General features: G+C 62.2%; 44 protein-coding genes, 2 pseudogenes and 1 other annotated feature (1 of these 47 running past the window's edge). Of the genes and pseudogenes, 26 read left to right on the top strand and 20 right to left on the bottom strand.

The window, feature by feature from the left end:
- Positions 1-180 (top strand): hypothetical protein (locus DIE03_RS38570; RefSeq protein WP_221623696.1); only part of this gene is annotated, 180 nt, incomplete at its 5' end.
- 101 nt (positions 181-281) lie between these two features.
- Positions 282-376, bottom strand: a sequence feature (AL1L pseudoknot).
- On the opposite strand, the pseudogene DIE03_RS22485 reads toward DIE03_RS38570, so the two are convergent.
- From DIE03_RS22485 to DIE03_RS22535, 10 genes and pseudogenes are all read right to left on the bottom strand, one after another.
- A pseudogene (locus DIE03_RS22485) lies at positions 305-678 on the bottom strand (transposase); the annotation flags it as partial. It overlaps the preceding feature by 72 nt.
- Before the next feature lie 434 nt (positions 679-1112).
- Positions 1113-2342: an MFS transporter gene (locus DIE03_RS22495; RefSeq protein WP_124454162.1), complete on the bottom strand. Its 1230-nt coding sequence runs from the start codon at positions 2340-2342 to the stop codon at positions 1113-1115.
- Positions 2323-4104, bottom strand: coding sequence for a carbamoyltransferase C-terminal domain-containing protein (locus DIE03_RS22500; protein WP_124454164.1), 1782 nt, complete (start codon positions 4102-4104; stop codon positions 2323-2325). Before DIE03_RS22500 ends, DIE03_RS22495 begins: the two co-directional genes overlap by 20 nt.
- A 7-nt stretch (positions 4105-4111) precedes the next feature.
- Positions 4112-5164 (bottom strand): aldo/keto reductase, encoded by a 1053-nt coding sequence (locus DIE03_RS22505; protein WP_124454166.1) that lies wholly within the window; start codon positions 5162-5164, stop codon positions 4112-4114.
- On the bottom strand, positions 5157-6785 hold the full coding sequence (locus tag DIE03_RS22510; protein WP_148092906.1) for an MBL fold metallo-hydrolase: 1629 nt from the start codon (positions 6783-6785) through the stop codon (positions 5157-5159). Before DIE03_RS22510 ends, DIE03_RS22505 begins: the two co-directional genes overlap by 8 nt.
- Positions 6763-7773, bottom strand: a complete 1011-nt coding sequence (locus DIE03_RS22515) for a class I SAM-dependent methyltransferase (protein ID WP_124454170.1) — start codon at positions 7771-7773, stop codon at positions 6763-6765. Before DIE03_RS22515 ends, DIE03_RS22510 begins: the two co-directional genes overlap by 23 nt.
- A gap of 20 nt (positions 7774-7793) precedes the next feature.
- Positions 7794-10529 carry an AMP-binding protein gene (locus tag DIE03_RS22520; RefSeq protein WP_124454172.1) on the bottom strand — a complete coding sequence of 912 codons (2736 nt, stop codon included), beginning with the start codon at positions 10527-10529 and terminating at the stop codon, positions 7794-7796.
- Complete coding sequence (locus DIE03_RS22525) at positions 10522-11784, bottom strand: acetyl-CoA carboxylase biotin carboxylase subunit family protein (protein WP_124454174.1); 1263 nt, start codon at positions 11782-11784, stop codon at positions 10522-10524. The genes DIE03_RS22520 and DIE03_RS22525 overlap by 8 nt, the downstream gene beginning before the upstream one ends.
- 12 nt (positions 11785-11796) lie before the next feature.
- A complete protein-coding gene (locus DIE03_RS22530; protein WP_185658198.1) occupies positions 11797-12651 on the bottom strand; it encodes a TauD/TfdA family dioxygenase in 855 nt (284 codons plus the stop codon).
- 734 nt (positions 12652-13385) lie between these two features.
- Positions 13386-13868, bottom strand: coding sequence for a hypothetical protein (locus DIE03_RS22535; RefSeq protein WP_124454178.1), 483 nt, complete (start codon positions 13866-13868; stop codon positions 13386-13388).
- Between the two features lie 652 nt (positions 13869-14520).
- On the opposite strand from DIE03_RS22535, the gene DIE03_RS22540 reads away from it, so the two are divergent.
- The 11 genes from DIE03_RS22540 (at position 14521) to DIE03_RS22585 (ending at position 28777) form a co-directional block, all read left to right on the top strand.
- A complete protein-coding gene (locus tag DIE03_RS22540; protein WP_124454180.1) occupies positions 14521-15759 on the top strand; it encodes an aspartate aminotransferase family protein in 1239 nt (412 codons plus the stop codon).
- A gap of 42 nt (positions 15760-15801) precedes the next feature.
- Positions 15802-18720 (top strand): AMP-binding protein, encoded by a 2919-nt coding sequence (locus tag DIE03_RS22545; RefSeq protein WP_124454182.1) that lies wholly within the window; start codon positions 15802-15804, stop codon positions 18718-18720.
- On the top strand, positions 18717-19652 hold the full coding sequence (locus tag DIE03_RS22550) for a DMT family transporter (RefSeq protein WP_124454184.1): 936 nt from the start codon (positions 18717-18719) through the stop codon (positions 19650-19652). Before DIE03_RS22545 ends, DIE03_RS22550 begins: the two co-directional genes overlap by 4 nt.
- Before the next feature lie 6 nt (positions 19653-19658).
- Positions 19659-20135: a GNAT family N-acetyltransferase gene (locus DIE03_RS22555; RefSeq protein WP_124454186.1), complete on the top strand. Its 477-nt coding sequence runs from the start codon at positions 19659-19661 to the stop codon at positions 20133-20135.
- 125 nt (positions 20136-20260) lie between these two features.
- Positions 20261-21493: a Coenzyme F420 hydrogenase/dehydrogenase, beta subunit C-terminal domain gene (locus DIE03_RS22560; RefSeq protein WP_124454188.1), complete on the top strand. Its 1233-nt coding sequence runs from the start codon at positions 20261-20263 to the stop codon at positions 21491-21493.
- Positions 21480-22826: a 3-phosphoshikimate 1-carboxyvinyltransferase gene (locus tag DIE03_RS22565; RefSeq protein WP_124454190.1), complete on the top strand. Its 1347-nt coding sequence runs from the start codon at positions 21480-21482 to the stop codon at positions 22824-22826. The genes DIE03_RS22560 and DIE03_RS22565 overlap by 14 nt, the downstream gene beginning before the upstream one ends.
- Positions 22823-23845: an oxidoreductase gene (locus DIE03_RS22570; RefSeq protein ID WP_124454192.1), complete on the top strand. Its 1023-nt coding sequence runs from the start codon at positions 22823-22825 to the stop codon at positions 23843-23845. The genes DIE03_RS22565 and DIE03_RS22570 overlap by 4 nt, the downstream gene beginning before the upstream one ends.
- Entirely contained in the window at positions 23842-25653 is a 1812-nt protein-coding gene (locus DIE03_RS22575; RefSeq protein ID WP_124454194.1) for a non-ribosomal peptide synthetase, read from the top strand. The genes DIE03_RS22570 and DIE03_RS22575 overlap by 4 nt, the downstream gene beginning before the upstream one ends.
- A gap of 16 nt (positions 25654-25669) precedes the next feature.
- A complete protein-coding gene (locus DIE03_RS38370) occupies positions 25670-26983 on the top strand; it encodes a hypothetical protein (protein ID WP_185658199.1) in 1314 nt (437 codons plus the stop codon).
- On the top strand, positions 26980-27711 hold the full coding sequence (locus DIE03_RS22580) for a thioesterase domain-containing protein (RefSeq protein ID WP_185658200.1): 732 nt from the start codon (positions 26980-26982) through the stop codon (positions 27709-27711). Before DIE03_RS38370 ends, DIE03_RS22580 begins: the two co-directional genes overlap by 4 nt.
- A complete protein-coding gene (locus DIE03_RS22585; RefSeq protein ID WP_124454198.1) occupies positions 27695-28777 on the top strand; it encodes a hypothetical protein in 1083 nt (360 codons plus the stop codon). The genes DIE03_RS22580 and DIE03_RS22585 overlap by 17 nt, the downstream gene beginning before the upstream one ends.
- 166 nt (positions 28778-28943) lie before the next feature.
- On the opposite strand, the gene DIE03_RS22590 is transcribed toward DIE03_RS22585, so the two are convergent.
- The 4 genes and pseudogenes from DIE03_RS22590 to DIE03_RS22605 form a co-directional block, all read right to left on the bottom strand.
- Positions 28944-29237 carry an H-NS family nucleoid-associated regulatory protein gene (locus DIE03_RS22590; protein WP_124454467.1) on the bottom strand — a complete coding sequence of 98 codons (294 nt, stop codon included), beginning with the start codon at positions 29235-29237 and terminating at the stop codon, positions 28944-28946.
- Between the two features lie 728 nt (positions 29238-29965).
- A complete protein-coding gene (locus tag DIE03_RS22595; protein ID WP_124454200.1) occupies positions 29966-30679 on the bottom strand; it encodes a hypothetical protein in 714 nt (237 codons plus the stop codon).
- Positions 30680-31204: 525 nt separating this feature from the next.
- Entirely contained in the window at positions 31205-31609 is a 405-nt protein-coding gene (locus tag DIE03_RS22600; RefSeq protein WP_124454202.1) for a DUF2384 domain-containing protein, read from the bottom strand.
- Between the two features lie 291 nt (positions 31610-31900).
- A pseudogene (locus tag DIE03_RS22605) lies at positions 31901-32223 on the bottom strand (TetR/AcrR family transcriptional regulator); the annotation flags it as partial.
- A gap of 112 nt (positions 32224-32335) precedes the next feature.
- Between DIE03_RS22605 and DIE03_RS22610 the strand changes: the two are divergent.
- From DIE03_RS22610 to DIE03_RS22640, 7 genes are all read left to right on the top strand, one after another.
- Positions 32336-34048, top strand: coding sequence for a bifunctional 3-(3-hydroxy-phenyl)propionate/3-hydroxycinnamic acid hydroxylase (locus DIE03_RS22610; RefSeq protein ID WP_124454204.1), 1713 nt, complete (start codon positions 32336-32338; stop codon positions 34046-34048).
- Between the two features lie 8 nt (positions 34049-34056).
- Positions 34057-35127 (top strand): VOC family protein, encoded by a 1071-nt coding sequence (locus DIE03_RS22615; protein WP_124454206.1) that lies wholly within the window; start codon positions 34057-34059, stop codon positions 35125-35127.
- A gap of 36 nt (positions 35128-35163) precedes the next feature.
- Positions 35164-36120, top strand: a complete 957-nt coding sequence (locus DIE03_RS22620; RefSeq protein WP_124454208.1) for a fumarylacetoacetate hydrolase family protein — start codon at positions 35164-35166, stop codon at positions 36118-36120.
- Positions 36117-38078: an acyl-CoA synthetase gene (locus DIE03_RS22625; RefSeq protein WP_124454469.1), complete on the top strand. Its 1962-nt coding sequence runs from the start codon at positions 36117-36119 to the stop codon at positions 38076-38078. The genes DIE03_RS22620 and DIE03_RS22625 overlap by 4 nt, the downstream gene beginning before the upstream one ends.
- A 213-nt stretch (positions 38079-38291) precedes the next feature.
- The gene (locus tag DIE03_RS22630; protein ID WP_124454210.1) at positions 38292-39017 is read left to right on the top strand and encodes an OmpW family protein; all 726 of its coding nucleotides are present in this window, start codon (positions 38292-38294) and stop codon (positions 39015-39017) included.
- Positions 39018-39489: 472 nt separating this feature from the next.
- A complete protein-coding gene (locus DIE03_RS22635; protein ID WP_124454471.1) occupies positions 39490-39930 on the top strand; it encodes a DUF2844 domain-containing protein in 441 nt (146 codons plus the stop codon).
- 5 nt (positions 39931-39935) lie between these two features.
- Positions 39936-41183, top strand: coding sequence for a DUF3443 domain-containing protein (locus DIE03_RS22640; protein ID WP_124454212.1), 1248 nt, complete (start codon positions 39936-39938; stop codon positions 41181-41183).
- A gap of 109 nt (positions 41184-41292) precedes the next feature.
- Here the strand turns inward: DIE03_RS22640 and DIE03_RS22645 are convergent, their stop codons facing one another.
- Positions 41293-42411: a LuxR C-terminal-related transcriptional regulator gene (locus DIE03_RS22645; RefSeq protein ID WP_124454214.1), complete on the bottom strand. Its 1119-nt coding sequence runs from the start codon at positions 42409-42411 to the stop codon at positions 41293-41295.
- Between the two features lie 237 nt (positions 42412-42648).
- Here DIE03_RS22645 and DIE03_RS22650 point away from each other — a divergent pair, with 237 nt between their 5' ends.
- Positions 42649-44730, top strand: a complete 2082-nt coding sequence (locus DIE03_RS22650; protein ID WP_124454216.1) for a hypothetical protein — start codon at positions 42649-42651, stop codon at positions 44728-44730.
- Positions 44731-45217: 487 nt separating this feature from the next.
- Positions 45218-46438, top strand: a complete 1221-nt coding sequence (gene thrS, locus DIE03_RS22655) for a threonine--tRNA ligase (protein ID WP_124454218.1) — start codon at positions 45218-45220, stop codon at positions 46436-46438.
- Positions 46439-46516: 78 nt separating this feature from the next.
- Here thrS and DIE03_RS22660 read toward each other — a convergent pair whose 3' ends face one another.
- Genes DIE03_RS22660 through DIE03_RS22670 form a run of 3 tightly spaced genes read right to left on the bottom strand, consistent with a single transcriptional unit; the run spans position 46517 to position 48981 of the window.
- Entirely contained in the window at positions 46517-47245 is a 729-nt protein-coding gene (locus tag DIE03_RS22660; RefSeq protein ID WP_124454221.1) for a polysaccharide deacetylase family protein, read from the bottom strand.
- Between the two features lie 24 nt (positions 47246-47269).
- Positions 47270-47830, bottom strand: coding sequence for a hypothetical protein (locus DIE03_RS22665; protein ID WP_124454474.1), 561 nt, complete (start codon positions 47828-47830; stop codon positions 47270-47272).
- A gap of 5 nt (positions 47831-47835) precedes the next feature.
- Complete coding sequence (locus DIE03_RS22670) at positions 47836-48981, bottom strand: glycosyltransferase (protein ID WP_124454472.1); 1146 nt, start codon at positions 48979-48981, stop codon at positions 47836-47838.
- A 548-nt stretch (positions 48982-49529) separates the two neighbouring features.
- On the opposite strand from DIE03_RS22670, the gene DIE03_RS22675 reads away from it, so the two are divergent.
- The 3 genes from DIE03_RS22675 (at position 49530) to DIE03_RS22685 (ending at position 54335) form a co-directional block, all read left to right on the top strand.
- Complete coding sequence (locus DIE03_RS22675; protein WP_124454223.1) at positions 49530-50828, top strand: dicarboxylate/amino acid:cation symporter; 1299 nt, start codon at positions 49530-49532, stop codon at positions 50826-50828.
- A gap of 466 nt (positions 50829-51294) precedes the next feature.
- Positions 51295-53229, top strand: a complete 1935-nt coding sequence (locus DIE03_RS22680; RefSeq protein ID WP_124454224.1) for an SMP-30/gluconolactonase/LRE family protein — start codon at positions 51295-51297, stop codon at positions 53227-53229.
- A 275-nt stretch (positions 53230-53504) separates the two neighbouring features.
- Positions 53505-54335 carry a peptidyl-prolyl cis-trans isomerase gene (locus DIE03_RS22685; protein WP_124454227.1) on the top strand — a complete coding sequence of 277 codons (831 nt, stop codon included), beginning with the start codon at positions 53505-53507 and terminating at the stop codon, positions 54333-54335.
- A 31-nt stretch (positions 54336-54366) separates the two neighbouring features.
- Here DIE03_RS22685 and DIE03_RS22690 read toward each other — a convergent pair whose 3' ends face one another.
- Both DIE03_RS22690 and DIE03_RS22695 read right to left on the bottom strand, forming a co-directional pair.
- On the bottom strand, positions 54367-54804 hold the full coding sequence (locus tag DIE03_RS22690) for an N-acetyltransferase (RefSeq protein ID WP_124454230.1): 438 nt from the start codon (positions 54802-54804) through the stop codon (positions 54367-54369).
- A 42-nt stretch (positions 54805-54846) separates the two neighbouring features.
- Entirely contained in the window at positions 54847-55800 is a 954-nt protein-coding gene (locus DIE03_RS22695) for an ACT domain-containing protein (protein ID WP_124454232.1), read from the bottom strand.
- Positions 55801-56101: 301 nt separating this feature from the next.
- On the opposite strand from DIE03_RS22695, the gene DIE03_RS22700 reads away from it, so the two are divergent.
- Together DIE03_RS22700 and DIE03_RS22705 are read left to right on the top strand one after the other, a co-directional pair.
- Entirely contained in the window at positions 56102-57394 is a 1293-nt protein-coding gene (locus DIE03_RS22700) for an MASE1 domain-containing protein (RefSeq protein WP_124454234.1), read from the top strand.
- Between the two features lie 13 nt (positions 57395-57407).
- Positions 57408-57671 carry the start of a carboxylesterase gene (locus tag DIE03_RS22705; protein WP_124454236.1) on the top strand. It continues 552 nt past the right edge of the window, so 264 of the gene's 816 nt are visible here — the first part of the coding sequence; it begins with the start codon at positions 57408-57410; its stop codon lies off the right edge, out of view.

Genomic DNA, 57671 nt, shown 5'->3' on the forward strand with positions numbered 1-57671 from the left:
TCCGCAATTCAAGTCTGCGGACGCAATCGTGGATCGATTCGGCAGCGCTGCCTAGGTGCGGAGAATTTCGCGCTTACAATTGACCGCTGGTGTGCTGTTCAAGAAAAAGGTGATCGTGGCACGGTTGACTGGCGGAGCGTTCCATTGCGTCAGATACGGAACGCGTTGGGTTTTATCTGATCACTGGGCGTGATGCCGACGCCAAGCCAGTGTAGTGGAAAATATACGTAGGCGAGATGCTTCACATGCGCCTAAATATGCATCGAGCGGAGGCGAAGACTTCCGCGTTTCGGGGCGGACAGACGTCGCGATGTGCGTCGATGAACGCGGTCATGGCTTCGATCGGCGGTCGAGCTCCGCCTGGGCGAAATACGCCGACGCCTTGCGCAGAATCTCGTTGGCCGTGCGTAATTCACGGACCTCCCGCTCGAGTTCCTTCAGGCGTGCCAACTCGGCAGTCGCCACGCCCGGGCGCTGGTCGCTGTCGCGCTCGGCCTGGTTGACCCACTTATGCAGCGTCTCGCGCGACATCCCCATCTTCGCGGCAATCGAGCGCAGCGCCGCCCCCTGCGTGCCGTACTCGTGCTGGTGCTCAAGAACCATCCGGACTGCTCGTTCCTGCACTTCATCCGAATACCGCGTCCCGGTGGGCTTTCTTACTTTGCTTTCGTTTTCCATACTTCAAATCTCCCATCACAGCCAAGATCCGAAGTCTCCTACATTCCCGGGGCGGTTCAATCTCGCGCTCCGATACGCCCTGGGCTTTGAGCACATGGATTTGCATCCACTGTTCCTTCCGGAGCATCGCCAGCCTTTGCGCGCAAAAGGCTGACTGTACTGAAAGGTGGCTCAGATTTACTTCGCGCGAAGTGGCTCATTATTACTTTGCGCCCAACAGGCCGTCTCGCTTCTGGCCAACTACCAGTTTGCTTTGAAGAACCTGTTTTGCTGTCATTGAGGTCTGAGTGTAGGTGTCCACGCGGACACCTAGCTTCTGACCTCCTGACCTTCACGTGAAGGACGTCATTTATCGATCGCATACATACAACTCCGCCCCGCAGCGCTCCCGTCCGGTACAGGTTCGCACGGAACCGCATGCGACCGCATTCCCGTCACGACTCCGGCTTGGCGAGTCGCGGCTCCAGTTCCGGCTGATCCCTCGTGGACTCGATGCGCCAAAACCCGCCGAAGCGCAGCAGTGCCAAAACAACCGCAAACACCGTTGCCCCGGTCCCGAACATGATCCAGCGATTGGGCAACGCGGACAGGGTCGAGACGATCAACCCGCCAATCGGAAATCCGAGCAGCGAGATAACCATAACAATGGACGCCGCACTAGCGAATCCTTCTGGCGGCAAGAGGTTGTTCCGGAGGGTTCTCGACCACACGGAAAACGGTAGTGAAATGGCCATGGTCAACGCGCTGACCGCGAAGAAAAATACGCCGGACACCACTATCTGCGCCATCAGGAACATGGGGATCAGGAGCACTGACGCTCGCCCCAGCAACTTCATCCTGCCGGCAAGCGCGGGACGACTGTAAGCGAGATGAAACAAACCGGATAGCACCGCGCCCGATGTAAACAGCAACGCAACATCGCGCTTGCCGAGGCCATACTCACCGATCACGATATCCGGGATCAGCGTGATTAACACCGCCAGCACCGTGTTGATAAGGAGCATGCACAGCGCGAGGGTGACTAGCCGCTGGTTTCGGACGAGCCGGTCCGCCAGAATCCTGAACGGTACCCGTTCCCCCCGCTCTACATCGGAAGCCGCCGCTTTCGGAATCACCGCGTAGAACAGGAAGGCGAGGCACGCGAACAGCAGCGCATAGAGCAGAAAGAACTGCTGCACGCTGAACGCTGCGATGACCGAAACGCCGATCAGCGGCGCGGCAATCTGATTGACCTGCTGCGATACGGAGAAGAACGAGTAATAACTGCTGACCTGCGCATTCGGCACTCGGGACGCGACATACTTCTCGAAGCTCAGATACGCCACGATGTTCGCGGCGGAAGCCAGCGCGGCAAACAGCAGCATCAGTGCGATGTTCGGCAGCACGCCGGTTAGCAGCACCAACATCAGCGCGACGACCGCCCTGAGAATCGATGGGTGGAAAAAGCAGGCGCGGCACCCGAACCTGTCCACGAGCCAGCCCGCGATGGGCAACAACAGAATCGTCGGTAACCACTCAAGCACGACGATCATCCCCAGCATCTGCTTGCTGCCTGTCAGTTGGTACACATAAAGCGGCAGGACGAACAGTGCTAGCCGCTCCAGAAACGTCTGTAGAAGAACGACGCCCTTCAGCCCGATCAGCTTATCGATCAATTGAATCACTCCCTCTTCTGATCACGTAGTTTCCGATGTACAGCGCGTCCAGATTGGCTGTGAAGAGCGTCGCAATCGCATCTCTCGCGGTGCGAACGATGGGTTGCCCTTTGATATTGAACGACGTATTCAATACCACCGGCATCGACGTGAGCCGTTGCACCTCGTCCAGCAGCGCCCAGTATTTTTCGGATTTCTCGCGGTTGACTGTCTGCACGCGAGCGGTTCCATCGATATGCGTAATAGCGGGAAGAGACGCGACCCACTCCTTTCGAACCGGAATCGTATATAGCATATGCGGCGACTCGAAATTATCCGGCAGTTCGAAGTAGATATTCGCGCACTCGTATTTCACCGACGGCGCGAAAGGGCGAAATTCCTCGCGCTTCTTGATGCGTGCATTAACCCGCTCTTTCATGTCCGGCGCGCCCGGATTGGCCAAGATGCTGCGATTTCCCAATGCGCGCTGACCGAATTCCATGCGGCCTTGCACCCATGCAATGATGTTGTTGTCCTTGATATCGCCGGCTGCGGCCTCAAGCAAAGCCGTGTCATCCAGTTTTTGGACATCGATGCTGGATCCGAATTCGCTGATGGACGCCCTAATCTCATCTTCGTCGATTTCATGCCCCCAGTACGGCAGGTCATTGGCCAGAAAGCTGGCACGTTTCCCGTTCGATTTCTCGACATGAAGCAGCATTGCGGCGCCGACGGCAGTGCCACCATCGTCCGCCGCAGGCGGGATGAAGATCTGCTTGAACAGCCCGCTGCGCAGCAGCTTACCATTGGCCGTGCAATTCAACGCCACCCCGCCCGCAAAACAGATATTCTCGGCACCCGTTTGCTCTTTCCAATGGCGGATCACATGGAACAGCGCTTCTTCAATGCGTTGCTGTAACGCCGCCGCGAAGTCCCGATGGGCCTGCGTAATGGCCTCGCCAGCCTCGCGTGCCTTGATCACGTGTTCATCCAGCCAGCGCCGGAAGCCCCGGCCGGTCTGTCGCTCCAGTTCGTTGACGTTGCGCTCGAAAGCTCGGACCACGACAGTTCCGCCGTCGGACAGTTCGACCATGTCCTGGAAGGCGCGTCTGAACACTTCGGGATCGCCGTAAGGCGCCAGCCCCATAATCTTGTATTCGTCGGAGTTCACCCAGAAGCCCAAATGTGCCGTGATCTGAGAATACAGAATGCCCAGCGAACTGAGCGTGCCCTGTTGATGCAGCAGATTCAGCGCATGACCATGCCCCTCGTAGACCGAAATGGCGGTCATCTCGCCCAGACCGTCGGCGACAATCACTAGCGACCGTTCGAATCCGGACGGATAGAATGCCATCGCAGCATGCGCTAGATGATGATTGCAGGGTGCATACAGTGTGTCGACATTGTCGAGCGAGAAGTGCTCCCTCCAGAGATCGGCCTGAATCTTCGGTGCCAGCACCTGATCGTAGTACCGGGAATTGCGCTCACCGAGGTTGAACAGCTTCTGATAGGCCTGATAGTCGAAGCTGTGGGTGATCGCATCGAGGTCGGATGCGACGATCCCGGCCACATCCAGGCAGTACTGGATCGCGTGGCGCGGAAAGTCGGACGTAAATTTTTCGCCGGTGAATCGTTCCTCAGCTGCTGCTGCAACGATCTCCCCATCGATCATCAGACAGACCGACGAATCCATCCCCTGACACATCGCATATTCGTTTTCTGTCAGGCCGTCAAAAGCCTCGCGGCGATAACGCACGGATCCGTTTAGGCCGTTGTAACCCAGTATTTTCACGAAGACCTCAGTTGCTCAGTTGAAATTCCTGCATGTCGACTTCGGGATATCGCTCACCGAATCGAGGCTGCAGCTTGATGAGTGCGTCGAACTGCGCGAATACCGCATCCGCCGCCGCACCGAAGCGAATGTTCGACTTCAGATGTCCGGGATTTGACGTACCGATCACCGGGTGAATGTATTGCTGCCGGTTCTGGGACACCCACCTTATCCAGCCCAACGCCGCCTGATTCAACGTCATGCCGGTCGCCTTGCACGCGGTCTCCAGCTGCCCGACGGCACGCCTGACGGCTTCAAGGCTGCCGCCCTGATAGCGCGGAATCCCGCTTCGACAATCTTCCTCGCCGATGTGCTGCGTCGCGCCGGAAAGGAAGCCTCGCGAGAGCGGGCTGTACGCATAGAAACGCACACCCCTTTCGCGGCAGGCGTTAAATACACCGTCGTTCAGGGGAGTTGCCCGAAGCATCGAGAATTCGGATTGCACCGCATCCAGTCGGCAGACGCCGGCACTGAGATCCGTCAGGATGCGGTCCGCCTCCATGATCGTGCCGGCATCCACCTCGGACAGACCGATATGACGGATTTTCCCCGCGCGCTTCAAGCCGGCCAGCGCTTCGAGCGACGCCTTCAAATGCGCGCGCCCGACATCCAGCCGATGCAAGTAGAAGAGATCCAGATAGTCGGTCTGCAGCGCGTCAAGCGACGCTTCGCACGACGACACGATGTATTCGGGCGAGTTGTCGACGACCCGGCCCCAACCGCCGCTCGTTAGCCGGATGCCGCACTTGCTGGCGATGAAAACGCCTGCACGGTCAACCCGAAGCTGACGGAGATGCTGGCCCAGTAACTGCTCTGAGGTAGGACCGCTGTCCGCCGGCGCATAGCAGTCGGCGGTATCGAACTGATTAATTCCGGCGTCAAGCGCGGCCTGAACGACGAGCGCGCTGCTATCCGTGGACCGTCGGCCGTAAACCGGCGCCGACCAGTTCATGGTCCCCACGCACAGATCATGTACATCCCTGCCGGACGCGGTGGTCAAGACTCGCTGCGGTTCATGCATGAGCCATCTCCTCTAGATGCCTGGTGCCGTTCAGCACGGCGACGCGCTTGTGCATCCGGTCGCATGAGTCGACAAATATATCGATCTCATCCTGGATTTTTGTATCGCCATCTGCTTCGACAGCCATGATTGGCGCGAGCCACGGCTCTCTGCCCAACGCATACACGAAGACCATTGAGGGCCGAAATGCACTGACCAGTTCGGACGCGCGGCGCGAACACGATCCGTTTAGGCGCCGCGTTTCCGCATGCACGCGCCCAGTCTGGCGCGCCATCATCGGCCCGTACAACCAAGTGAAAGGCGCGCCTTTTGATTCCATGCCAATAAACATGATGTCGATATCGCGCTCCGCGAGCTTCGCTATCTGCTCGAGATGGCGCGTGTTATCGAAACGCGCGTCGGCTACGAACAGATATCCGCTATACGCAGTTGAAACGACGAACATCGCCTTCGAGGTGACGTTCAACTCGCCATGTTCACCCTGGAACGGAAGCGCCTGAACGGAGACCGTCTCGCCGATCGGAAACGTCTGGAAGCTCTTCAACTCCACGACGTTCTCGAATCCTATGGATCGCAGCACCATGTATGGCGAAGGGTCGAGCAGTGTCGAGCCGGCGCAGCTGGGAACGAGAATCCTCGTGACTCGGTGCCGGATGTTGAGCAGGGTTTCGATGCAGAAGTGATCGATGTGCAGATGTGTGATCAGCACCGCATCGATTTTTTCCGGCAGATCCGCGATCGTCAGCCGCGCTTCGTCCTTACGCGTCGCATAGCTGATGAACGGGTCGACCAGCACGCTTAGGCCGCCAGAGCGGACGAGAACGCAAGCGTGGCCGAAATAGTCCACTTCGTCGCGATCTGTCCGCGCCACGTCGATCCTGGACCGGAGCGGCTCGCGCGTGAACAGTGCCAGGAAGTCAGCCGTGCGCGCGTCGTCGACGCCCAGCGCTGCGCAAAGCGAGTGCACTTCGGTCTCGTCGATGCCGCGCGATCGGGAGGCAAGCAGGCGTTGCACCCCCTCGTCGTCGAAGCCTCGCTGAATCGAAAATGTGTTCGGCCCGGCGAGCCTGGGCGTACTCAGTGCGAAGTCCTTTTCATCGGGGTCGCCCTCGTAGATCAGGAACGACTGCAGCGACCGGTCGAAATACCGGCTCCGATAAAGCATCGGTTCATTGATGCTGAAATGCGCGCGGTTCCATGCGTCGTAGCTCAACTCGACGCAGGCGGCGAGGTCGTCCGGCAGCGCGGCCAGATAGTGGGTCAGCGAGGAGCCCGTTTCATCGGCCAACGTTTCGCCCAGCCGGTCGAAAGCGTCGGCCAACTGAAACAGCGGCAGCAGTTGTCCAGTCAGTTCGTCATACAGGCGCCTTGCCGACTCAACCTTATCGTGGTGAAGCGTCAGGAATGGCCCGCCCTTCAACCGTGGGTCGCTGACCGCCTTCACGTGCGTCTGCGGCGCATCGACAAACGACTTGAGTAACTTTTCCACCAGCCGCCTCAGTAGCATGGCAGCGGAGGCGGGCTGGAACAGGTACGGGGAGGCGCGGTATCGAGCTATCAGCGGCTCAACGATCACCTCGGATTTCAGATATAGCCGCTCAGGCCTGCTCACGGTGCTCACCCTCTTTCTGGATCACGTAGAATTGCACGACGGAGCCATCCTCGACTGTGGCCACGCAGGAATGTACGCGACAGCCCTCGCCAAGCAGTTCCGACCTATTAAGCAGAACCGGCGTGTGGCCGAACAGAACGGCATATCCCCCGTCCTTCAGGCAGCGCATCACCGACCGGAACAGATCCAGCGCCTTTGAACGTGACACCACTTCGGCATTCAGGAAGCGGAAGAAGATCAGATCGACAGACTTTTCCGCGGGCTTCGGATGCAACGAATCCCCCACGTGGAGTTCATCGGCCTTGCCCTCGGCAAACCTGATCATGTCGGCGCTGATGTCCTGTCCGATCGTATAGATGCCGGGATGCGCCTGCTTCAATTCGAACAGAAATTGCCCCGTCGAGCAGGCAGGGTCGTACACCACGAGATTTCGGGTGTTGAGGTTATTCAGGAAACAGGCGGACAACCGACGCAAGTAGATCTCGCCCAGCCCCAACAGGTGCGCGCGATGCTCATCGATGTGCCAGCCGTTGCCCGGAGTGTTGATCTCGACCTTGTCCGCGCCGACCAGTTGGACAAAGGGATAATGAATCTCCGCCGTCGCCGACGCCTTCAGCGAGGCGAGCACCGCCTCGATCCCGCGTTTTTCCATCTCCGTATAAAATACCTCGACGCCTTCTTGCGAGGTCTGAAAGTACTCGAGTCTGCCGAGGATCATCTCGCTAGAAATCTTTGAGCAAAAAAACCCCGGCGACCCGTGCTTCGTGACGATATCGGACAGGATCTTCGATCCAACGAACGACTGTTCGCCGGTCTTGACGATGAAAAAGCGGTGCGGCTGACCGTCCCACCGTTCGTTGGCGGAGCGAATCGCGCCTGGGTGGTAATCGCCAGCTTCGAATTTCCTGACCCGCGCCTCCCGCTCCTGATATTCGTGACGGTAGATCTCCGGAGAAACCTTGATTGCCTCGTCCCAAATGTCTACGAATTTATGCATTTTCAGTCCCGGTAACTTGACTAGACCAGTACATCTTCAAGGTAAGCGATCATCACTTCGGCCGAACGATGCGACGACTTGGCGGTCTCATAGAACCGTTTCAGCGAATCGGTCTTTGTGCGGGATCCCGGCGCGACGGGCAGATAGTCGAACGTGGCCTGGTTGTAGATGGAGCTAAATGGCGCAAGTGGACACTCGGGCCGATTGCTGAACCAGGCGCGCAAGTTCTGGCCGAACTCCTCGGGATCCGCGCTGGAAACAGGCGATGACGTGAGATTTGCTGCGTGCAGCAAGACCTCGTCGAACGACACGGTTTCGCTGGAGTTCACTTCGATGAACGAACCCCAGAGCGCCGGGTAACGCATCACTTCATCAATCATTTCGGCCACGAAACCTGCGGAAACCGCATCGATATCGCCGACCCCGACCGGGAACTGGCCCATCTCGAGGCATTGCCTGATTCGCGCGGTCATGTGATCCCGATCTGCCCGCTGCCGCGACTTTTCCCCCACGACGAGCGGCAGGCTCAGTACCTTCGTATCGAGCGCGCCGGAGGCGCCGCGCACCAGTTCCTGCGCCATCCACTTGGAAATGTCATACGCGCTTTGTGCGCGCTTCGGATCGTCCTGGGCACTGCTGGAACCCAGATAGATGAACTGGGTGCATGCCGCCAGCAGCGCGGAGTGCAGCAGGAGCGAAGTCGCTTTGACGTTCGGCGCGAACAACGTGGCAAGCGGATAGACATGGTTCACCTCGGCCGCCGCGTGGATCACGTGGGTAACAGCATGGTCGCGCAGCAGCCGGGTGCCCTGCTCGAGAGACAGGCTGTTCAGATCGACCTCCACGCATTCGCTTGCGCCCAGTTCTACGAGTTCGGCGGCCGTGCGCGGATTACGGGTGGCGGCAATTACGCGGACCCCGCCGTTGCGCGCCAGATGAGCCAGGACTTCGCGACCGATGATGCCCGTTCCGCCCGTCAGGAAAACGGTGACGGCAGGTGACCGAGGCGGGTCGAGGCGGGCGCCTAGTTCCGATGCAGCGGCCCGAATGGTGGCCAGATGCACGTCGAACTCCATGAACGCTTGCTCAAGCCCGTTCGAGGACGCTGCTAGGGGCGCACCGATCTGCGCGGACAAGCCGGCAATCGTAGGCGTATCGAGAAACTTGTCGAGATCCAACTCCTTGCCGACCCGGCCTTCAAAGGCCACCATCAGTTCCGTGATCAGCAGCGAGTCGCCACCATTTTCAAAGAAGTCCTGATGTTCCGACAAGGCTCGGCCCAGCACCTTCGCGAAAATCTCCGCCGCCATGCCAATGCCCTCCGCGACGCCGGAAGCAACAGTTGGTGTCAGGCTCCTGCGGTCGATCTTCCCTGCCGCGTTCAGAGGCATCCGCTCGTACTTCACGTAGTGTCGGGGCAACGCGTGCCTTGGCAAGCTTTCCTTCAGTACAGTACGAACGCGCGTATCCGGGAGGCTTCCTTCGTAGTGCAGGCAAAGTCCGTCGTCCTCGACGGTCAGGGTCGCCAGATCGATGCCGGTGATCTTCGTCACTAGGGCCTCGATCCCACGGAGGTGAAGTTGCTGCCCTCGTACCTTGACCTTGGCGTCGCTACGCCCCAGCAGCAGCAATTCGCCCTTCTCGTTGATTTGCCCCAGGTCTCCCGTGTTGAACACTAGTTCTCCCTGGCTGTTGCGGAAATAACCCTGTTCCGGATTCGTCGTGACGACCTGTCCGACGTAGCCCGCGCCCACGCCCAGCCCGCTGATCACCACGAGCCCGCTGCTGCCCGCGGGCAGGGCTTCGCCCGCCGGATCGGCGATGTAGGCTCGGAGACGACCAAGGGGCTCGCCCACGTTGTTGTCCGCGATGCGGCCGATCTGCTTTGTGTGTGTGCAGACCGTCGCTTCACAGGGCCCGTATGCATTGATCACGGCCACGTGATCCGGGATGCCGCTCAGGAGATTCTGCGGAATCGGCTCCCCGGCAAGCACCAGCGTCTCCAGCTTGCCGAGGGATTCGGGATCGAGCCGCACCGCGACGGACGGCGTCAGCGTCAGGTGGCTCAGGTTCCCGATATCGCGCTTCAGGCTCTGGACAAGCGCATTGTCTCGCGCGTCTAGAATGAACAACGTGCAGCCGTTGAACAGGCTCACGAAGATCTCAGAGAAGATTGCGTCGAAGCTAACGGATGATGCGAGGCCCACCACCGCGCCCGGTCGCAGCCCGAACCGAATCCCCTGCTCATGAATCAGATTCGCCAGCCCCTGCCGGGTGATTCTGGAAAACTTCGGTTCGCCCGTGGAACCGGAGCTTCTCGCGAGATACGCGATGTCTTGCCAGTCGGTGCAGGCAAACTGTGTGTGGGTATCGAACCGACAAGCGCTCGCGACTGAGACCGCCTCCGTTTCTCCATCGCCGGCCAGCGACACGGTCAGGAACGGCTTGAGGCGCTCGCGATCGCGCGCCAGCACCGACTCCGTCTCATGAGGGTTGGTCACGAAAAACGGCACGCGCATAGACAGGCACGCGACCGCCAAAACGACCAACTGATACGACCTCGGCAAGCACAATTCGACCACGTGCTGCGCTCCGGCGCCCCACTCCCGAAGCAGATGTTCGGCCTCCTCTTGCCACTGACGGAACAGCGCGCGGTCAACGTGGTGCTGCCGGTTCACCAGGACCGGATACTCGGGATGACAGGCAAAGATCTCGAACAGGGAGGATTCGAGGCAAGGAATCGTTTGTTCACGCATCGCCGATCACTCCGACTTCAATCGAGTACGCGCGAATGATGGATCGAGCATCCGCTTGCGCCTGTTCCGCGCTCGCATTGCACAGGATGAATTTTCCGGAGGCGGGAAACGGCATCGCCGCAACATTGAGCTTCGCACCGACACCCGGGGTGTCGTGATGCAGAACGGAATCGGGCAGCAGGCCCAGACCGTTGACTTTTTCGACCTCGCACGGCTTCGTCGTCGGCAGTGCGATATAAACATAGGTGCCGACTTTTCCCGTATCGATCGAGCGGGCGGGACCCGCATACTGGGAGGCCTGCCCTAGGTCGACCCGGATCGACTCGGCCACGATGTCGAAATCGAACACCTTCTTCAGGGTCGGAGAAACACCAGCGCCGCCGAACCGGTTGCCGATCTCCAAAAACACCAGGTCGTCATCCGGCGTGCAAAACACCTCGCCGTGAAACACGCCGCGCTCCAGTCCGAGTTCGCGAATCACGTCCAACCCCAGCGCCTGTACGCGCGCGAACAGGCTCGGATCGTCGATGGTATAGGAGACCAGATGTTGTCCCTCGTGCACAACCTCGAAGCAACCGTGGAAATACTCTGAGACGCTGAAAAACCTGAATGCGCCGTTCTCGTACAAACCATCGAAATGCAGCAGCCGGCCTTCGATGAACTCTTCAGCCTCCACTTCGCTCACGTCGTCCAGCTCGCGCAGATAGTCGACACATGACGCCGCATCCGTGAAGACGCGAATCCCCTGCGCCGCCGCCTGCGACTTTGGTTTGACGATGACCTTGGCGCTGCGCGCGAACAGCTCATCGACCTTCCCTGTGATATCCGCTTCGTCGCTGAACGCGACGAACCACGGATAGCGAATGTCCGAGTTCCGCAGCGCGGATTTCATGATGACCTTGTCGCGGAACCGCTCGGCAATGAGCGGCGTCGTGCCGGCAAGTCCATAACGTTCGCGGAGTTTCGCAGCGGGCAACGTCACGTGTTCGAACATGCCCACGATTGCAGTCGGCTTGCCGAACGCCGCCGACAGTTCATCGGCGAGCGACTCGATCTGATCCATCGCATTGTGGTACTCGTTCAGGTTGAGATTGTGCGCAACCTTCAGTTCCTTCACCGCGGCGAACTTTGTCAGTTCATCCGGATACAGCTCAAGGAGCTTGCTGTGGATGATCACCGTCACGTTGGCGTGCTCGAAGTCGATGAAGCTCTTGAACGCCGGATGAAATCCAATATGCAGAATATGCTTTTTCATCACCGTCTCTCCTCAAACCTCGACGCCGCGCAACGAAATGCGGTGCATCTTCCGCTCCTGCGGGAAATAGTCAGAGATCGCGTAGTGCTGCGTGGCCAGGTTGTCCCAAATGGCGATATCTCCTTGTTCCCACGTGTGCCGCACCTGGAACTCCGGTTTGCTTACCCAGCGGTACACCTCTTCAAGAATGGCTCGGGATTCGTCCAGGGCCATTTCATCGATATGCGTGGTGCTGACGCGATTCACGAACACCGTGGTTCGCCCGGTCTTGGGATGCGTCATGAAGATCGGATGCCGGATCGCGGGAAACCTTCTTTGCGCCTCGGCGAGCGCCGCGTGGTTATCTTTGAAAATGCCGCGATAGATCTGGGTGAAATCGTGAAAAGCCGCACGGCCTTCGCAGCGGCTTTTCAGCGCGACTGGCATGTCGTCGAATGCGCGGGTCGTGGATGCCCAGAGGGTGTCGCCGCCATACGCAGGCACCTCAACCGCCTGCAGAATCGATCCGAAAGACGGGTTGGCCAGCCAGTTTAGGTCGCTGTGCCACTCGTTCAGATTGCCCTTGTTGTTCTTGCCGTGGTAAATGCCGGTGATTTCCGGAAAGCCCTCGTACGGCTGAAAAGGGCTGATGCCGGGAACGATCGGATCCTCCGTCGAGGAAAAAGGATGAACCAGGCTCCCCCAGAACCTCTCCGAGAAGGTTCGGTACGCCTGAGGTCCGAGCACGTTGCAGCCCTTGATGAAGATGACTTCGTGTTCAAGCAGCAGATTCCGGAGTGCCGCGATTTCGCCGTCGGATGCCGCCTCCACATCAAACCCATGGATTTCCGCACCAAATCCGTCACGCCGCTTCTTCGTTGCTATCACTATGGACTCCTAATTTAATGATTGGTGTTTCTATTGTTATATCAATCAGAGAAGGTCAATCACTAGAACACTGCGCATGACGTATCGGCGGCCGCTCTTATCCACTCTGGCTCAAGAGCGCTGTCCGGCCTTGCACCAGCCGCAGCGCCCATCCCACGTCTCGCTCGATCGCGAGCAGCGTGGCGAGTCCAGGGCCACCTTCCGGCTTCGTCACTTACTGTTCATATCTAGACATATCGCCGACCACAACGTGCCAGCACTAGCGGGAAATTCTTCTCGACATGGACCCGGTCTTGCGAGAACGGGAAGAACCTAGCGCTCACACTTGCGTATTGCATGGCGTGTTGATAATTGCTCAAGAAAAGAAAATTGGTACTCGACTAGTTATTATTCTGCATGGAGACTTTTCATTAAAAATTCGTCCCGGTAGGCATAGGTGATTTAATCGGGACCTTCATGGGAAAATCACGAATGCACGATAATTCTCCCTCCCTAAAGATCTGGGGCAGGGTCAAAAAGCCATCCAAGAATTTTAAATCCACGAAATTTACATTGTAAATACGGAAATATTACAAATTCATTTTGTGATCGTTTCAGACAGAGAATGATGCTGATATTAGGCGAAAATATCCGGATCCGGCGCCATCTTAAATTGGCGCCATTAACCCCGCCTACCTAACGAGGCGATGCGTAGCAAGCAACGATTGGACGATACATTAAAAAAAACGGCAACGTCAAACTTTTTTTGATGAGATTGGTTGGCCAATCCAAACCCTGAGCTGCCATAGGATTGTCATCAAATGCACCGACCAAGGATTCCAAAGTTTCGATTTATGCAATGATGTGTTTCCTTTCTCGCTTTGCCCGAAAAGCGCCGCCAGGTACACCGTCACTGTCCCTTCGCCTCGCGACCCGCAGGCCCGGCTGCGTATGGCACCGGCATCGGGCACATGGCCTCCCGGATTGATATCGAAAACGTCAACTTTCAATTGTTTAAGTTCGTTATTTTCAACAATGAAACAATGAGTTGAATGATTGCGCCATTGTGAATTGATTGAGTGCAATCTCCATGCGTGCCTTTCATCAGGTATCAAATTCATTGTCAGAAAAATAAAAATTGACTCGATCGTTTCGAATCGATAGCATCGATCCGACTCATGAACGGACAAGCAAAAATCAGCTGCGACCGCACTTAAATTACGTGCGGCCGGTTTCATTCATGCCCGGCGACTTACGTTATACGTGCCGGTGCTAGCCGCCGATATGGGATATTTCATTTCGGGTATTTATCGAAATGCGCCAGGTCGATCCGTAACGATGTCGACGCACAACGCTTATGATCACGACACTAAGCAAACTCTGTCCCGCTTGTAGCACATGGTTTTCAGGGAGAGGGCGTTTCCTTTTCGTCGCAATTCTGCCGCGGCCGAGTTTCCAGCATCGACTCCGATTCGTCAGCTGCCGCTTCGAACAGGCATCAGTGCCACACATTGGATATTTCGCATTCCTCGGTGAGACAGCAAAAGCCGATTGTTGATCCCCGTGGCCCCGGCCGAATACGCAGATCGATGCATTCGCCTGTCAGGCGCGTGGTCATGGCGCATTCGCCATCGCGTGCACAGGAATTCGCCATTGCTCCGACATGCCGTGCTTCGTGATGCTTTCTAGCCGGGCAAACATGCGTCAACCATCAGACGAACGATCTTTTCAACGCTTCCCGTGCCGACTGGAAAAACGACGGTGCGACAGTCGAAATCAGCATGTAGCGCAACTGCGAGCCGCTTCATACGCGTGCGCCACAGCCCGTTTCGCCCTCGATTCATTGCGCTGCGACGCGGAATCGCCAACTCTACATTTCATCGATCTCTCATGTACACCGAGGCTCTTTCGATATCCGTCAAGCGCAGCAATCCCGATGCACCGTCGATCGTACGCGGTGCTGGTTGCCATCTGTTCGACGAGGCCGGGCGCAGCTATCTCGATATGTCCGGCGGCAGCGGCGCGGCCAACCTGGGCTATTCGCGGCCGGAAGTGATCGACGCGATCCAGCGCCAGGCCGAGTGCCTGATTCATACTGGCTGGAATATCGACAACCCGCAGCGCCACGAGATGATCCGCAAGCTCGCGCACCTGCTGCCGTATGAGAGTGCGTCCGTGATGGGAGGCGTGACCGGCGCCGAAGGTATCGAGATTGCCGCGAAAATAGCCCGCGCCCGAACCGGCCGCGACAAGATTCTCTATTTCGGCAACGCATTCCACGGCAAGACGCAAGGCGCGCTGTCGGTCACGTCAAATCCCGCCTTCCGCACGCACCTTGCCGCCACGCTGCGCGACAATCCGCGCTTCGCGCTGGACGATACCTACGAGGGTGGTCCGCAGGATTTCGATCGCTGGACTATGGCGTTCCGGCATCACCTGGGCGCGCTGAAGACGGGAGGTGAATTGCCGGCGGCGATCCTTGTCGAGCCGATCCAGGCCGCGGAAGGCATTCACCCGGTACCCGAACCAGTCCTCGAAGCAATCCTCGCCGCCGGCCGCGAATTCGACGTGGTCACGATCTTCGACGAGATCTACACGGGCTTCGGCCGCACCGGCACACCGTTCGCGAGCCATATCGACCTGAAGCCGGACATGATCGTGATCGGCAAAGCGCTCGGCAACGGACTGCCGGTGTCCGCCGTCGCGGGCGCGCCCGACCTCGTCGACGGACTCGGCTATGCGGAGCACTCGTCGACCTTCACGTTCAGCCCGCTGGTGTGCGCCGTGGCCTCGCGCGTGCTAGATATTTACTTGACTGAAAAGCCGTGGGAGCACGCGACGGAAATGGGCGCATACCTCACCGGCCGTCTACGCGAAGTCGCCGCCGCTGACGCCCGCGTGAGCCGGATCCGGGGGCGTGGCCTGATGCTGGCATTCGATGTCGTGGACGAAGCAGCGGCAAGCCCGGTCATCGGTCCGTTGCGCGCGAAGCTCGAACAAGCAGGCGTGATCGTCCGTACCGGTGGGCTGCGGGCATCGACCGTGAAGATTACCCCGCCGCTCGTGATTGGCAAATGTGAGGCTGATGCCTTTATCGCCATCCTGTGCGGCGCGCTGGCCACGCTCTAAGCGGCCCCTCCCTCTCTTAGCGCGCGTCGGTCGCGTCCAACGTTGAATGACGGAGTCATCGTGTTCAGGCATTTGAATTCGGCGCATCACGAAACGGATCCGGTCGTCGTCATCGACGACGCACGCCACTACCGGCGTTCCGAACTGTTGTCGATCGTCGCGCGCGTGAAAGCCGGGCTCGACGCTCGGCCCAGCGCGCGGGACGCCATCCTAGTCTACGGCTCGCATGGTTGCGCGGCGTATGCGGCTCTGATCGCCGCGCTGGCGACCTCGGCGCGCGTTGTGCTGCTGGATCAGGCCACGCCGCTCGCGCCGCTGGCTCCGGTCCTGCGCACGCTGGATGTGCGCACGGTGCTAAACGCGAGCCCACTCGCAGACGTCGAATTGGCCGGCGCGGACACGCTGAATGTCGATTCGTACTTCTCCGGTCCGTCGCCCACCGACGCGCAGCCGCTCGAACTGAGCTGCGGCGAATACGTGATCTTTACCAGCGGCACCTCGGGCGAACCGAAGGCGATCGTCCAGTCGATGGCGGCGCTCGACGCGCACATCCGAAATTACGCACTCTACCTCGGCGCGGCGCCGGGTGACCGCGTACTGCAACTGGCGTCGTGCGCGTGGGATGCGGGCCTGATGGATGTGTTCCTGTGCCTGCTGCATGGCGGCGTGCTGTGTACGATCAACCCGCGGCAGCATGACCTAGACGCGGTGCGCGACTTCATCGACGCGCACGACATCGATACGCTACACATGACCGTGCCGTACTTTCGCCGCATGTATGCGGAGCGTGCCGCAGGGCCCATGGCGCGCAAGCTCGTGATTGGCGGCGAGTTGATCTACGGCGGCGATCTCGAACGCTTCAACGCGGCCTTTCCGCACGACGCGGAACTGTTCAACGCTTACGGTCCGACTGAATGCACGGTCGCGCTGTACGCTCGGCACTGCAACGGGCCATTTGCGATGGAGCGCAACTGGCCGCTGTCGCGCGGCGTCGACGGCGTGACCGTCGCGCTGCTCGACGGAGGCCGCGTCGTGACGGAGCCGCACGCCATCGGCGAACTCGTGATCATGTCGGACTGGGTTGCCCGTCGGATGAATCCGGCATCCGGCGCGATCGAGGCGCTGACAACAGTGCACGATGGTCTTGCCACGCCGTGCTATGCGACCGGCGACCTCGCCTATCATGCCCCGCAGGGCGGTATCGTCATCACCGGGCGAAACGACTCGGTTATCAAGGTCAATGGCCAGAAAGTCAGCCTGCACGAGGTTGAAGCTGCGCTGCGCACCACGCCCGGCGTCCGGGACGTCTGCGTGTTGACCGACGACGTGCAAGGCGAAGCCGCCGTCCTCGCGGCGATCGTCCCGGCTGGGGCCGAATGGGATCCCGTCGCCGTGCGCCGCAATTTGGCCGCGCGTCTGCCGCTGCATAAGGTCCCACGGCATTTCCTATCACTGCCGGCGCTGCCGCTCAACAAGAACAACAAGGTCGATCGCACGGTGCTGCGCACGCTGTTCCGAGCCGAGCCGTCCGCCGCGCCGTCTGGTCACATCCTGCTGCGCGAAGTGGTGGCGTCGCTCGGCACAGCGTCGGCCGATGACACACTCAGTTACGTCGACAACGGCGGCGATTCGTTGCGCGCGCTGCAGGTCGTCGCCAGCCTGAAGCGTCAGGGGTACGGGCTCGATCTGTTGGCGCTGCTGTCCGACACACCGCTTCGCGCGCTGTCCCTGAGCGCCGCGCCGGCCGGCCGCAAGCGCGTATCGGCGCGACCGCTACAACGGTCCGCGATGCCGGTGAAGCGCTTCCTCGAAACGCGGGGCATCCCCGATCTCGACGCTTGGTGCCAGTCTTTCGTGCTCGAATACCGTGGTGCGGCCAGCGTCGCCGACGCCACCGCGCAGCTAAACGCCGTGCTCGAACGCCATTGCCAAAGCTGGTCCGGCTGGCATCCGGACGCACGGTACCCCGAACATGTGTCGATCGAGGATGCGGTCCGCGCGAGCGAAGCAAGGATCTCGCTCGTCGCGCGCACGCGGCTCGCGTGCGCCGTCGCCCGCGCGGAGGGTGTGCTCCACTTCATCGTGTCGTGCCACCAGTTTCACGTCGACCGCTATTCGTGGATCCTGCTGCTGTCGGAATTGGATCAGGTCGCGATCCGGGGCGTCGACGCGCTCGCCGCTTGGGACTCTCCCCGGTACGCCGAAGAATGGGAAGCGCATTATGCGCTTCGGCTCGCGTCCGAACGAGACGATGCGTTCTGGCGCGCGCTGCCGTGGGGCCGCTGCGCTTCGCGCGCACAGGCGACCATGCCGTTTCCCGCGCGCGACCAGTTCAGACGCACGGCAGTCCGCGTAGCCAGCAGTGATCTGCCCGGGTTCGATGGTGGCCTGTCAGTGCTAGGCAATGCTTTGTTGGCAAGCCTGATGATCGCGCTGGCCGAGCAAAGCGGAAACGTCACGCAGAAAATCCATGTGCTCGATCACGGACGCCATCTCGGGGGCGCAGACTTTCCCGTCGACGGGGTGTTCGGCTGGCTAACACTGATTTTCCCTGTAGTGCTGGAGATCGACCGGGCTCACCCGTCCGCCGTATTGCGCAACGTCGAGGCCTACCTCGCACGCGTCAAGCCGTTCGCGCATTCGTTCGGCAACGCGTTCTTCGGCGACCCGCAAACCGCGCGCGGCGGCCTCTATGATTGCGACGTCAGCTTCAATTTCCTCGGCGACATCGAGATCTCGTCGAGCAGCACGTGGCGCGTCAGTCCAGCTTCGATGCGGACCATGCACGGCGCGCAGAGCCATCATCTGGAGATTACCGGCTACCGCGCGGCGGGTGACCTGCATCTGAGCCTCGACCACGATCCCGCGGTGTTCGACGCAGCCGAGATCGACCGGCTCGGGCGCGCGCTTCTCGCCGCGCTGATGCAAATGGCAGCGCTCGCAGCGGCGGATGCGACATGACGGCCCACTCCGCCTCCGAAGCGCGGCCGGACACCCGCGCGACCCTGCTGCTGTTCGCGACCTGCGTAATCATCTGGTCGACGAACTGGTTCCCGATCACGATGCAGGTTCGCGAGACGCCCGTGCTAGCTTCGCTGTTCTGGCGTTTCCTGCTGGCCGCTCTCACGCTGCGCGCGTGCACGTCGGTCCTCAGCCGCGATGGTTTGCCCAGCGCGCGTGTCCCCTACAGGCTGCTCGTGGCGATCGGTGTGACGTACTTCTTCGGCGGCATTGGCCTGACCTACGTGGCGTCGAAAGATCTGACCAGCGCGTATGTCGCCTGTCTGAGTACGCTCGTCATCTTCTTCGCGATCGCAATCAAGCGGTTCGCCTACGGTACGCGCATCCTGCCCAGCAACGTGGCCGGCGCGCTGTTGTCAACCGCTGGGGTGCTTGTCTACGGCGGCGCCGGCATGGCTTCCACATCGTGGTGGGGTATCGCGGTTGCGGGGGCTGCGTTCGCGCTGATTGCGATCGGCTCGGTCTTGTCGGAACACGCGCAAAAGCGCTACGGCGCGACCTCGATCCAAATCAACACCACCGCGATCAGTTGGGCGTGCGCGCTGTATTTCCTACTGGCGCTCGCGACCGGCACTTCGCTGCGAGTGCCCGTGACCGCCATGTACCTGCTGCCGCTGCTGTATCTCGGCATCGTCTGCTCCGCGCTGGTCTTCGTGCTCTACATCGCGCTGATCGGGCGAATCGGCGCGGAGTACGCGGGCTACATCAGCTTCATCTACCCGTTCGGCGCCGGTTACCTGTCCGTGCTCGTCGGGGAGTCCAGACTTTCATACCGCGCAGTGGGCGGCGGCGTGCTCATGGTCGCGGGATGTTTGATTGCAGCCCGTTACACGCGCATCGCCTCCCTGCGCGCCGGGGCCAACAAGGGGTGACGTAACATGCTTCCGTTTGACATTCGACCGGCCACGGAATCCGACGCTGAACGGATCTTCGACACTCACCGAAATTCCGTAGTCAAGCTGTGCCCCGCGAGTTACTCGGCGGAGCAGATCCGCTGCTGGCTCGAAGGACGCAGCGCAGCGATGTATGTCAAGCCGATTCGCCAAGGCGACCTCTGGGTGGCGGACGACGGCGTCCTGCTCGGCTTCGCCGAAGTGGCAGGTGACGAACTGACCAAGCTGTTCGTGCGCGGCGACCACTCGCGTGCCGGGGTAGGCACAGCGCTACTGAACCGTGCGATCGCCGAGATCGCGGCGCGCGGCCATTCGCGCGTGTATCTCGAGGCGACCACGAATGCCTGTCCGTTCTATGTGCGACATGGCTTCACCGTGATCGGGTATGGCCACTTTTCCCACGGCGGCAGTGCCGTGCCGCTCGAAATCACACACATGGAGAAAACCGGCCCCTTCACATGACACAACGCCCGGAGCCGTCCGCCTATCGTTCCCGCGCCTTACGCCACCCGGCGCACGCTCGGCACGGGCGGCTGTCCGGCGTCGCCCCGATCCCCATGGTCCTTCCCGATTGCCGGATATCTACCATGTCCATAGCCAAGCTGAAACAGGAAGTTCTTGATCCGGCGCTTTGCGCCGGTTGCGGCGCATGTGGTCTTGTCTGTCCGAAGCAGTTGATCCGCTTCGACAAAGACCGGATCACGCCGGTCCTCGACTTCCATACCGACGCGTGCGCAACATGTGACGCCCCGTGCCATGCGGTTTGCCCGGGCGCCGACCCGGCCACCGACGCCTCCGAAGAGCAATTGTTCGGTCGGCGGCGCACGGTCGACGAACGCTGGCTCGGTATCATCGGCAGCGTGTTGGGCGCATCCTCCACCTCCGAGGAGATACGTTCGCGCTCGGCGTCGGGCGGCGCGGCGACCGCGCTGCTGCTCGAAAGTCGCCGCTATCTAGACGTGAAGCACGTGTTGTCGATGGGCCGCGACGCGGCGGAAGGCTGGCGCGCAGCGCCTGTCGTGTCGAACGAGACGGCGCGCATCATTGGCAACGCACAGTCCACCTATCAGATGGCGCCGTACCTCGTGGCGCTACGCACGGTATACGAAGCGACGCCCGACGACAATGTCGCGGTGGTCGGGCTCGCCTGTCACATCCAGGCGCTGCGCAAGCTGCAGCGGCTCGATTCCGCGCTCGGTCAATGGGCACGCGAGCGCATCGTGCTGCTGATCGAGACGGCCTGTTCGTCAAACACTCTGCCTGCTGGCACGTCTGGCATCGTGTCCGACGTGCTGCGCCTGAAGCTCGATGAGGTCGTCGACGTCAAGTATCGGGAAGGCTCGTATCCGGGCAACTTCCAGACTCGCACGCGCGACGGCCGCGCGCATGTCGTCCAGTTCTGGGAGATTCTCGGCAAGCTTAAGGAGAACAAGACACACCGCTGCTTGACCTGCGGCGACTGGATGAGCGGGCTCGCTGACATCAGCGTGTCGGACGGCGACCCGAACATCTTTGATGCTAGCGTCAATGGCGCGACGGTCGCCAAGCACGCGCGGCTGATCGTGCGCACTCCGCTGGGTGGCGCGCTGATCGAGCACGCGGTCGAGCAGGGTGCGCTGGAGCGCTGGGCGATCGACATGTCCGGTTTCAACCTGGGCCTCGAGCGCAAGCGGAACCGCCGCCGCCACTACGAGCTTAGCGTGCTGCCGATCCCGAAGGGACCAGGCGCCGGCGATGCGTTCGACCGCGACAGCCTGCGTTCGGATGACGAACTGATCAACCCGGCCACCTACAAACGTCGACACAATGATCCAGTATGAAAACGAAGCGGTCAGTGGCGGCATCGCCGCCGATGCCGCCGGCTGGCGTGCGATCGACGCGCTGATCCCGCCGGACAAATCGATCAGCCACCGCGCGCTGCTGTTCGCCGCGCTCGCGCCGGAATCGGTCGCCATCCGGGGACTCAATTGCGGCAAGGCCGTCACGCTGCTGCTCGATGCGTTGCGCCAGTTGGGCGTCGACATCGCGTTCGATCCCGGCGCGCGCCGGGCGCGCGTGAACGGCTCGCTGCGCGACGCGGACTTTGCACCAGACACGACGGTCTATCTCGGACCGTCGAGCGCGGCCGCGCGTCTGCTGATGGGCGCGCTTACCGGGCTTGGCAAGCGTTGCATCGTGGATGGTGACGCCACCCTGCGCGCTCGACCGTTCGACTGGATCGTCGAGCCGCTGACGGAGATGGGTGGGCGCTTCGAATACCTCGGCGAACCCGGCGCGTTACCCATTCGCATACACGCGTCCGAGTTCACCGGTGGTCGCGTCGAAACCCGGATTGGCAGCGCGCAGGCGGTGTCCGCTGCGCTGTTCGCCGGCATCGCCGGACGGCGCACGGTTCGGGTCCGCTACCCCGTGCGTGCGCGCGACCACACGCAGGTGATGGCCGGGAGTTTCGGCGACGATGTGTCGGAAGCCGACAACGAGGTCTCCTATTCGCCGGGCGAGTTCGCCGTGCCCGCCGAACTCGCCGTCCCGAAGGATCCGTCAGCGCTCGCCTATCCGGCTGCGCTGTTCCTATTGCGTCACCGGAACGATGCGGACACAACCGTCACATTTACTAGTGTGTGTCTGAATCCGACCCGGCTGGGTTTCTTCGACTGGCTCGCGCAATGCGGCTTCGACGTGCGCACCCGTGAGACCGGGCGCTCGCTCGGCGAGGCCGTCGGCGACGTGGTTCTGCGCGGCGGCGGCGACGCCCGCGCGACGGATCTTGGATCGAAGGAGCGCTTCCACGCGATGATCGACGAAGTGCCGCTGGCGGCGGCGATCGGTTGCGTGCTGCCTGGCAACGCCGTGTTCCGCGATCTGTTTGAACTGACGTTCAAGGAAAGCGACCGCATCGCCGCAACACAAGCGATGCTTGCCACTCTCGGGCTGCGCGTCGACATCGACGGCTACGATATGCACGTGTACGGCGGCCAGACGCCGCGCCCCGGACCGGTGGTGCCGTCGTTCGGCGACCATCGTTTGTCGATGACTGCCCAAGTGCTGTTGAGCGCGCATGCGCTTGCGGCGGAGATCGAGGAAGGCCGCTGCTATCGCACCTCGTTTCCGGAATTCGGCGATTGCCTGCGGGTTCTTAAGGAGACTGCATGACCCACGCGCACTATACGCTGCTAGCAGACGGCTCTCGCGGGGTCCGGCTGCACCGCGAGAACCTGCAGCCGCTGCGCGACACGGAGGCGCTTGTCCGCGTCACGCATTCGCTCGTGAGCCCGGGAACGGAGCGGCACTATATTGCCCAACTGCGCGAACAGGGCGGCCAGCTGCCTCTCGGTTATTGCGTGATCGGCGAGGTGGTCGCGGCCGGCGCTGCCGTGCACGACGCGCGGCCCGGCGAGCGCGTCGTCGCAATGGGCTGGCAGATCGCCACGCACTCGGACTACGTTGTTGTGCCGCGCAACCTGCTGTGCCGGGCAGACAACGCGCTGCCCGCCCGGCACGCGATCCTCGCAGCGATTGGTGCAACTGCCGTGCACGCGGCGGACCGGGCCGCACTCGGCAGGGGCGACCGTGTGCTGGTTGTCGGTGTCGGGCTGGTAGGCATCCTGATGGCGATCGTCGCATCGGCGGCGGGCGCCACGGTCGCCGCGGCGGACCGGGATCGCGCCGCGCTTGAACGGGCCGCCGCGTGGACTCCGTTCGAGCTCCCGGATTCACCGCCGGCGCAGGGTAGCTGCTTCGACCGGATCTTCATCTGCGTCGATGCTGACCTCACGCCACTCTTTCCGCGCCTCGCGCCGCTGCTCGACCAGTTCGGCCGGCATCGTAGCCGGCCGAAGCTGGTCAATGTTGGACGCGTGACCGGTCGGATCGACCTGTCGCCCGCGCTCGGTAACCTGGATATCGTCAACGTGTCGCGCTGCGGTGCGGGCTACCGCAACGATGCGTATCATCACGGTCTTGCTGAGGTACCACTCGTGGACGGCGAAGCGCACGTCGACCGGAATCTCGCCCGCTGCATGGCAATACTGACGCAGGCCCCCGCACAGCTCGCCCGTCTGGTCTATCGCGAGTACTCGGTCGACGACGCGCTGTCCGCGTACAACTCGGTCGAATTCTTCCCCCCAGGCGTCAACCTTATCACGCACTACACGGGAGACGCCGCACCGTGACGGACGCCACGATCCCCGGCCTCCTCGCGCAAGTATTCCAGCGAGAGGCAGACCGCGAAGCGCTGTGGTCCGCCGCAGGCACGCTGCGCTATCGCGAATTGGACATACTGTCGGCCACGATTGCAGCCCGTCTCCGGCGCGCGGGCATTGGTCCCGGCAAGGTCGTCGGCCTTGACCTGCCGCGCTCGATCCGACAAGTCGTGTTTCTCGTCGGCATCGTGCGCGCGGGCGCGGCGTTCTGCTATCTCGATTCCCGACATCCTGACACGTGGAATCGCAGCATAGTCGAGCGCATCGGCATCCGGCACCTCGTGTCGCAAGCCACCCCCGGCTACGCGCGCGGCATCACAGCGCTCGCTCCGGATGTATTGCTGCAGCCCCTGTCAGACCCCGTCCCGCCGGCGTCGCCCGCATGCTCAGCCGACGACTGGCTGTACGTCAACTTTTCAAGTGGCACCACCGGCGCGCCGAAGATCATTCCCTGCACGCATCGAGGCGTGTTGAACTTCTGTCACGACGCCCCGCATCTCCCGCCGCTCGGTCCCGGCACGCGGCTCGCCTACAGTTCGCCGCTGACGTTCGATGCGTCGCAGTTCGAGATCTGGGCGGCGCTGCTCAACGGTGGCGGTCTGATCGTCAACGACGATTCGCCGGTCACGGCGGGCTTGCTGAGCCATTGGGTTCGGCGTGCATCGCTAACTACCCTGTGGCTTACGACCTCGCTGTTCAACACGCTGGCCGACGTCGCACCGCGCTGCTTCAATGGCATCCGCGATCTGATCGTGGGTGGCGAGGAACTGTCGCCTCGTCATGTGGCGCGCATCTATGCGGAGAACGCGTCAATCACGATCCACAACGGTTACGGTCCGACCGAGAACACGATCATGACGTGCGTCTTCCAGATCCCACGCGACTTCTCGTTCCCGGACAAGATTCCGCTCGGCCGCCCCGTGCGCGGACATGAGCTGCGCGTGCTCGACGCTAGCGGCGCGCCGTGCGCCGACGGCGAGATCGGTGAGTTGGCCATGTCCGGCCCAGGCCTGTCGCCCGGCTACATCGGTGACGACGCGCTAACGCACAAGCGGTTCCGCTACCTCGAAATCGACGGTGAGCGCGTGCGTCACTATTTGAGCGGCGATATGGTATCGCGTGACGTCGCCGGGCTTTATCACTATCACGGACGCGCCGACGATCAGCTCAAAATCCGCGGCAACCGCGTCGCGTTGTCCGACATCACGCTCGCCTACTCGTCGTGCGAGGGGCTGCGGGAATGTGTGGCGCTGGCGGTTAGGGGCGCGGGCGGCGCGTGGATCGGATTGACGTACGTGCCGGACGGTGACGATCCCGGCACGGCCATCCTCGCGGCGTTCGGGAACGCGCGACTGCCGGCGTTCATGGTGCCGGCACGTTTCATGGCGCAGGATGAGCTGCCGTTGCGCGAAAACGGCAAATTGGATGTCGTGCTGCTGCGCGCACGGTTCGAGGCGCTCGAACGCGAGGTCCGCGACGCAGTGACCGGCGACGCGGACACGTCGCTCGACGTGTTGCGGCGTCTGCTCCGCCTGCCCCGGCTGGGAATTGACGACGACTACTTCGACGCGGGCGGGGATTCACTGGGCGCGATCAGTATCGTGAGCGCGATCAACCGGCTCACGGGTGATGACAGTTTCAGCGTCGCGGACTTCTATGCGACCCCCACACTGAGCGCGCTGAGCGCGTATCTCCAGCAAGCTGGGGTCGTCGTGGAGGCGCGCGCATCCGAACCTGGGGCGGAGCCCGGGGAATACCATGTGTTTAAAATCTCATGAAAACGGAACGTCGAGCGTGGCGGCACATCCTCCTTTCCTGACGGTCGAGACGATTGCCGGACGCTACGCGGCGATCCATGGCGAGTACCACGCGGCGGCTGCGTTTGCGGCGTCGAACCGCGCTTGGCTGCGGGACAGTCCGGTGCTAGATTTCGTGCCGCTGAATAAGGCGCAGTGCTCGATGGTGTATCCGGAGCTGCTCCACGGCAACCGCACGGCGAACAATGTCACGTATCTTTTCACGCCGGACGGCGAGGCCGCGAGGCCCGGGACCCTATCGCGGCTGTGCACGGGCCTGGCCGCCCGCTTTCCAATCCTCGCCTGTCGCATCACTAATGACGCGGGCGTCTACGGCTTCGATCTTGCGGACATCCATCCACCGGAAGACTGGCCCTGGCCCGAGCATCCGGCATTCGACAGCGAGGCAGCCTGCAGCAGGTATTTCCTGCGGGCTGACCTGTCGCTCTTCGATGATCCTCTGTTCCGGCCGTTCACCTGCACGATTCGCGGCGAACCCCGCACCGGGGTGCTGCTGCACCATATCGTCGGTGACCACGTCGGGCAGATCGAATTGCTGCGGGCGCTGCGGGGGGCGCCGGCGGCGTCCGGGGATTTAGCGGAGCCCACGGAGCACACCGCCGATCTGGAATTCATCTTGACGAACCTCGCGCTCGCCGACGAGCACGAACGCGATGCGGATGCGTGCCTGCCCCACTGGTCCGATCTGAAAGCGCGGATCGCGGCGGCGCGGCAGTCGTCCGGGTCGGACTTCCCTTCGGCGGGCGCGACGGTCACTTGGCACCGGCAACGCATCACCGGCACGTCGCTCATGCCGGCCGGCGCGCACAGGCAAGCCCTGTTGCTGGCGCGCTTTAAGCGTGCGCTGACGGCCGCGTTCGGCGTGTCGCAACCGCTCGTGCACGCGCTGTTCTCGATGCGCAAATCGCGGCGAGGGACTGGCTTCAGCACCTACGTGCTGCCGCTCTTGCTCGACCACGCGCACTTCGGTGAGCATTCCGATCCCGCGCGCGCGACCGGCTATCTGCTGGCCACGCGCGCCCACGGGGCGATCGGCGCGGAAGCTGCGCTCGCGGCTGCCGGATTGCGAGCGCATGAGGTTCGCGTGCTGTTCAACCTGGTGGATATGCGCAACGATGACGACCAGGGTTTTAGCGGGCTTGTCGACGAGACCGTGCCGTCTGAATCATGCAAGAGCGATCTCGACCTGACGCTGCTGTGCACGCGCGACGCGGTCGACATCGTGGTGACCTCGCGTTTCGAACCGGCGCGAGTGGCTGCGTTCGCGCGGGCTTTCGTGGAGGACGCGTGACTAAGGCGCGCCTGCTGTTTCTGCCTGATTTCGTCGGCTATCCGATCTGTTATTTCGATCTGGAGAAAAAGCTGGCCGGGACGGTCGACGCGCATCTGATCGACTACAACGCGTTCTGGCCATACGACAGCGTGGACGAACTCGCGGCCGCAATTGTCGAGTCGGTGGTAGGGGAGCACTATCACGCGGTGGCCGGTTACTCGTTCGGCGCGCATGTGGCTGTCCGGGTCGCGAACGTGCTGTATGCGCGCGGGACGGTGTCGCATCTGCATCTGATCGATCCACCTGTGCTCGCGGAGGTCGGCGCAATTGCCCACGACGTCGAGGCCCAGCTCAAGCGCGATGCGCGGTATCGCTATGTGTTCGATCTTGCCGAGTGCGAATTGACGGATCTGGATCTCGTGTTCCGGAACGTCCGCCTGCTCGACGCATTGCCCAAGCGCTATCCGGCTACGCTGCCGTGCTCGTTGTACGTGGCTGGCGACGACCAGCGTTACATCGCGTGTGCCGACCAGTTCGCTGGTGACGGCGTGCCGATCACGCAGTTCGCGATCGCAGGAACGAATCATCGGGAGATCCTGCAATGCGCGTCGCTTGCGAGAGCGCTGGCGACGACGCATGATGCCGAGACGGCGCGTCAGGCCCGGCCCGATTCGGCCCACCCCGAAGACATGCGAGGCCTGCATAAATATCAAAATAATAGAGGGATGTATGAAGCATTGGATTGATGCAGTACGCGGGGTACTGCGACGCCCGGAGGTTCGGCTTGTAGTCGCGTTTTCCGGATTGGCGTTGGCGACGAGAATTGTCACCTATGGCTGGGGAGTCACGCTTGTAGGCACGGCATTGTTCAGTTTTATGTTGTGGGAGCTGTTCGTGGAGTGGCGACGATTCCTGCCGCCTTTTCGCAGGATGATGTTGAAGCGTGTAATGCGCATCATGAAAGCGCTACGGCCGCTGCGTAAGCTTCCCCCCGACGTCCCGGTCCTGTACGGCGCTGTCATGATGTACATGATTGCTCGTCTGATCCTGGCCACCCTGCATTGGATGCCCTTGTTCGGTTCCATGTACGAGATGTTCTGCATCGGTGTGGTGACCTCGATTGCGGCACTTCGGCACGCACATCTGATACTTGCCCGGATTGCGAAGTGGTCGTGGGGAAAGACGCTCGGAAAAGCGTTGTATGCGCTGTCGACTGCGGTATGTATCGCAGTCGGAGCTGCGCAAGCAATACGTACGACGCGACTGTTGACCCACGCAGATGCGAAGTACTTTCCGAGCTTCGTTGGTCTTCTGTCGTCCTGGTATGTAGTTCTGAACTTTGTCCGTTGCGCTGCAATTTTCCTTGCCGTGTGTGGCGCAATACTTATTCTGATCAACCTGCCGTCGCTCTTGTTGCGATCCGTGCGAGCCTGGTTCAAGTTCCTCCCGAAGGAGAGGACGAACACGGTATTCATTTGGTGGCGAAGAGTGCGCTTCGGGCGCCGCGGCGATCCGGCACTGCAAGGTCGTTACTTGCGCGACATTATTGAGCTTTTTACCCCGATGGCATTACTCGGTCTCGCGACGGTGATCGTCGCTGCACCAGAGTCGATAGCAGGCGCACGGGCTACTGCAATAATCCTCAACCAGACGCTATTTGCTATGGAGTACACCGCTGATGGCGGTTGTCCGGCAGTCGGCAACCTGCCGACCGTGCATCTTGATCGGGATTTTGTGTCGACGGGGGTGTTGGTAGGGAACCGGCTGATTACAATGCGGCAAGAGTGTCACGGCCCCGAGAAAGCCAAGTAGCGACTGGCGCTGAAGGCCTTGGGGAAAGACGGTGACTATGGAGCGGAAAACCTGGCCGTGCCGGATGCGGATGTCGGAGTTCGAGCCCAGGATGGGATTACCCGCCAGCGCAATCTACGCAAGTGTGCGATTTACCCAAGGGTCGTAGATTGAGCTGGAGCGGAGATCATTCCTGAATCAGGAAGCGATCGCGATTCTTGGCATCCTTGATCCATGCCGGCGCACGGCCTCGGCCTGACCAGGATACGCCGGTCTTGGGGTCTCGATACTTCGCATCGACGGCTGCTTTTGCGGTGCGGCCGCCTCGTTGCTTGCCGAAGATGTCCTTCTCGGTAATCCCATACTCTGCAACCTTGGCGCGGATGTCTTCTACGACAGTCTGGAATTCTGCGATACGGGCTGCCTCAGTTTGTTCTGCGAGGGCGTCCATCCTAGCTTTCAGTTCTTTGTAAGTTGCCATGCTTCCTCCTCCGCTTATGTTGCCGACGTGATAACGGTTTTGATATGAGGGAAATGAATACGCAAGATACGGAATGCGTAGCGCTATCGTACAAAGCGTATCTACTCCGAAACGCGGCAAAGCCTGCAGGCAGCAGAGCTGAGGCACCCTGAGCCTCGGCATTGATACAGCATCCGAATAGCGTGCCCATGCGAGCGCCATATCGCTATCGGTCGCATGGAGGCCAGCTTGTTGGAGGCAGTCTCGTATCCTGGCCAGATGCTCAGGAAATTCTTGAGCTACCAGGGCCTGTTCGCTCTTGCGCAACATCTTTGCCTCCTCGCGATGATGCGAACCTTATGCATGGTAGTCCATGATTGCGACGTGTTCCACTGTCCGGTCCGGCCTGCCGCCATCAGTTGAATCGTAGTGCGTTCGTCCTGCGCCGCGCTGAATTACCCGTAAGCTCCGGATTACGCGCTTGCGAGCAGTCTTGAGATTCGATCGACGCCCTTACGCGTGTTAAGGTAGACGACTGACGTAAGGGCTTGTCAGTATCCAGATGGCAAATTGCGATTGCCTCATGCCGGACTGAGTCGTTCATTCAAGAGGATGCCCTGATCTGCCAATTTTAGCTGGTAACAGTGAAAAGTGGCTGGCCACTACCGATCGCGGATTCAACCAATAGATGCAACAGCGAACTGGGTTCAAGCCAATTTCTGATATTCGGCGCAGTGCACCTTACGGCGTCAGTAGCTAAAGACCCGTTGAGGAATCTCTTTCTCCTGCAGAACGGCCTTTGCCTCGGGCGATTGGATAATGGAAGGTGAGAATTCGATTATCATAATACGTCTGTCATTCTTCGTGAGGCCTCCAGCCTGACTCGGTGTAGGGTCGTTGACCCCTTTTGGTGCGAGTACCATGTTGATTGCCGTTGAATAAGTACCCTCGTTACTGGGAAGAAGTGGTGTCAACTTCGTCAAGTAATTAAGAATGAAATTGCGTACATCAATGTGAGCCAGACCGCCAGGCGGCAATGCGTTCGTCAGATCGAGCCGAGTAGCGTAGTAAGGAAGCGAATCAATTCGACTCGCCGGATCCGAGAGTGAGTAAGTGAGTCCACCGATGCCGATTACTTCAATTTCCAACGCGTCGACGGGCTTTTTCCCGGCGTTCTCGACCGTGACGATCGTCTTTAGATCTTCCTTGAGACCCTTCGCATCAGTAAAGTCAAACTTGAAGGTGGCACTGCCATCTGTCTCTGCGAACTCAACTATTGCCGGTTCGCGCGCGACGCCCAGCGATATATCATTTGCCTGACGCGCGGTCTTCAACGCTTCAGTCGCGATGCTGTTGGTCGTATTTACACCAGTGGTGGCGGTGTACAACGCAACCCCGCTGATGATCAGACTGGTTGTCGCTGCCAATGCGGAAACCATTTCCCAGGTTACCTTCAAAGTCATAGGATATTCCTGCAAATTGAGTTTCGAGAATCGGACCGGGAGGGTGAAGCGAGAAGAAACCCGCTCAATCGGTCGTGTATGCGAGCGTATCTCAGCGCGCCTCAAATGGCTACAATTCCGTTGAAATTTAATCAAAATCTGTCGTTGCTCTACTCGCGCTGAGCATGCTTTTGTCAACGCATCTGCGATGCGATGTCGAATGATCGCGCCGATATCTGCCAGAAACAGGCGCCTATCACGACGCAGTCCCAATTGTGTGCCACATCCGATATGGGAGCGAGAAAAACCGTTCGTGGTGCGTGCGAATCCAAAATGCACAATTTTTGAGTGAACATACGGTTAAGCGAGCGAGAAAAAGAAAATGCCCGTGGATCGAGCGGGCATTTGAAGAGGCGGGGCAGGAAACTTACCGCGGACCACGTCCAGACTAGTAAGCCCCGCTCCCTGTTTTCTGTCGCTGAACATAGGTCAGCTTTAATCTGAGAGTAGCCGCTATTTTTCAGACCCGCAACAGTGCTTCTCGCCTTACCCCGCTGCACCTGCCTCGAGCGAAACGACGTAGCGAAGTACGTCGTCAACGCGTCCTTCCGACACTAGCTGTTCAGCAGTCTTGTAGTCGAAAGCAGGCAACGGTTCATTGCGATACCAGAAGAGTGTGCGCTGTATGTCCCCGGAGATATCGTTTGCAGCCCGGATGATCCGGATCGCTTCCCGAAGATACTTTTGCACACTTTCGGAGCCAGCCAAACGGCTCACCGTATTGCGATGCACATGGGCCAGCCTTGCGAGTGTTTGCATATCGATATGCAGGGCGGCCGCGAAGCGTCGCGCCGAGACGATTGGCGCGACGCTTTCCGAGTCCCTCAAAGATGCCATGAACAGGTCGAAATCGAGGGGCGGCGTCGAGTTTGGGGCTAGATCGTGGTTCATGGCAGATTACCCGAAGCACACTATCTGCACATTTATAGCACAAAGAGTACCGACTGCACTGGTCGCCGAAACCCTTATCCATGGCGCTCTTGGTCGCCAAGGTCGGTCGAGACACCTTCGCAGGGCCGCGACATTCCCAAGGACGACTTTTCTGAGAATTCCCGGGGCCACGGACATCATTTCTGAGACGAGAGGCATGTAGATTTCTCAAAAAAGATGTCCAAGTCCTTGATCTGTCTAGGGGGCCAAAGACACTTTTTCTGAGAGCCCACAACTGTTGGCTCTCAGAAAAGGTGCCTGCGATGCGGTCCAGGGCATCCGCGAACGCCTCGAACACGATTTCCAAAACCGCAGCATGAATCGCTCCTTTCGATTCGACGTGGTTATAGAACGAGCCGAACCCCAACGTCCGCGGCGTCCGTCATTTCATTGATCGCGACGCCTTCCATCCCCTTTTGTGCCATGAGCACAAAGGCGACATCCAGCAGGCGCGCCTGCGTCTCGCGCTTTCGGCGCGCGCCTCGAGGCTCGCGAACCTCGGGGCTCGACGGCGCTTGCTCGTTCGAGATGGCCGGCGGAGGTGTTCTGCTGCGACCGGAGGAAGCGTTGGGCATCGGCGTGCGCCTGGGTTCGGTGTTTGAGTATACGTTCGAACGTCAAAATTGACAAAAACATCAAGTATGATTTTAATGTCACCAAGGCGGCCTGCAGTGGCCAGTCTCAAGAATTGGAGACAGAACGGTGACGGAGACAAAACTGACGTACGAGTCGGGCGTCCATGACAGCAACGACAACGCGGGCTGCGCCGGCGGCCGCGACTTGCCGTCGGATGTAGACGTGCTTGTCGTGGGCTGCGGCCCCGTCGGCGCGGCGGTCGGCGCGCTTCTTGGCCGGGAAGGCGTGCGCGTGCTGGTCGTCGACAGGGCGGCGGAGATCTTCATGGCGCCGCGTGCGATCGCGCTCGACAACGACGCGCTTCGCATCCTGCAGTACGTCGGGGTGAACGAAGCCGATCTCGATACGGTGGCGATTCCGTACGTCCGGATGCGCTCGCCCTGGTTCGGCGAGTTCGGGCGCATCAATACGCTCGGAAGCATCGATGGCCATCCAAAGCTCGTGACGTTCTATCAACCGGACCTCGAGCGATGCTTGCGTGCGCGACTGACCGCGCACCGCACCGCCCGAATGGCGCTCGGTGTGACGCTCGTCTCGCTCGACGAGAACGCCGATCACGTCGCCGCCACGCTCGACAGCGGGCAGGGCGCGCGGCACGTCGTGCGCGCCCGCTACGTCGTCGGTGCCGACGGTGCCAGCTCGATCGTGCGCCAGTTGATCGGACAGGATTTCAAGGGCAAGACGTTCGCGGAAGACTGGCTGATCGTCGACGCGCGAAACGTGCGTCGACCCATCGACCATGTCGAGTTCATCTGTGACCACCGGCGGCCGACGCCTCATATGACTGCCCCCGGTGGGCGCGAGCGTTGGGAGTTCATGCTCCACCCCGACGAGACGCGAGAGGAGATGGAATCCGACGAACGCATCCGCGAACTGCTCGCGCCGTGGGGCGGCATCAAGGACATGGTGATCGAACGCAAGGCCGTGTACCGATTTCATGCCCGAACCGTCACGACGTTCAGCAAGGGACGCGTCTTTCTCGCAGGCGACGCCGCCCATATCACGCCGCCGTTCGTCGGCCAGGGGCTCGTCGCCGGTCTGCGTGATGCCGCGAATCTCGGCTGGAAACTGGCGTGGGTCGTCAAAGGCTACGCAACCCCGAAAATTCTCGAGTCCTACGATCGGGAACGCCGACCTCACGCCAAGGCGATGATCGGCGTCGCGAAATTCATGGGGAAACTCGTGATGCCGCGCAATGCCGGGATCGCGTTGTTCACGCATGGCCTGATGCGATTGACGCGGCTCGTTCCGCCGCTACGGAATCACTTCGACGAACTCGGCATCAAGCCGAAGAATGCATTCCGGAGAGGTCTGTTCGTCCCCGGCCATTCGTCCACGCGGCTCGTGCGCGGAGCAGCCCTTCCGCAGGGATGGCTGCGCAAGCACGATGGGGCGATCCGCCTGAGCGACGACGTGTTCGGTAGCGGTCTCGCGTTGATCGGATTCGGACGGGATCCGGGCGTCGAGCTCGACGCCGGCGCGCGAGCCGCGCTGATTGCGGCGGGCGGCATCGTGGTGCAGGTCGTGCACCGCGGGCAGCGCCTTCATCGCATCGAGAACGACGGATGGGAGGACCTGAACGGTACGTTCATGCCGGGTGTCGTGCGGTTTGGCTGGGCGGCCGTGATTCGGCCGGACAAAACGGTCCTGCACGAGGGCCCGGTGGCCGACTCGACCCGCCTCGTTCTCGAATCCCTGCAATTGCTTGGTGCGCGCACCACCTTGTCGCCGCTAGCCGGTCACATTGCCCAGCCGACTGCCTGAGGCCCCCCATGAAGCTCATGACTGCACAACCCGCACGAAATCCCCGGCCGACGACGAAGGCCCGGGCGCTTTCCTATTTGATGTTCGAGCGTCCCGATCTGGAACGGGCCGAACGATTTCTCAACGATTTCGGTTTGCGAACGGTATCCCGTGACGGCGAATATCTGTTCCTCCGCGGCACGGCCGGCACACCGTTCTGCTACGTCGTCCGGCGGGCCGAAAAAAACCGCTTCGTCGGCTTCGGGCTTGAAGTTGACGACATCGACGCACTGCGCAAGCTTGCCCATGTACCGGGCGCGTCGAACGTGGAGCCGTCACCGTGGCCCGGCGGCGGGCATCGCGTCACGCTGGTCGATCCATCGGGTTTTCGTGTCGACGCAGTCGCGGGACAAGCACGTGCCGGCGCCCTGCCGCACCGGTCGGCGTTGCCGTTCAACTCGCCCGATGCCGTCGTTCGTGTGAACGATACCCAGCGTCCGCCGCTGGAGGCGCCGGAAGTGATTCGCCTCGGTCATGTCGTGCTCGAACTCGCCGATTTCCAGGCGACCTGCGCGTGGTACACGTCTCACTTCGGCTTCATCCCGAGCGACGTTCAGGTGTTGCCGGATGGATCGCCCGCCGTCGCGTTCCTGCGACTCGATCGCGGGGCGACACCCGCGGATCACCATACCCTGGCATTGGCACAGGGATTCGCGGCGCTGTACAGCCACTCGGCATTCGAGCTGGTCGACGCGGACGCCGTGGGGATCGGGCAGCGTGTGCTGAGCGAAAAAGGATGGAGGCACGCATGGGGGATCGGTCGTCACATTCTCGGCAGCCAGGTCTTCGACTATTGGCAGGACCCTTGGGGCGACAAGCACGAACACTATTGCGACGGGGACATGTTCACGGCAGACGTGGCGACGGGCATCCACGAAGTCAGCCGTGAAGCGATGTCGCAGTGGGGCCCCCGGATGCCGCGCAGCTTCACCAAACCGAAGATCACCGCGGCAAGCATCGCAGCGCTCATCCGAAACCTCCGGGCCAGTCCGGACGTCACGTTCGCGAAGCTGCGCACGCTCGCGAAGCTGTTTGCGTGACCTTCATCTTCACTCAGACCTGTTCGAGGCATCTTCATGGCATTGCACGTCTTGCACTACCGGCATCAGGGGCGCGCCCAATGGGGCGTGGTGACGAATGGCCGGATCACGCCGATACCGGGCGACTACCCGACGACCGGCGAATTCGTGCGAGCGCATCGGATCGATGAACTCGCCGCGCTCGGCGGAGAAACGATTCCCGAGTCGGATGTCGAGTGGCTGTCGCCGGTCACGCGCAATCAACAGTTCGTTTGCCAGGGCGCCAACTATCGCCAGCACATGATCGAGTCCGGCATGAATCCGGACGCCAAGTCATTCAACATGATCTTCACGAAGGCGACCAGCTGCATCGTCGCCGCCGATTCCGACGTCCTCCGGCCGCACCATGTGCAGTTTCTGGACTACGAGATCGAACTGGGGCTCGTGCTTCGCCGCGATATCACGTCCCGGCAAGCCATCACGGACACGAACCTGCACGAGTACGTGGCCGGCCTCGTGATCGTCAACGACTATTCCGCACGCGATATCCAGATTCCCCAAATGCAGTTCTACAAGGGGAAGAGCTATCGAACGTTCGGACCGGTAGGGCCGTATCTGTGCCTGCTGGAGGCAAGCGATATCGCGCGGCTGCGCGCGCTGACACTGACATTGACCGTGAACGGTGAAGTGCGGCAGAGCGATTCGACCGGGAATCTCGTGTACGGTCCGGCCGAAACGCTCACCGAACTGTCGGGCGTTCAGGATCTGAGCGCCGGCGACTTGCTTGCAACGGGCACGCCGTCCGGATGCGCACTCAGCATTCCATCGCCGGCGAAGCAACGGATTGCCGCGTTGCTGCCCGAGCACATGACGTGGCGGATCTTCGCGAAGGTTCAGGCCGCGCGCCCGCAGTACCTGAAGGCCGGGGATCTGGTCGAATCACGCATCCGGAGCAAGGACGGGGCGATCGACCTCGGTGTGCAACGCAACCGAATCGTGGACGAGCTCGCATGAACGCCATCGCAACCGAAGCGGACGTGCTGCGGATCGAAAACCAGGGGCCGCCCGCCGACCTCCCGGCCAGCACCTACGAGATGATCGGCCGTGGTGCGGCGATCGACCCGAGCGCGCCGGCCTTGTCATTTTTCCTGCGCGCCGACGATCATCGCAAGCCATTGCGCTGGACCTATTCGGAGCTCCTGCGAGATATAAATCGGACTGCGAACATGTTTTCGCGCCTCGGCATCGATCGCCACTCGGTGGTCGCCTACGTGCTGCCGAACTTGCCGGAGACGCATTTCGTCATCTGGGGAGGCGAAGCGGCCGGGATCGTATGCGCGATCAATCCGTTGCTGGAGGGGCCGGCAATCGCATCGCTGCTCAAGGCTGCAAACGCGAAAGTGCTGGTGACGCTGGCACCCTTTCCGGGAACGGATATCTGGTCGAAGGTCCAGCCCGTCCTGAGCCAGGTGCCGTCGCTGCGAAGCCTCGTCCTGGTCGACCTGGCCGGGCGTGTGCAGGGATGGCGCCGAATGGCGGCACGCGTGATGCAGCGTCGCGAATGCAAACGGTTGCACGGGCGCGCGGGTGTGCGCGGCGCCGTTCCGCGCCACATCGCGATCCACGATTTCGACGATGCGATGTCGCGTGAATCCGGCGATTCGCTGCTGATCCCACGGCGTTTCGAAGCCGACGACGTATCGTCCTACTTCTGCACGGGCGGCACGACGGGTTTGCCGAAAATCGCGATTCGCCGGCACGGCAACGAGGTGGCCAATGCCTGGAGCGTCGGGCAGGTCGTCGGTGCCGGGATGGGCCCGGGGAAGACCGTTTTCTGCGGACTCCCGCTGTTCCATGTCAATGCGGTGCTGGCAACCGGCCTGGTACCGTTCTCGCGAGGCGCACATGTGGTGCTGGGTACGCCGCAGGGCTATCGCGGCGACGGCGTCGTCAAACGATTCTGGGAAATCGTCGAGCAACACAGGATCAATTTCTTCAGCGCGGTGCCGACCTTGTATTCGGCGTTGCTCGACGTGCCCGTCGACGGCTGGAATATCGACTCGCTCGAATATGGGCTCTGCGGCGCCGCGCCGATGCCCGTGGAAGTATTCCGCACGTTCCAGGATCGCACCGGGGTCCGGATCCTCGAAGGTTACGGGCTCACCGAGGGCGCATGCGTCAGCAGTGTCAATCCGCCGGGCGGCGAACGGCGCCTCGGTTCGATCGGTTTGCGCATCCCCGGCCAGATGATGAAGGCGGTGATACTCGACGACGCCGGCCGCTACGTGCGCGATTGCGTCGAGAACGAAGTCGGCCTGCTGACGATTTCCGGGCCGAACGTTTTCGCGGGCTATCTTCAGGAAGACCAGAACAAGAGCCTGTGGCTCGATCTTGGCGACGGCCGGCAGTGGCTCAACACCGGCGATCTCGCGCGACGCGATGCGCAGGGCTACTTCTGGCTCACGGGCCGCCGCAAGGAGCTCATCATCCGGGGCGGTCACAACATCGATCCGGCGACGATCGAAGAACCGCTGCATCGCCACCCGGCCGTGCAGATCGCTGCGGCAATCGGACGTCCCGACGTGCATGCAGGCGAGCTGCCGGTCGCCTACGTGCAGTTGAAAGCTGGCGCAACTGCAACGGAGACGGAGCTCGACACATTCATACGCAGCTCGATCGGCGAGCGTGCTGCGATACCGAAGCGGATTCATATCATCGATGCGATGCCGCTCACGGCGGTCGGCAAGATCTTCAAGCCCGAACTCAAACGACGGGAGACGCTCGACGCGCTGATCGCTGCGCTGAAGGATGCCGGCGTCGAGGGTGCCCGAGTGAGCATGGCGGACGACCCGTCGCGCGGGCTCGCCTTGCATGTGGCGCTGAGCGATCACGCACAGACAGCGAAGACCAATGCGGTGATGGGCCGCTTCCCGTTTGCCTTTTCAACTTCGGTCGAACCCGAACATCAGTGATTGCCGATTCTCGGAATGTTTTAAGTTGAAGTAGGCAAATAATTTTGGAATCCGAAGTTAAAGAAATGAGGTTTTGATTGACGAGGAAGAACCCGACGCTTTGAGCGTCGTGCTTCATACGCGCAGGAACAGCCCGCGAGCCACGCCTGGCGCACGGGGATGAAGGCAGGTTTCACGATTCTTGAACACCGACACCAAAATCTGGAGACAATCATGAAACGAATCAGCGCAGGAATCGTCGTACTGGTCGCGGCCATCTCTGGCGCGCATGCGCAATCAGCCGGTCAGTGGGTAGTCAATGCCGGCTGGTCCCACTTTGCGCCGCAGGGGTCGGCGGATCCGCTGACCGTCAATGCGCTCGGCCAGTCGCAAGTGATGACCGGCAGCGGTGCGGACATCGCAAGCGGTGATACGTTCGGACTTACCGCGACCTACTTCGTGACCGATCACATCGCGGCGACGACGGTCATGGGTTTTCCGCCGACATGGCACTTGAGCGGCTCAGGTACGCTCAGCGGTTTCGGTGAACTGGGGACCGCTCGGGCCTGGAGTCCCGCGATCATCTTCAACTACTACTTCGGCGAGCCGAATGCGCGGTTCAGGCCGTATCTGGGCGCCGGTGTCACCTATACGTGGTTCAGCAACGTCAAGCTCAGCAATCCCGTTTCCACCGGGCAGATCTTTTTTTCGCCAACTGTCGGTACGGCGCTCGAGGGACCGACATCCGTGTCACTCAGGAAATCCTTTGCGCCCGTCGTCAACGGCGGCCTGACCTACAACATCGATTCTCACTGGTCGATCAACGCGTCGGTAGCGTATTCGTGGGTATCGACGCGCGCGACGCTGACTACCCGGTCATCCGTCGGCACGGTCACGAGCACCACCAAGTTCCGGGTCAACCCGATCGTGACGTTCCTTTCGGTCGGATACCGCTTCTGAACCGCATCGACCAGGACACGGCGCACGCATGTTTCTGCCGGCGCTCGAGTGCGCCGTGACGATCGCCGTCGAGCCTCGGCGGCGATCGGTTCGTTCGCGGACGTTTTCGTGATCCTTGCTTGCAACGTGCGCCGAGTACGGTCGGAACATGAAGGACTGCTAAACCGAACGAAGAATATGACCAACGTGGTGCGGATGATGAATGTGACATCGACGCGACGAAACGCTCGAGCACGTGCTCGACTAATTCAAATGACAAAAATATCAATAATGAATTTAATGTCACGCAATGTCGTGCCCAGCCTCTACGAGGGGCACTGGGTTACCGGTCCAGGCGTCGAGGGTTGCTTGATTCCTGTGGAGCGAACTTGCAGCGGAGGCGTTCCGAACCGTTTCACGCTGGCGTTACCCCCGGGAGGGAGATTTGAAGTCGATTCGCTGTATATACGCCGCGCTCATCGCGGGATTGGCAATGCCACATGCACATGCCGAACTGGGCGGCGCACCGATATCGCTGTCCGCCGCCGATCATGCCGCGAAAGTGCGTGTGATGCGGCCTGCGAATCGAGCGGCCGCTGGCCTCGCGGCGAATCCAGCCGCTTACATCATCCGTGAATCCACGCTCGAATCTGGAACCGTGATTCGCGAATACACGTCGGGCGACGGAATCGTCTTCGGCATAGCGTGGCAAGGGCCGACGATCCCCGATCTCGCGTCGCTGCTCGGCGGTTATCTTCGCGACTACAGCGCAGGCGTGGAAGCGGCGCATGCACTGCGTGGCTGGCGTACGCCGGTATCCGTTTCGACGAGCAAGCTCGTGATCAGGACAGGAGGACACATGGGGGCCTTTTCCGGACAAGCCTGGTTGCCGCCTGCGCTTCCGTCCGGGCTGACCGGCAACGATATCCTGTAACTCCCATGAAAATGATCATGAGCATTTTTCGTACTGTCGTACGATGGTTCAGCATAGACAGCCTGATGATCGTCTCGACAGCTTTCCTCGTTGCGTGCGGCGGCGGCGATTCAGGTTCCGGCGAAACGGGTGTCAGCAGTTCCGGGACATCGGACGGCAACACCGGGAATACCGCCATCATCACGGTCGCGCGAGGTGTTGCACGCGTCATCAACATTCCGACCGTCAACATCAAGATTTGCGCGCCCGGGACGTCACGCTGCCAGGTTGTGTCCAATGTGCTCGTCGACACTGCATCATATGGCTTGCGGATCGCACGTGATGCAATTCCAGGCGTCGTCGACAGCCTGCCTAAAACGACCACAAGCGACGGATCGACACTTTCCGAATGCGGCCAGTTCGTTTCGAGCTACACGTGGGGCACGGTTCGAACGATTGACCTTTCCATCGGCGATGAACGTGCGAGCTCCTTGCCGGTGCAGATCATCGGCGATCTCGGAACGGACAACGTGCCGAGTTCCTGTACAAACGGGAATAAAGCGGTGAGCTCGGCCACTGGTCTGGGTGCAAACGGCATTCTTGGAATTGGTCCGGCGCCCTATGATTGCGGCGCAACCTGTGTGAAGGTCGCATCTTTGAGCAACTACTACTCGTGCGCGGACGGAAACGCGAGCTGCGTACAAGTCACCGTCCCGCTATCGCAGCAGATCAGCAATCCTGTCGGTCAGTTTGCCGCGGACAACAACGGCGTGATCGTGAAAATGCCGCAGATTTCGGCAGACGGTCAGGAAAGCGCGACGGGCTCGTTGATCTTTGGCATCGGCACTCGAGGCAACAATGCATTCGGTGCCACCACGAAGCTGGTGTCGACGACGACGGGCGATGTGCCGGGGGCGTTTCTTTCCAGAAAGGTCACCGCGTTCTTCGATACTGGATCAAACGCGAATTTCTTCGAGGACTCGTCGCAGATTACGTGTTCAAAGAACACGCAATTCTATTGCCCGTCAACGACGACCACCTATGCCGCAACGCTGGTTGGGCTCGACGGCACAGTGAGCATGATTTCCATGCCCGTTGCGAATGCGGATACGTTGTTCTCGAGAAGTTCGACCTATGCATTCAATGACGTCGCGGGCCACTTCGGATCGTCCCCCTGGCTCGATCTCGGACTGCCATACTTTTTCGGTCGGACGATCTATTTTGGCCTCGATCGTTCGGCGACAGGCGGGTCCGCGCCTTACATCGCATACTGATGCTTCCGAGAATTTTCGCGGCCGGGAACATCTTTTCCGAGACGAGTGGCATGGGGCTTTCTCGGAAAAGATATCCGAAATCTTGACGACCGTTCGTCCCTTCGACGTATCAATCCGTGCGCTTCTGTTGCGGGAGCACCCAAAGCATCCGTCCGACCGCTTCGGCCTGGTTCCGCGAATGGGTCTTTTCATAGATCGCCCGCAATTGGGTGCGCACCGTCGCCAGCGACACACCCGCGCTCGCAGCACATTCATCAGGCGTCTTGCCATTGATCAACGCCTCGGCCACCGCCGCTTCGGCGCTCGACAAGCCGAACGACTGCCGCAACTGTTGTGCGACGACGAGCGGGGCGGCGCTGCGTCGCCTGACCGTGATCAGCATCGTCGCATCGCCGAACGTCGCATGGAGCGCCTGTCCGGACAGCGCCGCGATGCCGAGAAAAACTTCATGCGCCGCCACCAGCGTGCCGGAAAGCGCAAGGCACTCGCTCTTGCGGGTCTTCGCGACACGCGTCAACGCTGCCTTGAGTGCATCGTTCTGCGGCGCGCTCGTCGCGCTCAGGTATCCGTTCTCGAGCCTGAGGCAGGTGGTGGCGCGCAGCATCGACTCTGCCGCCCGGTTGACGAAGACGACGCGCGCGTGCCTGTCCAGCGCAAAGACGGAAAGGCCCAACTCCTCCATCAGTTCGGTGCCGAGGGTGGCGTCGCGATGCAGCACGCGCGCGTCTCGCCACAGGTTGATCGAGCGTTGCAGATGCCCGGCCATACCGGTCAGGGTCGCGCGTTCTTCCGGCGAATACGGCGCGCGGCCGCGCGCTCGCAGTAACCCGAGAAGAATGTTGTCGCTGCCGGGGCGCGCGAAGCGGATCCCCATCAGGTAGCGAAATCCCGACGGAATCTGAAAGTCCTGGAAGAACTCGCTGCGTTCGACGTCGCGGTCGGTGAGGTGATCCTGGCAGCAAACGAATTCGCCGAGCCGTGCGTTCTCGACGAAGCCGCGGCGCGGATCGAGCGCACCGTAATACTGGTCGTAAAGGGCGATGATCTCGTCGAACTCCGCGCGCGGCGAATAGATCGAGAATTGCGGGGCATTGCGCGCGGCGTCCCAACTGAACATGTGAAAGACGTTTGCGCCGAGCGATTCGGAGACCCGATGAAAAACTTCGAGAAAACCGTCCGGCTGCAGCGCGGCCTCATAGAGGTCCCCGATGAGTTGGTCCCGTTCCATGCTTCCCCCGTCGCTTCGCGATCTTCGTATGTGGTTTTTGTCTGACGATATTGCTTCGAATACCGTATTTTTTTCAGGCTAACACAGGTTGTTTGCGTTTCACCCCGTGTTATTTCCCGATTTTCATCCACCTGAATGATGATCGCGAAAATCGGCTTTGCGAGAATCCTCGCCATCCAGCGTGCATGAGCGGTGCATATGACACGCATTAACCAGAAGGATGTCGGGGGAAACGCAATGAAACTCACGCCTGTCGTATCCGGTATTGCAGCGCTCGTCCTGTCGGCTTGCGGCGGTAGCGACAGTTCTTCGCCGCCGCCCGGGCAACCTGCGGCTCAGACGGTCAGCGGGGTCGCGGCGGCCGGCGCGGCGATGCAGGCCGCCACCGTGAAACTGGTCGATGCGACCGGCAAGACGGTCGACTGCCCGGCCGACGCGTCAACCGGCGCGTTTCATTGCGCAGTGTCCGGCCTGAGCGCGCCTTTTGCGTTGTCCGCATACGGCAACGTCGCCGATTCGCAGGCCACGCTGATCGCGCTCAGCGCCACGGCCGGCACGCAGACGATCAACATCACGCCGATCACGAACGCGATCGCCGCCACGATCGTCGGCGACAATCCGACGAAGCTGCTGACCGACACCGGTTTGCTGAAAAGCAAGGTCACGGGCCAGGCTGTTGCCGGCACGGTGCAGGCTTATTCGACGGCGCTGGCCGACCTGCTGGCCGCCACCGGCAATACGGGCGTCGACCTGATTTCTGGCCCGCTGACAGCCGGTGCACCGGGGCTCGACCGGTTGCTGGACCAGGTGAAGATCAACGTGCTGCCGGACGGCGGCGTGCAGATCAGCTCGGTGGCGGGCGCGTCCAGCGATACGCCGGTGCAGCTTCAGCTCGCGCCCGGCGTCGCGCCGCAGGCGAGCGACAAGGCCAGCCTGCCGGCTGCCGCGACGATCAATGGCACGGTCGTGTCGAACCTGCCGAGCGCCAGTGATCTGGCGGCATTGCAGCGTGCGCTCAACCAGTGTTTCGCCGGTTCGACGGGCGCCGCGCGCACGGGTGGCAGCGTATCGGCGTGCGGCCAGATCTTCGTCGACGATGTCGCGTCCGGCGCGCTGAATGCAGGCGTGCCCGCCGCGTATCTGAACAACGGGATGTCGGTCGACCGGGAATTCGGTGCGCCGGCCGGCGGCACGCCGGGCATCGTGGCCGACGATGCGATGAACAACGCCAGCTTCAGCTTGCCGGAAGTCATCCGCGTCGTCGCCAGCGACACGATGTGGGTCAAGCTCGCGTGGACGCGCAGCGACGGCATTCGCGACGGCATGCAGCAACATGTGCAGCTCGCGGTGCGGCCGGGCAGTCTCGCAAACGGCGATACCGGCTGGCGCGTGGTCGGCAATCAGCGCGCGGTATTGAGCAAGGTCAACGCGAACGCGCAAAAGTGGGACTGGTTGAATCCGGCCAATCCGTCGACGGGCACCGACGCGTTCGTCGATTCGCTGAACCTGCAGGTGGGTGCCGTCGACGCGGCTGGCACCGCGGTGGACTTCGCGATCGTCAACGGCCCCGGCTTGCGCAACGGCGTGTTCCTCCAGCCGTCGAGCGGCACCTGCGACACGCTGAATATCCGTGCGCAGATTGCAAGCGGGCAGACGCCGGCGCAGCTCGCCGCACTGGCGAAGAGTGCGCAGTGTCGCAACAACTTCCGCCTGGCCGGCGTCGCGCAGGACCCGGCGAACCAGGGCCTGTTCACGTGGCCCGGCGACGCGCCGCGCAACAACACCGCGTGGGCGAAGCCGCAGCTGAGCGCCGCCGAGCTGGCCGACATCAAGCCATTCAGCGCTTATACGATCGACGTCTACCAGAACGGCAACACATCGACGCCGGCCAGGCACTACACGGTGCGGGTGCGTACGCCGTCGCCGTCGCCCGATGCGCTGCGCCAGTACGCGTGGCACGATCTCGCGCAGTCCACGCGCGACAAGCTGACGCCGGGCGCCGCCGGCACGTTCGCGGGCGGCGCGACCTTCCCGCTGGGCTGGACGTCGAAAGCGGGGCTGCCGTTCGTCAAGCGCGGCAACGTGCAGATTCGCGCAACCGCGACCGGGCAGACAGTCGCGACGTTCGTCAACGGTACTGCGTCGGCGCCGCCGGTCCAGCCGGGTGCGGCGGTGACGCTCAACGTGCCGGGCGATCAGGGCGTCGCGTTCCCGTCGGTGGCCGGCTGGGCCGGCGCCACGGACTTCTCGTTCGTGAGCCTGACCTGGTCCGATTCGATCGACACGGTCTTCACCGAGTCCTTCGAGTACGACCGGTAACGAACAGCCGGGCCGATGCGTCCGGCGAACACGCGGCCGGCGGGAGGATTCACGATCCCGTCGGCGCGTTCCCGCGCGCCGGCCCGGCGTGACGGGAAGGCCCATCCGTGTGCACGCATGGCATGGACGGGTATCGAGAGGTCGGCGGATGAGTCGCGTTCCGGCGCATGCACCGGCGACGATGCGCGCTACCGGGACGCCGCCACCCGCGCCTCCCAACACTTGAACCCGAGCCTCACGGCCCCGCCCGCGACGTATCGCGATTCGAACCGATGATTGACAGCTCGCACGAGGTTGACTAGATTCACCCCATGAACGCACGTTTCGTCACGACCACCACGACCACCACCACGACCGCCAACGGCGGGCCGGGGGGAGGTTGCACGTCGTAGGCCAGTGCGTCACATCATCCCAGGAGCCCCGCCGGAAACGGACGGGGCTTTTTTCATGCTCCGTTCGACCAGCACCCACGTCAACGGAGATCGTGATGGAAGAGTTCGACCATCGAGTGCTCGGCAGCAGACTCGATCTGTTTCACCAGCAGGATGAAAGCCCGGGCGCCATTTTCTGGCACCCGCGCGGCATGGTCCTATACCGGGTCGTCGAGGAATACATTCGCGTCCGGATGCGGCAAGCCGGCTTCGCCGAAGTCAGGACACCTCAGATTGTGTCGCGCGACCTGTGGGAGCAGAGCGGTCATTGGGAGAAGTTCGGGCGGAACATGTTTTCGCTCGAGAGCGACAGCAAGCCGTACTGCCTGAAGCCGATGAGCTGTCCGGGCCATGTACAGCTCTTCAGGAAAGGCGTTCGTTCGTATCGCGAGCTGCCGGTCCGCTACGCGGAATTCGGCGCGGTGCACCGTGCGGAGCCGTCGGGCGCGCTGCACGGGCTCATGCGTGCACGCGCATTCACGCAGGACGATGCGCACGTGATGTGCATGCCCGATCAGGTCGAGGTCGAAGTCGCGCGATTCTGCGTGCTGCTGAAGACGATCTACGCGGATTTCGGGTTCGACGGATTCGACGTGGCGCTGTCGACGAGGCCGGCGGTTCGCGCGGGCGACGATGCGGTGTGGGATCGCGCGGAAGCCATGCTGGCGTCCGCCGCGCGCGCGGCAGGGCTGGATTTCGCGCTGCTGCCGGGAGAAGGGGCGTTCTACGGCCCCAAACTCGAGTTTCATCTGCTCGACCGCCAGAGGCGGAAGTGGCAGTGCGGGACGATCCAGCTCGACTTCGTGTTGCCGGAGCGGCTCGGCGCAACCTATGTTGCGGAGGACGGCGCACGCGCGACGCCCGTCATGCTGCATCACGCGGTGCTCGGGAGCCTCGAACGGTTCATCGGCATCCTGCTCGAGCATTACGAGGGCTGGTTGCCGACGTGGCTGGCGCCCGACCAGATCGTCGTCGCGAACATCGGAGAAAGCGATCGCGCGTTTGCCGACGACACGGCGTTCGCTTTCGAAGCGGTCGGCTGCAGGGTGTTGCGGGACTTTCGTTCCGAGCGCCTGCCGCGCAAGATCTTCGATGCGCGGGAACTGGCCGCGCCGATCGTCGCGGTGGCCGGACGGAAGGAGGCGCTGGCGGGCGAGGTGTCGCTGCGGATGAGGGACGGGGAGCAGCATGTGCTGTCGATCGACGCCGCGCTCGCGTACTTGAAGCAGCAGGCACATGCGCCATCGGCGACGCACGTGTTTCGCTCGCGGGTTTGATCCGGCGGCAGGCTCGTCCGTGTGAGCGTTCCGCATGGACGGGCCGCATATCGATGCGGGGCCGGCGAAGGTGCCGTGCTACCCGCATGCCCGCGCCTTCAAACACTTGAACCACAGCCTCACGGCCCCGACTCCGCCCGCGACCGGAATCCGCGGCAGCAGGAACGGATCGTCGGCCGCACCGGCACACCCGCGTCGGGTCGTCGTTGCATTGCCGTAACCGGCAGCGATGACCTGATCGCGCACGCGCGCATCCAGATCGCCGTACGGATAGCAGAACGACTCGACGCAACGGCCGCTCAGCATTTCGAGTTTCCGCTTCGATTCGGTCAGCTGAAAGTCCGCTACGGGTGCCGACACATACGACAGCGCGACATGATCGAGCGTATGCGAGCCGATTTCATGGCCGTGATCGCGCCACACGAGCATGTCCTTGCATGTCATCAGCGGTGAGCGCGCGGTATCGGCTGCCGCATCCCAGTCGTTCTCGCCGCCGAAGCGGCCGGCGACGAAATAGCAGGTCGCGGTGAAGCCGAGTTCGTCCAGCACGGGCATCGCGTGGGTCAGTACGTTGAGAAAGCCGTCGTCGAACGAAATGCCGAAGACCTTCCCGCTGCGCTCGCCGCGCAGATACGGCTGCAGCTCGCGCACGCTCAATCCGCGGTAGCCGAGCCGCTTGAACAGTGTCATCTGGCGGCGGAACGCGTCGGGCGCGACGCTCAGGCTGCGCAGCCGGTCGGGCCACGGCGGTAGCGGACGCACCTGGTGATACATCAGGATCGGATGGCGCGTGGCGGACAGAAACATCGAAGGACCGTGAGAAGGGCGGGGTTACGCGGCCTTGCGGAAGATCCGCAGGGTCTTGAAGTCGCCGACCTCGACGAAATCGGCGTTCGCCGCCCATTGCGCGATGATCGGCTCGGCCTTCCGGTACGCCGACGAGCCCTTGTAGAACAGCAGGTGGCCGTTGGCTGCGGTATGGCGTGCGAACAGGTCGAGCACCTCTTCGTCGGTCTTCGCGCCATAGCGGCTGTTCGACTCGTCGCGGAACTCGCACAGATGGAACAGCGTGACGACGTCGAACGCCGGCAGCAGGCCCGAATTGCTCGTATAGATGTCGCCGAAATACGCGAGGTAGGTCTTGCTGACCTCCGGTTGCCGCGTGACGAGATCGACATACGACTTGTATTCCTTCGGCGACGCCGTCACGCCGAAGACGGTGTTGTTCAGGTGCGGCCGCGCGCATTCCACGCCGACGTGGTGATGACCGCCGGTGCCGAAGTGATAGATGCGCACGCCCCTGAGACGGACGGATTCCAGCCATTCGACGAAGTGCACATCGCACGGACATTCCTGTGTCCGCAAGTCCCAGTACTTCTTCCAGATATTCATGGCCATCAAACGGACCTCATGGATGTCACCCAACGGTAGGGGTTGTGTCGAATCGATTTCTGATAGACGGACAACGTCGCGTCGACGAAGGTGTCGAACGAGAACTCGCGCTTGCCCTTCAGCCGCGCGCTGCGGCCCATCGAACGGACGCAGCCGGGTTCACGCACGATCGCGCGCAGGATGGCTTCGATCGCTTCGGGCTCGCGCGGCGGAACGACCCAGCCGTCCACGCCCGGCTCGACGTTCTCGGGCAGCCCGCCCACGCGCGTGACGATCGCGGGGCAGCCGAGCGACATCGCTTCGCGGCACGCGTACGACAGGCTCTCGTGGTACGACAGCACGAACGACACGTCGATGATCGAGAACGGCGCCCGTACGTCGTCGAGGCGCCCGGTGAACGCGGTGCGCGACGCCATGCCGTGCCGCGCGATCTGTTCGCGCTGCTCGCGGGACGGCTCCGCGCCGACCAGCAGCACGCGAAACCGCTCGCGCTCGCTTTCGGACAGGCGGCCCAGCGCCGCGATCAGGTCCATCCAGCCTTTCTCCGGCGCGGTGCCGGCGCTGCTGCCCAGCACGATCGCGTCTGCGCCGGACGGCCCGAACAGCGCGATCTTGCGGCGGCGGATTTCGTCGCCGGCCAGTCGTTCGGCGGCCGGCCGGCGCACGCCGTGTTTCACGACCGTCACGTTTCCGTAGGGCGAGCGCAGCGCGAGCATGCTCGCGACATAGTCGCTGACCGCGATGGTGTGGTCGGTGGCGAGCCGCGCGCGCAGCAGGTTGCCGAAGCTGTCGGCGCGATAGGTGTTGTGCTTGGTGAGCACGACCGCGGGCCGGTATCGGCACCCGAGCAGCGCGAGCATCACCTGCCGGTGATCGGCGGACCCGTTCACATGGATGACATCGAAGCGCTCGGCGACGACCCGCCGGCGCAGCCGGACGATTTCCTGGCACAGCCGGTTCCAGCGCGGCTTGAATTCCATGTCGAAGATTGCCACGTCGGGGCTGTCCTTCAACAGGCGCGACAGGCGGCTTCCCTCCGGCGACGCGACGGTCACGCGGTGACGCCGGCTCATCGCGGCGGCGAGATCGCGAACGTAGGTATCCTGGCCGCCGCCGTAGTCGCCGTGGAAGTTGGTATACAGAATGTTCATCACGATGCCGCTTTTCCTCGATCATTCATCAAGAGGACTGCTTATGAAATGAATGGCTCAACCCGTCGGGAGCAATGACTCGGACACGGTGCCGCGTTGCCGGCCGCAATCGCGCATCGACGCCCGGGCGTGGCGTCAACGCGAATCATTTCCAAATATTACATATCGATTACGTATCGTAGTGTCGAGGTCTGCGCATCTTTGTGAGAATGTGTCGCGATCGCTGGACCGTGTGTTGCCGCCGGATCTGCTCCCAGCCGCCGCCCCCCGCTTCATCCGCAGCCGTCCCCACGCATCCGGCCCCATAAACAGCGCGCCGGATCGCAACAAAACCCGCCCGTCTGACGACATCTGGACGCAAATCAAGCGCCGCCGCTTTCAGATTTGAAAGCATGGACGCCATTTGCGTTAGAATGCCCCCCCTGTACGCCGAGGCGACCGCCAAACGCGGACTTGCCGCCCGCGCGGCGACATGGGTTCCGATTCGCAGCCGGACGCGAATGATTTGCCAGCCGTTAGAAACATACGCTTTGTGATTTGGATTACTAATGAAGAAGAAGCACAACATTACCAAGTACATCGTCGTCGCGATGATGCTTGGTATCGCCGTGGGTTACGCATGTCATAGCGCGTTTCCCGACCCGAAAATGGCGAAGGAAGTCGCCGGTTACGTGTCGTTGCTGTCTGATGTATTCCTGCGATTGATCAAGATGATCATCGCGCCGCTGGTATTCGCGACGCTGACCGTCGGCATCGCGCAAATGGGTGACGGCAGTGCGGTGGGCCGCGTGGGCGTCAAGGCGTTCGGCTGGTTCTTCATCGCGTCGTTCACGTCGCTGCTGCTCGGTCTGCTGACCGCGACGATCCTGCAGCCGGGCAGCCACCTGAGCCTGCCGCTGCCGCCTTCCGATGCGGCCCTCAACCTGAAGACGGGCGCCTTCACGCTGAAGGACTTCGTGGTCCACCTGGTGCCGAAATCGATCGCCGAGGCGATGGCGAACAACGAAATCCTGCAGATCGTCGTGTTCTCGATCTTCTTCGGCACCGCGCTGTCCGCGCTCGGCGATGCAGGCAAGCGCCTGACCGGCGTGATCGAGGATCTCGCGCAGGTAATGCTGAAGGTGACGGGCGCGGTGATGTGGTTTGCGCCGATCGCGGTGTTCGCGGCGCTCGCGTCGACGATCACGACCGAAGGGCTCGGCATCCTGCTGACGTTCGCGAAGTTCATGGCGAGCTTCTACCTGGCGCTCGCGCTGCTGTGGGGCGTGCTGACGCTCGCCGGCGTGACGTTCCTCGGCAAGCGTGCGTTCACGCTGATCCGGCTGATTCGCGAGCCGTTCCTGCTGTCGTTCGCGACGGCGAGCTCGGAGGCCGCGTATCCGAAGCTGCTGGACGCGCTCGACCGCTTCGGCGTGAATCGCAAGATCTCGAGTTTCGTGCTGCCGATCGGTTACTCGTTCAACCTCGACGGCTCGATGATGTACTGCACGTTCGCGGTGCTGTTCATCGCGCAGGTGTACGGCATCCATCTGCCGCTCGGCACGCAGATCACGATGCTGCTGATGCTGATGGTGACGTCGAAGGGGATGGCCGGCGTGCCGCGCGCGTCGCTGGTCGTGATCGCGGCGACGCTGAACCAGTTCAACATGCCGGAAGCCGGGCTGCTGCTGATCATGGGTGTCGACATGTTCCTCGACATGGGACGCTCGGCCACCAACGCGGTCGGCAACTCGATTGCGGCCGCGGTGGTCGCGAAGTGGGAAGGGCAGCTCGGTGATCCGCGCGACGACAACGAGTCGGACGGCGGCGTGGTGGCCGACGTGAAAGTACGGGAGACATCGGCATGATGCGCGGCAACGCGGCGACGCGTTGCCTCTGCCGTAGTCGATGACGATCGCCGGCCTGGATTCGCTACGGATCCAGGCCGGCGATTTGTCTTGTGCAGTGACTTTTCCTCTCATTCGGCGGCTTTTTCCGATTCCCCGGTAAAAGCGGGTGCCGTTTCAATCTGTCGTCGCGGGACAAGCGGCGATATTCCCGCAGGCGAGCGCCTGATTTTCTCCATTCCCGTTCCGGTGCGTAAGTGAACATTCACTGTCGCGCAGTCGCGCTTGCCGCAAGCGTGAGCGGGTCGCAATTTTTTTCGATTTATATGACGTTATTCTCGCCCTGCTCATTATCGAAGGCATGCCGTACGTAATACCGACTGCGCCAGATGATTCGGGGGAAGAATTTACGCAATTGCGAATTTCAAGCCCTCTGGCCGGCCGGTCCCTCATGTGAATGTCTGCATCATTCAGGAGAGCATCCGTCATGGTCGCCGGAAAACGAATCCAGGCTGCGCTTGTCGCCGCAGCGATCGCCGCGCTTGCGCCGGCCGCGCACGCCGGCAATACCACCGACTGGCTGGCGAACACGTACGGCACGCTCGCGGCGCACGTCGGCAACGTCGCACGTGCGATGTGGGTCGCGCCCGAAGGCGTGATCTACACGGCGTCGATGTGGGACGAGGATGAAGGCGGCGTCGCGATCTACCAGAACGGCAAGAGCGTCGGCTCGATCGGCACGCATTCGGAATTCCAGGGCAGCGCGATCACCGGCAACGCAACCTCGCTGTTCGTCGCGCTGCAGCCCGGCAAGACGTACGGCAGCGGCGCGGTGGGGCGCTACAACCGCGCGACGAAGTACCGCGACCGCGTGATCCAGATCAGCGCGGCAACCAACCAGCCGCGCATCGACGTCGTCACCGGGCTCGCGACGGCCGGTTCGCTGCTCTACGCCAGCGACTTCTACGGCAATCGCGTGCGCGTATTCACCACCGACGGCGTGTGGCAGCGCGACATCAACGTGTCGGCGCCGGGCGCGCTCGCGGTGGACGGTGCGGGCAACGTGTGGGTCGCGCAGAAGAGCGCGGGCGCGATCGTCGGCTTCAGCCCGGCGGGCGCGCTGCTGAACACGATCCGGATGCCGGCCGGCTCGCAGCCGTCGGCGCTGTATTTCGATGCGGCGGCCGCGCAGCTGCTGGTGGGCGACGAAGGCCCCGACCAGAACATCAAGCGCTATACGGTGGCGGGCCGGCCGGCACTGGCGGGCACGTTCGGCGTGCGCGGCGGCTATCTCGACACGACGACGGGCATCAAGGGGCAGGTCGGCGCGCAGCGCTTCACGCGCATCGCCGGGATCGGCAAGGACACCGGCGGCAACCTTTACGTGCTCAACAATCCATGGGGCGGCAGCTGGGATCTCGGCCGCAACGGCGCGACCGACATTCATGCGTACAGCAGCACCGGAAGCCTGCGCTATACGCTGCAGTCGCTGAACTTCGAAGGCATCGCCGCGCCGGACCCGGTCACGGACGGCGCGCTGTTCTATGGCGGCACACACGTGTACAGCGGCACCGCGGGCGGCAAGTTCGTCGCGAACACCGTCGACCCGTTCGCGTATCCGGCGGACCCGCGCATCAACATGAGCGATACGCAGCGCGACGAACACTTCGGGCTGCTCACGTCGGTGGGCGCGAACCGGATCCTCGTCGCGGCCGGCCAGAATCCGCCGGTGTTCTACTTCTTCCATTTCAACGCGGCGAACGGCTATATCGCGATTCCGGACGGCTCGATTCCGGGCGCCGCGTTCAACACGACGCAGCGCGTGACGAGCGGCTTCAGCCTCGACAGCAAGGGCGGCGTGTGGGCCGGCCTCGACAAGACCGGCGCGATCACACATTACCCGCTGACCGGCTTCGACGCGAACGGCAAGCCGTCGTGGGGGCCGGGCGTCGCGACGCGCATTCCGGCCAGCATCCTGCCGCTGACGCGCATCGTCTATCTCGCGGATAGCGACACGATGGTGCTCGCGCAGGGGGCCGTCGGCAGCAACGACTGGACGTCGATCGGCACGCGCATCGAGGTGTATCACGGCTGGAGCGCAGGCAACACGACGAAGCCCGATCCGGTGATCACGCTGCCGCACAGCGGCGCGAAATCGATCGACGCGGTCGGCAACCATCTGTTCGTCGGCTACTGGTTCAGCAGCAGCGGGCCGCTGTGGCCGAACGTCGACGCGTTCAACCTCACCACCGGCAACCTGGATACCACGCTGGTCAATGCGAGCCCCGCGACCGTCGATACCAGCAGCGCGATCGACGCGATGTACAGCATCCGCGCGTATCGCCGGTCGAACGGCGAGTACGTGGTGATGAAGAACAACGTGAAGGGCAACAGTATCACCGTGTACCGCTGGACGCCTTGAGCGGCTGAACGTGCGGCCGCTTCGGGCAGCGGCCGCACTCGCGAAGTGAGGAACGCAATCGGCGCGTTTTCGCGGGATTGCCGCACAACACGCATGCAATGAACGGCGCGCACACTGTGCGTCGTGCCGCGTTGCGCGGCGCTTCCCAACCTCCCGACGCGGAAATGCGGTTCCGTGCACAATGGCAGCGGCACATGCGGACGCTGCGTGTGCGTGCACGATGAACCGGCGCGGCCGTCCCTGCCGTGCTTCTTACGCTCGAAGCGACGAAAACGATGAAGATGAAGACGACACCGAACCGCCTGTTGCTGATTGCCGCGCTGGCCGGCGCATTGAGCGGTGCTGTTCACGCGCAGACGGCAGCGACCGTGGCGACCGTCAACGGCACGCCGATCACGCAGGCCGACGTCGATACGCTGCTGCGCGCGTCCGGGCAGCCCGACTCGCCGGAGGTCCGGCAGGCGATCAAGAACCAGCTGATTACGCGCGTGCTGGTGCAGCAGGCGGCCGAAAAGGCGAATTACGGCGACAAGCCCGAGGTCAAGGCGGCGGTGCAGCAGGCGAAGGTGACGGCCGAGGTGCAGCTGTACCTGCGTGACAACGTGAAGCCCGAACCAGTGACCGACGAACAGGTGAAGGCGCGCTACGACGCACTCGTCGCGACGCTCGGCAAGAGCGAATACAAGCCGCGCGTGATCGTCGTCAAGGATCCGGTGACGGCCGCGACCGTGCTGAGCGAGCTGAAAGCGGGCAAGTCGTTCGACGGGCTCGCGCGGCAGTACAGCATGGCGCCGAGCCGCGACAGCGGCGGCGAACTGCCGTGGGTGAGCTTCAACACGCCGGCAGCGGAAGGCAAGACGGGCGGGTTGCCGCTGCCGGTCGCGCAGGCGCTCGAGAAACTGTCGGTCGGCGCAGCGACGAAGGATTCGATTCCGGTCGACGGCGTGCGGGCGATCGTGAAGCTGGATGCGAAGCGGCCGACGCAGGTGCCGGGTTTCGAGGCCGCGAAGCCGGCGCTTCAGCAGCAGCTGCAGGCGATCGCGGTGGAAAAGGCGAGCGCGCAGATGATCGGCAATCTGCTGAAGGACGCGAAGATCACGCAGTAATCGAGAAGCGACGGCGTCGCAACGGCGCGTGTCACGCGCGCCAGATCATGCTTGCGCTCGTGTCGGTTTCCGACGCGAGCCGGAAGCCGAGCCGCTCGTAGAGCCGGCGCGCCGGGTTGCCGTGCAGCACGCTGAGCGAGACCGCCACGTGCTCGCGTGCAGCGTCGGTCAGCAACGCGTTCAGCACGGCCTCGCCGATGCCGCGGCCCTGGTGCGCGGGGAGGATCTGGATCTGGTGGACGTGCCATTCGCCTGCGGCGCGCGTCACCTTCAGCAGGCCGATGGCCTCGGCGCCTTCGCAGACGATCATCGCGTCGTCGAAGTGCGCGCGGATGCGCTGGTCGTGCGCGGCGTCGTCGGTCGGCGCGCCGACGCGCTGCAGGTGCTCGGTCATCGTCAGTCGACGGAGCGTCAACAGGAAGGGGAGATCTTCCCGAGACGCGGCACGCAGATGGGTCGCCGGTTTCATCAGTGATGAGAGGTTGCGTCGGGCGTGAGGCTGCGACGTGGATCACAGGCCCGGCAACTGAATCTGCAGGCCAGCCGCGCGATGTTCGAGGACATCCGTGACCTCATACTCGGTTTTTGCACCGTCTGAAGTTTGCCACTGCTGCACACGGACATTGCACAAGAGCACGTCCCCCTTGCTGAAACTGATCTGGCTGTTGTTCACGCGCGACAGGAAGCCGGCATCGGTGATCGTCGCGCGAATCGTCGACGTGCCGTCGTACAGCCGCCACTTGTTGTCGTCCTTGAACGCGAGCGACACGATCGAGAACGCCATCTTGCGATGCTCATCGAGCAGGAGCGCATCGGTTGGCTCCGGCGCATGAAACCATGCCATCTCGTTGCGGGCGACCATCTCGTACACCTCGGTATCGGTGCCGACCGCAAAAATCTCGATGCCTTCGCGCGCGAGCGGCGCGAGCACTTGCGCGGTTGCACGGCGAACGCGGACGTCGCGCAGCAGCGTGAGAACGGGCAGGTCGATTTCGAGTTCGTCGCCGTCGACGTCCAGCACCGCGGTGCGGTCCTGCATCCGCACGTTCGTGATCTCGCGCCCGCGCAGCCATTTGAGGACGGCGAAAAGCCCCTTCCTCGCCATGGGTGCCGCGATGCCGAGCGCGGTCAGGATCGTGACCGCATTGGCGAGCGCCGTGCGTTCGTTGCCGCTCAGCATGTCGCGCATGCGGCCGAGCAGCGAGGTCGCGAGCGTGAAGTCGATGCCGAAGCTGCCGGTCTTGAAGCTGCCGCGCACGTTGACCTGCGGCCGAACCTGATCGCCGCATAGTGCGCGCGTTGACACGTCGAGCAAATCGCCGAAGGCGAGCAGCGCGGGCGCGAGTTCGCGCACGTCCATCTCGGATGACTCGAGCGCGGGCCCGTCGTACGTGACGCGAAATCGGCTCATCGCGTCGAAGGGGCCGAGATCGGCCGGGCCGGTACTGTTTTCATGTGCGGTCATGTGGAATGCGGGTGTGAGACGTGGACGATACCCGAAACGAACGCTTTCGGATGCCTTTCATCGTAGGGGCGAATGGCCGACCTCGCGCGATTTTGGCCATCCGGACAAGACGGCATGCGGACGTGTCCCGATGGCGCCCGGCAAGCCACGAACTTTTCCGATACTTTCCCGGTCACACTCGCCAGCTTGGCGGGAGGCGCCGGTGCCCCGAACGTGCTGCCGCCTCCCGGTATTCCGCCGTTCAGCTCGCCCGCCTATCATTCGCACATCGCACGCACGGCGTCATACACAGGGATTCTCGATGGACACCAAACGATCGCGGCCGGGGCTCGTCGCCGCGCTGCTCTGGGCGGCGCTGTATCTCGCAACCGGCTACATCTCGCACGAGTTCAACGGCCCCGTCCGGCTGACGGGCTACATCTGGCTGCCGGCCGGCGTCACGGTCGGCGCGTTCATGCTGCGGCCGGTGCGCGACTGGCTGACGCTGGCCGGCGCGTTCCTCGCCGGCCAGCTCGCGCTGACCGCGATCGAACACGGCAGCCTCGTCAACGCGCTGCTGTTCACGATCGACGAGGTCGGCGCGGCCGCGCTCGCGGTCTGGCTCGTGCAGCGCGTGCGCTTCTCGCTCGAAGGGCTGTATTTCCTGCGCTCGGTGATCCTCGCCGGGCTGATCGCGGGCGTCGTCGGCGCGATCGGCGGCGCGGCGTGGTACACGACGGTCAAGGGCGCGCCGTTCTTCGACGTGTGGTCGGTGTGGGCCGCGTCCGATTTCGTCGGCGTGCTGCTGGTCACGCCGGTGCTCGCATCGTGGTCGCGCTTTCGCGCGCATCGCTCGGGCGACCACGAGCGCTTCGACCTGATGCTCGGCATCGTCGCGTTCGTGTTGCTCGCGCTCGTCGCGCTCGTGATCTTCGACGGCGACACGTCGCGGAAATTCGGCACGGGCGCCGGCTTCGCGCTCACCTACATCCCGCTGTTCCTGACCGTCGCGGTGACGCTGCTGCTCGGCGGCCGCACGGGGTCGTCGTCGGTGCTGGTGCTCGCGCTGATCGTGATCGCGCAGACCGCGCAGGGCGACGGCCCGTTCTCGTCGTTCCACGAACACTACGGCAGTGCGCTGCTCGAGGCGCAGCTTTATCTGGCGGTCGCGTCGCTGCTGGTGCTGACGGTCAGCACGCTGAAGACGACGCGCGAACGCGTGCACGAGCATGCGGCCGTCCTGCAGAACAACATGGAGCTCGCGCTCGCGAGCGCCGGTCAGATCGCGTACGTGCTCGATCCGGAGTCGGGCCGGATCGACTGGAGCGGCGACGTCGAGCGCGTGTTCGGCGTCGGCGTCGATGCAGCGCAGATCGCGAGCGTGCCGCTCGTGCTCGAACGCGTGCAGCCGGGCGACCGCGAAGCGCTGAACGACTACTGGAACGCGGAGATCGCAGGCGAGGATCGCGCATCGCTGTCGCTGCGCATCGTGCTGCGCGACGGCGGTACGCAGACGATCACCGACCACGGCGCGCCGCTGCTCGATTCGAACGTCGACGTGACGGTGGTCGCGGGCGTCTGGCAGATCGAGCGCGTGTGGCCGGCGGACGAATGAGCGGGCACGTGTCATGACAGGCCGCACGTGCGTCCTGCTGATCCACGGGCTCGGCGGCACGCAATACGATCTCGGTTCGCTGCACAAGGCGATGCGGCGCGCGGGTGCCGACACGCACATGATCACGCTGCCCGGCCACGGCACGCGCCCCGAGGATCTGGTCGGCGTGCGCGCGGAGGCGTGGCTCGACGCGGTGACCGAACAGTATCGCGCGCTGGAGCGCGAGTACGACACGCTGCATGTCGCGGGCATGTGCATGGGCTCGCTGGTCGCGCTG

The organism is Burkholderia sp. Bp8992 (assembly GCF_003853705.1).
In the GTDB taxonomy this organism is placed as follows: domain Bacteria; phylum Pseudomonadota; class Gammaproteobacteria; order Burkholderiales; family Burkholderiaceae; genus Burkholderia.

Coding starts and splice junctions, on each gene's coding strand:
- DIE03_RS22505 (WP_124454166.1), bottom strand. CDS start 5,164: ATGCATGAACCGCAGCGAGTCTTGACCACCGCGTCCGGCAGGGATGTA.
- DIE03_RS22515 (WP_124454170.1), bottom strand. CDS start 7,773: ATGCATAAATTCGTAGACATTTGGGACGAGGCAATCAAGGTTTCTCCG.
- DIE03_RS22520 (WP_124454172.1), bottom strand. CDS start 10,529: ATGCGTGAACAAACGATTCCTTGCCTCGAATCCTCCCTGTTCGAGATC.
- DIE03_RS22525 (WP_124454174.1), bottom strand. CDS start 11,784: ATGAAAAAGCATATTCTGCATATTGGATTTCATCCGGCGTTCAAGAGC.
- DIE03_RS22535 (WP_124454178.1), bottom strand. CDS start 13,868: ATGAAACCGGCCGCACGTAATTTAAGTGCGGTCGCAGCTGATTTTTGC.
- DIE03_RS22540 (WP_124454180.1), top strand. CDS start 14,521: ATGTACACCGAGGCTCTTTCGATATCCGTCAAGCGCAGCAATCCCGAT.
- DIE03_RS22550 (WP_124454184.1), top strand. CDS start 18,717: ATGACGGCCCACTCCGCCTCCGAAGCGCGGCCGGACACCCGCGCGACC.
- DIE03_RS22555 (WP_124454186.1), top strand. CDS start 19,659: ATGCTTCCGTTTGACATTCGACCGGCCACGGAATCCGACGCTGAACGG.
- DIE03_RS22560 (WP_124454188.1), top strand. CDS start 20,261: ATGTCCATAGCCAAGCTGAAACAGGAAGTTCTTGATCCGGCGCTTTGC.
- DIE03_RS22565 (WP_124454190.1), top strand. CDS start 21,480: ATGATCCAGTATGAAAACGAAGCGGTCAGTGGCGGCATCGCCGCCGAT.
- DIE03_RS22570 (WP_124454192.1), top strand. CDS start 22,823: ATGACCCACGCGCACTATACGCTGCTAGCAGACGGCTCTCGCGGGGTC.
- DIE03_RS22585 (WP_124454198.1), top strand. CDS start 27,695: ATGAAGCATTGGATTGATGCAGTACGCGGGGTACTGCGACGCCCGGAG.
- DIE03_RS22590 (WP_124454467.1), bottom strand. CDS start 29,237: ATGGCAACTTACAAAGAACTGAAAGCTAGGATGGACGCCCTCGCAGAA.
- DIE03_RS22595 (WP_124454200.1), bottom strand. CDS start 30,679: ATGACTTTGAAGGTAACCTGGGAAATGGTTTCCGCATTGGCAGCGACA.
- DIE03_RS22600 (WP_124454202.1), bottom strand. CDS start 31,609: ATGAACCACGATCTAGCCCCAAACTCGACGCCGCCCCTCGATTTCGAC.
- DIE03_RS22615 (WP_124454206.1), top strand. CDS start 34,057: ATGAAGCTCATGACTGCACAACCCGCACGAAATCCCCGGCCGACGACG.
- DIE03_RS22620 (WP_124454208.1), top strand. CDS start 35,164: ATGGCATTGCACGTCTTGCACTACCGGCATCAGGGGCGCGCCCAATGG.
- DIE03_RS22625 (WP_124454469.1), top strand. CDS start 36,117: ATGAACGCCATCGCAACCGAAGCGGACGTGCTGCGGATCGAAAACCAG.
- DIE03_RS22630 (WP_124454210.1), top strand. CDS start 38,292: ATGAAACGAATCAGCGCAGGAATCGTCGTACTGGTCGCGGCCATCTCT.
- DIE03_RS22635 (WP_124454471.1), top strand. CDS start 39,490: ATGCCACATGCACATGCCGAACTGGGCGGCGCACCGATATCGCTGTCC.
- DIE03_RS22640 (WP_124454212.1), top strand. CDS start 39,936: ATGAAAATGATCATGAGCATTTTTCGTACTGTCGTACGATGGTTCAGC.
- DIE03_RS22645 (WP_124454214.1), bottom strand. CDS start 42,411: ATGGAACGGGACCAACTCATCGGGGACCTCTATGAGGCCGCGCTGCAG.
- DIE03_RS22650 (WP_124454216.1), top strand. CDS start 42,649: ATGAAACTCACGCCTGTCGTATCCGGTATTGCAGCGCTCGTCCTGTCG.
- thrS (WP_124454218.1), top strand. CDS start 45,218: ATGGAAGAGTTCGACCATCGAGTGCTCGGCAGCAGACTCGATCTGTTT.
- DIE03_RS22660 (WP_124454221.1), bottom strand. CDS start 47,245: ATGTTTCTGTCCGCCACGCGCCATCCGATCCTGATGTATCACCAGGTG.
- DIE03_RS22665 (WP_124454474.1), bottom strand. CDS start 47,830: ATGAATATCTGGAAGAAGTACTGGGACTTGCGGACACAGGAATGTCCG.
- DIE03_RS22670 (WP_124454472.1), bottom strand. CDS start 48,981: ATGAACATTCTGTATACCAACTTCCACGGCGACTACGGCGGCGGCCAG.
- DIE03_RS22675 (WP_124454223.1), top strand. CDS start 49,530: ATGAAGAAGAAGCACAACATTACCAAGTACATCGTCGTCGCGATGATG.
- DIE03_RS22680 (WP_124454224.1), top strand. CDS start 51,295: ATGGTCGCCGGAAAACGAATCCAGGCTGCGCTTGTCGCCGCAGCGATC.
- DIE03_RS22685 (WP_124454227.1), top strand. CDS start 53,505: ATGAAGATGAAGACGACACCGAACCGCCTGTTGCTGATTGCCGCGCTG.
- DIE03_RS22690 (WP_124454230.1), bottom strand. CDS start 54,804: ATGAAACCGGCGACCCATCTGCGTGCCGCGTCTCGGGAAGATCTCCCC.
- DIE03_RS22695 (WP_124454232.1), bottom strand. CDS start 55,800: ATGACCGCACATGAAAACAGTACCGGCCCGGCCGATCTCGGCCCCTTC.
- DIE03_RS22700 (WP_124454234.1), top strand. CDS start 56,102: ATGGACACCAAACGATCGCGGCCGGGGCTCGTCGCCGCGCTGCTCTGG.